Genomic DNA, 57671 nt, shown 5'->3' on the forward strand with positions numbered 1-57671 from the left:
CTCATTTGGATCAAGCTGCCTAATGAAATAACCGTGTCTAACTTTTAGGGGTCACTTCAATTTCCGCTCTTTTTTATCCTTTTACAATTGAAATTATTGAATCCCTTCTGGTAACTTAATTGAATCAAACTTTTCATATGAATCAATCTTTATACTCACAACTGCATCCAACTTTTCCTTATCTGTACTAGCTTTTTTATCTGCGTTACTTTCACTCACTTTTATAGTTGTTCGCATCTCTTCAAATTTATAATCTTTTGTTATTATATATTCAATGTTAAACGCATCCATACTAAATCCTTCAGTTAATTTTTTCATATCTCCATTAATTTTTTGTAACGTATCTACTGCTTCTTTTCCCTTTAATTCAAGTGTAAGTTTATATGTGTCCCCATCCTTCTTTGCTTTCATTTTCTTAGCCAAAGCTTCCGGTAAATCTAACTCATTCAGTAAATTTTTACTGACCATTACATCATTTACATTAAATTGATCATTAGGTATCGTAACTAACTCTCCTGTATCAGGGTTTTTCACTTGAGCAGCGACCTTTCCATCTACTTCATACGTTACAATATCTGTACCACTTATTTTCATTTCAGCTCTAGAATTCTTCAGTTTCGGCTCCATCTGTATTTTCATTTTAATCTCTTCTGATTGGCTGCTCCCCTTCATTGACATAAGAGATGTCAATGTAAGATATTCCTCTTGTTTTAATCCGTCAGCTGCTTTTTTAAAAATATCCTTCGCTACTAACTCTTTTTCTTTTTTTACAGATACTGTTTTAGGTCCACTTGTTTTTTCACTGCTACAACCAGTTGTTAAACCTACTATTAGAGCCAAACTAGATATTACAACCATTTTCTTCATACTGATTCTCCCCATTTCCCGCTTAAAAATATTTTCATTTCATGTATAGTAAATCAACTGAAATAAATATATATACAATAATTATTTAACCTCTAAACTAAACCAGTTATTCAATCCGTATACTAACGTAACTAATGCTCCTATTACACCAAAAACAACAATATTTATACCAATTGATGAACCGAATAAAACAGCCATCATTGACACCATCAGTAATAGCATGGCGATACTATTTATCTTAATTTCTACTATGTCGCCATCCTTTACTTTCTTTTCTTTACTTCCAAAAAAAAATTGTTTTACTTTAATATTCGCTTCATCTAATTCAAAAGGAAGCGTATATTCTTCGTTATTCTCAAGTTTCATTACTACTTCGTTATCTACCTTTACTGCAACTCTTGCTGCTCCGCCCATTATCCCTGTTGCTCTTATTACTTTAATGCTCATATTAAATCCCCCTATTAGATTTCACTGCGACTATTAAAAAATTCCCCTTGTTGCACACTACTTCATCCTCCGTTTAATAAACATAATATTCCAAAAGGTATTATAACAAGTCCCTGTACAATATTTTGTCAAAATTTGTCGCGTTTCTACAAAAAGGATATTTTATCCATTACCGTAGAAAAAAGACTCTTACAATAGTAAGAGTCTTTTTTCTACAGTACACTTTCATTAGCTGAAGGATTATTACTTCATTAAGCAGTCTCACCCGCAAACAAAAACATACTATCACTTCGGCTGTAAAGTTAATACTTTCCCTTCAATTCCATCTGTATTTAAAGTAGTCATATGATACGTGCCATTTACCCAATCATCTATTTGATCATGATACCAATCGCTTCTAAAATGTCCTGACTGTCCTGGTCCCACTATATGATAACCGTTTGACATATCCTTCGTATCAATAACGAATCGCCAAGAAGCCCCGTGATTTACAATACCGTTATCGCCGTAACTCGCGGCTTGAACGGTAACTTGACTTCCGCCAATCGGAACTGGTTTCTCACGATTAAAAGCAAATAACTCTAACATACTAGATGATTTCGAAATTGGATGTGTAAAAGCAAGTTGATGGTAATCGCCCCACTTCCACTCTGCAACATCGGGTCCATACTCCTTCTGCAATTTCTTCATTACATTCTCGTACGATGTATGCACAACTTTTGTGAAGCCTCCATACTTAGAAAACCATACACTATTTTCTCCGGCTACTTGTTTCCGAATCAATTCATCAACAACTTGTGACTTTCCTTCAAATAACTCCATCACATCTTTCGGTATTTCTTTTGAAAATAACGTATTCGAAATCTCTTTCATTAACAAATGAAAAATTAATGGTGCCGCTTCATCTTTACTATCGTAAAAGTTCCACTTTGTTAATTGTTTTACGCCTTCTTTCTCTACTTCATTTAAAGCTGTTTTATGTAACTCTTTTAAAAATATTGGAGTAAACTCTTTCCCGTATAAATTCTTTTGATCCATCTGTAATCCTTCTAAATCTTTCACCGTATACTTGTCCTTCTCTTGCAAAAACTCTTGAATACGCATTTGTCTATATGGCTGCGCCCACGTATTGCTAATATGGTATGGATAATTATCATCCACAATTTTATTATTCGCAGTTGAAATAAATCCTTCTTTCGGATTTATTACTTTTGGCAGTTGATCATATGGGATATACCCTTCCCATTCATATTCATCAGTCCACCCTGGCACTGGCAAACTCCCATCACCTTTTTTACGCACTGGTATATTTCCATTCGCTTTATAAGCAATCGTGCCATCGTTTGATGCAAATACAAAGTTTTGAGTTGGTGTATGAAAATCTTGAAGTGCCGTTTCAAACTCATTCCAATCTTTCGCTTTATTCATATTTAATACAGCCTTTAATTCAGCAGAAGGCTCCAAAGCAGTCCATTTCAAAGCGAATACTGTTTTCGTTTTCTCTTTTCCTTTATCCGCAAACTCTGAAATGACTGGACCATGCCTCGTAACCGTCACATTATACGGAATTGTTTTCCCGCCTTTTACTTTAATAGATTCGTCAACAACAGTAGCCTTTTCCCACTTATCGTTATACAAAAATTCATTTTCATTATTAGGGTTTCTCTTTTCAATATATAAATCTTGCACATCAGGACCGGTATTCGTAACGCCCCATGCTATTTTGTCATTGTGTCCTAATATAACACCTGGCACTCCAGCGAAAATAACGCCACTCACATTTAAATCTTTCATTTCAAGTCTCGTTTGATACCATATAGAAGGTGTCGCAAGAGATAAATGAGGGTCATCCGCTAAAATTGGCTTACCTGACGCACTCTTCTCACCGCTCACAACCCAGTTATTACTACCGTTAAACTCCGGCGGAATTATCGTTTTTGAAAAACTTTGTGCTACGTCCACATTTGTATTTTTCAGTTCAGCGAGCAATCTAGGGGCATCTTTCGGATATGTAGGAAATATCTCATTTGCTTGCTCTTTCGGAAGATTTTTCAGCGCCCAATAACGAAACGCTTGCCCGTGCCAATGTCCTCCTAAATCAAACGCCATATACTTCCCAATCGTTAAAGTATCAACAATTGACCATTCAGCAGGTTCATAACCTAATATAGTAAACTCAACTGGCAATCTCTTTTCCGCTTTCGCTTCACGTATAAAAGCGTTCACCCCATCAGCAAATGACTGCAAAGCAAATTTTGCTTCCCCATCATATTGACTAACAGACGCTTCTGCTGCTCGCCGTAAACCGAGCGTTCGAAACAATTTATCTCTATCAACGGCTGCTTCTCCAACAACTTCACTTAACATACCAGAAGCTTGCCTTCTACTTAAATCCATTTGAAATAAGCGATCTTGTGCTTGCACATACCCTTGCGAAAAATATAAATCATGTGCATTTTCCGCTTTAATATGCGGTACCCCGTTACTATCTCGTTTCACCGTAACAGCATGTTGTAAATCCTCTAGCTTTTTCGTTCCATCTATCTTTGGCATAGATCTCAGCGTATATACGTTCAAAAAAATCACACTGCAAATAATCAATAAAAGAACGATACTACTAGACCAAATAAAAATTCTCTTACCTCTAGTTCGTTTCTTCTTTATAACAACTTCCATATAACCCCTCCTTTCTCAAACTATTCGCTTCTATTTTGAAAGAACCTTTTAAAATAGAAAAATCCTTATATGCTACGGATCATACAAAATGAATCCTTCCTTTTCTTCACTTAAATCTACTTGCCCTTTCTTACACCAATTCCTCAAAATCCCCTTCACATAAGCGAACGTTCGCTTATTATGTTCAAACGCAATTTTAAGTGCTTCTAGTACTACCTTTCCTGAAACTCTTTGTATCCAATCCTTCAATTCCTTCACGATATATGGGGATAAACTACTAATATGTTGTTCATAAAACTTGTACACTTTACTATTGGGAACGGCCTCTTCTATACTTTCTACCTCTTTCTCTTCAATAACTTCTTGTAAACTACTAGTATCCTCTTCTTCAGGCATACCAAAATGCTGCAATAACAATGGGATCTTCCATTCTTCTTCAAGACATCTACGTAAATACATATGTATGAACTCTTTATTTTTCACAGTCTTCAACTCACGTAACACACATTTTTCTACATTCGTATTTAAAATAGGGTTATAACGTAGCCAATTTACTATGAATAACTCTTTCGTTTCCATATCATAAAAAATCTTCCCATATTCAACAAACCGGTTTAATAGCTTCTCAACAGTTTCCATACTGTAACCTGTTTCAAGCTCTGCCACTCGCTTCGGTAATATGTAAATACCACATTGCTTCGTTTTCGTTCCCGTTAACAAATATATGTAAAAATAACGCTCCTCTGGTGTTAAATCTAATATGAATTCATCTTGCCAAAAGTTCACCTGCACATTACGGTACACCGCCATCTATTTCCCTCCACTCTTTGCTAGCAAATAAGAAATCCCAATCCTTCAATATAAATATAGGAATGTGAGAACTGTTTTGGCATTCGAATTACAAATTTTTTACTACTTCCTGTAAAGTAACAAAAAAGTTATTTATTCTTACCGCCAAAAACACAATAGACATCTGTCTATGTAAATGACAGATGTCTATTAAAGTCGTTTAAAAATCTAGTTGTTTCATAAACAATGGATTTTTAAGTGAGTAATAAAGTTGTTTCATTTGGGAGGCAAATAATGAAAATGTACCCTCATAATAAACATAACAAATAGAGTATTTTCATTTAAACTTTATAAAACTCAAATGTATTTTTTTCTAGACATATTGCTTCATCGGAACTTTTAATAATAATATCAAAACGTTGACTGTATGGATGCATAAACACTTTATACTGAATCCGACGTTCTGCATGAGACCGCCTTAAATAATTGATATCGGCTCCCCTTTCAGCAATATCTCGGCTAGACCTTCTCATTAATTCCGTTTCATCATCTGTATAGAAGTAAATTTTTAAATCAAATAGATCGGGATTAATAAATGCGACACACATTCCTTCTACAATTGTCACTTTGTTTTTTGAAGAAATTAACTCGCTTTTCATATAATGCGTATCTATCGTATAAAAATCTAAACCAGCCCTTACCATCTGAACATCTCTTTCTAAAGCAGACAAATGATGCGCTGATGGATGACAAGCCGTCATTTTATAATGATGATTTTCGTTTTGATATGTATAGTCAATAATTGCATGCTTTCGTATGTCTGAACTAACAATATATGGATCTGTATTAATATAATTCACTTCATTTTGATCTAGTAAGTCTACAAGCATATTAGCAAACGTTGTTTTTCCAGCAGCGCCATGTCCTGAAACACCAATAACAACCTGTTCATTAGTCCTACTAATCCAATTTATGATTTCTTGCAATAACTTATCCATCCTTCTCCCCCTTTTACTGATATACTGCCCTTATTTTAATTAGTTAAATATTGAGATGTCCCCTCATCTTATTATACATGAAAGAAAAAATAGCATAATGATCCATCGTACCATCTCTATTTTTGAACAACTATATTATTTGTGAACACTTACAACGACGTTTTATGTTTTCGCGCTTGTTTTGTTCTTGTAGTTGTTTTTGTTTTTGTTTTTGTTTTGTTTTTTCTTAGTGATTTATTACTTGGTAGGTGCTTATGAGGGGCTTTGAAGGGGCTATATAATGTTTTATTCTCGTCTAATTTTTAATTACACACGCCTCTTACAATCTTCTTATACTGTGTACACCTATAAAATTATATTGTTTCCGAAAATAAAAGTACTGAATTTTCTTCGTATATCCTTTTACTCTTCATATCTTTTTTATTACATTGGAATTTACCTACTCTTGAACATAAAAGAATAACAACTATGCCTTACCGAAAATTAATACGTTCTGTTCGCTTATTATTTGTAGAAGAACGATTCTTACGCATTCGCGGAATATTAGCATTGCTTATTTTCACTTCATTCAGTATTTTATGGACTTCTTTAGTATTACCTCTAAGCGCTACACCTCATAATCTATCACATACAGCTATTGGTGCATTCGGCCTTGCTGGGGTTGCAGGTGCATTAGCTGCTACGAAAGCGGGACAATTAGCAAAGGATTAGGACAACGAACAACTGGCATAGCCTTATCTTTATTAGTACTTTCATGGCTCCTAATTAAATTTATTAACTACTCTCTATTGTTACTAATTTTCGGCATTATCCTTTTAGATTTAGCTGTGCAAGCTATACATTTCACCAATCAAAGTATGCTTTTCACAGTGCGCCCTGAAGCAAGAAGTCGAATCACTGTCAGTTACATGATTTTTTATTCTATCGGTAGTGCAACGGGTTCCATTCTTTCAACAAATGTTTATGCAAAATACGGATGGAACGGAGTATGCCTATTAGGTGTATCCGTTAGTGCTTTTGCTCTTTTATTTTGGGCAATGACCTTACAGCAATCATCACAACTAAAAAAAGAATAATTCATTTATATATTTTCTAATATGCATTTTTCTACAAGACTATAGAATACCATTTACTTTTTAAAATAAATCAACGGCATTTTCATATTAAAAATGCCGTTGATTCCAAACTTTTATGTATGCGATTCGCCATGTCATGTTAATGGTTCCTATACTAACGAAATACCTCTATTACAAATTACCTTTAACTTGTCCAACAATCTCATTTATCGTATTTCGATCAAACTTATCACTAATTTCGTATGGCTTACGATCTTCTACTAATTGTACCCCTACGATGTCTTTTCGGTCTTTACCATATTGCACTTCAATAATAGCTCCACGCTCTATTTGTTTCCAAATGAGACCTGCTTCATCTTTATTATCTAAAATAATGCAGTCCTCAATACTTTCGTCAATCCCAATTAACTTATTATCATCCATATATCCAATCTCGTATTGTTGCCGTTCTTTCGCTTTGCCACTTACTAATATACCTTTGCTACCATATGAATAATCCATATAGTCCTTTTTCTCAGATTGTACCACTTTCGGCTTTTGTGCTTCCGTTTTTTCAGCAGCCCCACAACCTGTAATAAGACCAATCGGCATAGCCACCGTTAATACTACTCTAGTAAATTTCTTTATCATTTGTAACCAACCTCACATGTTAAACTTTAAATTCCATTTATCCCCTTACCAAATAATAACATAACACTACAGAGAAGATGCCAAAGATAAAATATTATTTACATTCTCCCACTTTAAAAACCGATGCGGAAAGTTATACATCTATTTTGTCTCTTTCCCGTTTACCTTAATGTAATATTCTCATGATTATAATTAGATGGAAGGTCAAAATCACAAACTGAATTGCCAAGGAATTATAGAAAGTAGACATCCTACTCACATACGATTAGTATTAAATTTGAGAGGTATGGAAAACTCGATAAAAAATATAAACTATATCATTACAATTAAAATGGTCTTTATATTAAGGAAGGAAGTGCACAGCTATGGATTTTAAAACAGTTATGCAAGAGCTTGAATCCCTCGGTAAGGAAAGAACGAAAAAAATATACATATCTAACGGTGCACACGAGCCAGTTTTCGGCGTAGCTACGGGCGCTATGAAACCAATCGCTAAGAAAATAAAATTAAATCAAGAGTTGGCTGAGGAACTTTATGCCACAGGTAACTACGATGCTATGTACTTTGCAGGCATTATTGCAGATCCAAAATCTATGAGTGAGTCTGATTTTGATCGCTGGATAGACGGGGCATATTTTTATATGCTATCCGATTATGTAGTGGCAGTAACTTTATCAGAGGCAAATATTGCACAAGATGTTGCTGATAAATGGATTACAAGTGGGGATGAGCTTAAAATGTCTGCAGGCTGGAGTTGCTACTGCTGGCTTTTAGGAAATCGCAAAGACAATGAGTTTTCCGAAAGTAAAATTTCCGATATGCTTAAAATGGTGAAAGATACGATCCATGATTCGCCAGAACGAACAAAATCCGCTATGAATAATTTCCTAAACACTGTGGCAATTTCATATGTACCACTACACGAAAAGGCAGTTGAGACTGCAAAAGAAGTTGGTATAGTTGAAGTAAAACGTGATAAGAAAAAAAGCAGTTTACTAAATGCTTCAGAAAGTATTCAAAAAGAACTTGATAGAGGCAGACTTGGTTTCAAACGTAAATATGTAAGGTGTTAAAAGTATGAAGGTGTCAATCTAAGTGAGATTGACACCTTTTTTTATGGACATTACTAGATTAATGGGACTCAAAGTTAAAGAGAACCAATCATTCATTTCCCTCTATACATCTAAAACTTCTTCTTTCAATTTATATACTCTATCTCTTTTCTCATCATCTTTGATAAAAATAAGTTTTCCTTCTTTAACAAAACCTTCTAATATTAAGCATACTTGACCATATGCTTTAGGCTTATTTGTTGTGAATCTTTCATCGGGTATTTTACCAGATCGTATTAATCGTTCGCATAGCTCAAGTACACTTATTTCTTCAGAATTAAGTAATTCCAAAATAGCTTTTTGCAATGGCGATAACGGTACGGGTATCTCAGCTACCTCCACCTTCTCTTCTTCTTCAAATAAATCTTCAAATGAAATTTGATTCATTACATCTTTTCCTTTCTCACAATTGATTTATATAACATGAACTGAATCCTATATGTACTGGAACTTTAAATATTATGTATTGTTATGTAGTACTTACCTTATTACATGAATTTCAAACTCATGTCCGTAATTCCATATAGTATGTTTCGATTATACCAAATATACGTTCTGTCTTCTATTATAGAATTTGTTATTACAGGAATGAAAGTAATAGTGAATATTTATCTCTTTTTTAGTTTTATAAACCATGTAAAAAAACAGAAAAAGTTTACATAACAAAATTATAGTTTCCTATTAATTTTCTATGCTAAAACGCAAAAAAGCACTTGTTGCCTTTAATTGACAATCAAGTGCTTTAAGTTCATATGTTTTCTAAGTTTTCAAGTCACTAGTCGCTTTAAGTTTGTACGTACAATTTTGATACTGAGAATATGAAATCTTTTGTATTTCATGACAAATAGTACGTTTAAACTAACGAACTTGTACGAACTATTTGTATGGTACAGTACCAATAAATTTAATTTCTATATTTTCGGATTCATCTCCACTTTTCGCTTCATTGTATTGAAAATCATAGAGTACAATAACAGAATTAATACTGTATGCTAATTTATCGTCATTTATTAACTCTTTTATTTTTGGGATAATTAGTTCGCTATAAGAAAAATCATTTAAAATATCGTCTACATTATTTTTAGGATTTTCATAAAAACAAATTTCAATGTTATCTTCATCATAATAACCAAATTCAAAGTTTGTTCCGAACTTTGAGTCTATTGAATCTCCATCTTCCGTATATTCTATATCAACATACTCCTCAAGATTTTCAAACGATTTAGAAACTCCAAACCACACTGAAGCCATTCCACTATATTCCATATTATCACTCCTCATTTTTTTAGAGTACCTGGTAATCCTTCTACTCCACCCTTGTATCTATAATGAGACCACATCTGTAACCTTCTTACAAATATATCATAGTCAAGTGATGTGTCTATTATTTCTAATATTTCATTATGCGCTCGCTTAGAACCCGGCGCACGATGATGTTTCCCTGGTGGATTAATAAACTCAACATCTTTTGTTGGTGTTCTCAATTCTTGGATTTGTTTAGCACTTATCCCCCATCTTTTAAAAGTAGGTGCTCTTGCAATCATTAACCATTCATGTAATTTTCCAGGCGATCTCAATCTTGAAGAAATTACTTTTTTAACTTCAGGATTAGCCCAAGCTATCTCTAATTCATCTAAAGTTATATTGTCAAACCACCTAATAAACTCACCATCTCTTACACTAGGAATATCTTTTGGGTTATAAATATTAGTACGAGATGTAATTTTAACAAAATTATTTTGAATAACCTCCGATTTTCTTTGGTTTGGAGTTTGTCTTTTTACTGTAGTTTCACCCGTACCCTTAGTTTCACTCTTAGCAACAGAAAATAACGCTCCAAGTGTTTTTCTTTCTCCTACATTCCCAACACCAGCTGCCAAAGGTTCAGGGAATACATTCGGGATATGAATATTTTTAATCTTCTCTCCGACATTCTTCATACTATTCGGCAACTTATTCATGAATGCCGTTACTTCTTCCAACTTACCAACTATTTATAAAGTTAAAGCATACCAATCAATTAAAAAAGCACTTGTTGCCTATCATAGACAATTAAGTACTTTAAGTTCATGTGTTTTTAAGTAGCATAAATTTATAAGTATTTTAGTAAAAGTATGAAACCTTATATGCATCGTGACAAGTACATTAAAACTTACGAGCTTGTACGAGTTCAATAGTTTCAGGTTCATTTTAAGTGTATATATTCGTAGCCTAATAAAACCTCATCTCACCTAAGCTCGTACTTTGTTTTCTGTTCTTTCATTGCACTCCATGATGATAGAACCATAGGAACTTCACCCGTCCCCTATGTTGTACTTTTAAATAATTCGGGGAAAAAGAAGAGGCTTTCTCTGGGTCGTTAGACCCTAAAGAAAGCCCCGTTTAAATTAAAGAGATTAACCAACTATTAACTAATTCCAATCAATAAAATCCTATCATTAGTTTTCAGGAATATATAAATTATCCACAAATTCAGAGAAACTTTTAGAAATTAGTCGGATGTATTCCTCTCTTAACTCGTTATCTTCTTCAAAGTAATCCATATCACAATGATATACACTACCTCTATCTTTCCCATCAATTGATAAACAAATCAAACTCCCCGCTGGGTCAATTCCAATTGGAAGAAAATTACTTGGTACCACTTGCATCAAATTATAACTTCTTAATTTCTCTTCTAGATTTATTTCATTTTCTATTGATAGAGGAAAAAACATTGCAACAGACGATGTTATTACGCCTTTCTTAGTTGTATCATTAGTTTTAAATCTTCGTTGCTCAGTTTTCCCTCCATTTTCAGACAGCAAAAATTGTTTATAATCATCAGGTAACAATATACCATACTTATTTTCGAAATCTTCGATATCTTCAATGCCAATAGGGGTAAAAGTATATTCAAAATCTAAATTCCTCATACAATTAACCTTCTTTCCTGTTCATTTTGTTTTTCTCAATCAGAGTATAATCTCTCAATCAATTCAGAAAAAGAGTCGCATATTAATTTAATTTTATCCTCATTCACTGATTCCTGATCATAGAAAACTACTGACGGAGAATCTTTAGTATCACAGTAATTAAAACAAATCAGTCCCCCAAATGGGTCTCTTGCAAATGGAATAATACCTTCCGGAAGTGAAGTTAATTCATAAACAACTTCTATATTTGCATCTTTGCTTGTAAAACTTAATAGACAATCAAAGACTGCTCCACCCTCATCATCATTAATATCATAAATATTAGGCTCAGGATAACCACCGTTATTTTTTTTAATGCATTCACGGTAGTCATCTGGAAATCTGACACCAAATGAATTCTCCACAGCAATAATTACTTGCTCATCTATCGCTCCATCCGTAAATAGCCAAGTTACTCGGCTCATTTTATCATCTCCAAAATAATTTTCTTCAGTTTACCTGTTCTACCGTCATCTCCACCACCCCAAATTGCTCTACCACCTGTATGACCCGCAACCTGATGTTCATAGTAATCAACAAGTTGCATTTTACCAGTCTCTTGATGATGATGCCATGTGACTGATTTTGGCTTCTTACCTAATTTGAATAGCTCAATATCTGTTTGGCTGAATTGTTTTGCCAAGTTTGGATCTTTCATTATATCGTCATATAATTTTTGTGAGAGATATTTAAACTGCACTGAGTCAGGCTCTATATAATATGACTCTGATAAAGATGTTTCATATTTTGAATTAAAAATTGGGTAACCATCTTTATCATATTTAACTTTATAAGTTTCCCCATTTTTCTTAGATGTAAATGTATAAGTAGTAATTCCTGTAGAATCATCTACTACTTTTTCTTCAAAATCTCTTGGTTTATTAGGTTTTCTACTATAAGGAGGTAAATCTCTAACTGCTTTTGTCATAGCTTCTTCATATTCTGCAGTTCTTTCATTAGTCGGTTTAATTTTTTTAGTTTGAGTACCTTCACCCGTACCCTATGTTGTAATCTTAAACCCTCACAATAAAAAAACAAACCATGTAAACCTTATTAAACTACTTCTTTTTCTTCCACTACCGGCAACTCATAAGCTGTTTTATATTTCATCATGCCATATACAATGTTTACAAGCCTTCTCATAATACATACCAATGCTTGTCCTTTTGTTTTTCCCTCTTTAAGTTTCTTTTGATAGTATGCATGAAACACTGGGTTTCTAGGTAACTTACTTCCTTTCGCTACTTGCACTTGTTGTACAGCTAAATTATAAAATAAAGCGTGTAGCGCCCTGTTTCCTTGTTTGCTTTTGTGTGTCTTACCTTTCCCACCAGAACCAAAGTAAACAGGTGCAATCCCCGCAAATCGTGCTAATTTATTGGCATTTGGAAATCGCCTTACATCCCCAATTTCTGCAATTAATGCCGATGCCGTCACAAGTTCTATTCCCGGCATCGTCTCTAATTGATAATCTAGTAGATTTACTAACCGTTTTAATTCTCTTTCGATGTATTTCATTTCCTTCTTTTTAAACTCAATATCTCGTACAATACTTCTTACTAAAAAGTCTCGTGTTTCTTGATATTCCTTCATTGTATGCCCATCTTCTTTTACAAGTTTTAATATGTCGCTCGCTTTCTTTACTGAACATGTATTGTTGCTAACATCTAATAAAAAAGCTGTTAATTTCTTTATATTCGCCCCCTCTAAACAAGAGGATGATGGATATTGCTGCCAAAATGCTAATGCTGTTTTTCCATCTAACTCTGAGAAAAACTTTTTATAGCTTGGATAATGATGGTTTAATTGAATATGTAGTTGGTTCTTTAATGCACTTTGTGCTTTTACTAATGCATTCCTTCTTGAAACTAGTTGTTGTATCGACCAAAATAAATCGTTTGGCTTTGCATCTGGTAATTGATTAAATTTGTTTACCAATATGCGTGCTACACATTCTGCATCCCAACTATCATTTTTTTGTATCATCACTTGGCTTTTTCGTTCTAAAAATGATAAAGCTGGATTTACTTCTTTCACTACTTGTTCATGATCTACTAAATATTTCGCTAACGCTCTTCCATAACCACCAACATCCTCTAAACCAAATACAACAATTACCCCAGCACTCACATATGTCTCTACTTCTAATAAAAACTTCGAAAATGCAGATGGTTTATTCTCAAATTGTATTTCTCCTAGTTTCTCTTGCCAGCAATTAATCATAACAGCCGTATGATGCTCCTTATGTAAATCTACTCCTACATACAAATAGTTCTGTCTATTATGCATAACTCATCCCTCTATTCAATGATTTAGTCATATATAAAAATGTCGGCAACCTTAGTTCGAGCGTTCATCTTCCGATGCGCATAGGTACGCAAGCCTATCCATTTTTCATAACTCTAGTAGTATGTATAGTAAAATGAGCTAATTTTTTAAGTGAGTTTATAAAATAATTGCTGGATGTTTCCCATTTGTTTGTATTTGTCCGTATGTATATACCCCTCGATAAAAGTTCTCTCGGTCTAACATGCGTTTCACTTGTACTTTCGTAAACCGTTTCCCTTTCTCTGTACAATAGCCTTCCATATTCAGTCTTTCTGCCAATTGAGTAAGTGACCAATGCTTAAAAAAGTGTCGTAGCTCAAATAGTCTACGTACAACGATTGCTTTATTAGTATCCACTTCTAACACTTTTTGTCCTTTATTTGCTCTGTAACCAAACATCACACCGCCACCTGCATATCCACCTTGTTCTGCTTTTTTCTTTCTGCCTCTACTTAGCTTTAATGCAATCTCAAGACGTTGATATTGATCTAATAGCTCTAACATACCATTTACTAAAAAGTCATTTGGGTCATGCGTGTATATACTATAATTTGGTTGTTCAATTGCTTTCACATCTACCTTGTGTTTCTTTAGCTCTCGTTGTATTAACACTTTTGCCATATCAGAGCGCCATAACCGAGATGTATTTAGTACAATAACTTTGCTCACTTGATGATATGCCATATCCGACAATAGCTCTTGTAGACCTTCACGTTCAACTGTTAATCCATCTTCATCTACTGTCGCTCCGCTGATTCCTTTATCTTCGTATATGTGAAGCAGTTGTAGTTTATTTTCGATGCAGTACCGTTCAATTTCTTCTACTTGATACGTTAGGCTATACCCTTCACGCACTTGTCCTTCCGTTGAAACTCGTACATAACCAACTACTTTCTCTCCCATATTGAGCCCCTTCCCGTTACAGCAATTAAAGTCCCTGTAACGTTTACCCGTTTTTTGCGGATAACGTATGCATAACGTCCATCCGTTAAAACGTACTTTACGATGACTTCAAAAAATAATACAACCCTTTATTTTTATACTTGTTTTTCCTCTACTATCGTCATACCCTGTACACAGCCATTACAATCCATAAAAATTTAACACTTAGTGCACTTATAAAATTATAGTGCTCTTTTAAATTTTTACGTTAAAACACAAAAAAGCACTTGTTGCCTTTAATTGACAATCAAGTGCTTTAAGTTCATCTGTTTTTAAGTAGCTGTAAATTTGTAAGTTTTATAGTAACAGTATGACACCTTTTATATGTCGTGACAACTACTACGTTAAAACTTACGAGTTTGTACGAGTTCATTAAATTCATGTCCATTCCATGTGTTTATATTCGTCACCCAATAAAATGTCATCTCGCCTAAGCTCGTACTTCGTTTTCTATTCTATCATTGCACACAGTACTCTATGATGGTACAACCATCATGGAGTATGTATTTTCAAACAGCCTATTATTTTTTCTATCTTTTATTTAGTTAAATGGGATTATTCGGAAATTCACTATAATACTTATCGATTAACGCTTTATAATTTTCATCATTTGGTACTTCGCCTAAGTATTTATTTTTCCAAATAATCATTTGGTCACTAAAACTATATTCCGTATCAAACCAATTTGTATAATCATAATGTAACTTAAATTTCCCACTACTCTCTAGGGACATTGTAAAAGAATACCAAAGTTCTTGCTCATTATCTTTAAAAACCTTTCTAAGTTCCTTACTCAATTTATATAAAACATCTTCTTTTCTCTCAAATTCATCTTCATCAATTTGATATTTAAAAGGAATTTCTACACTATATTTATATTGCTTATTTTCAAGTGTATTATAAAAAAAGTAAGTTCCTCCCCCATTTTCTGATATTTGAGCATAAAAATAAAATTTATTCCAATCTTCTGGAATCATTTCATTAACTGTTTCAGCTATCTCTCTATATAATCTATTCATTTCCTTTTCCATACTCAACCTCCTGCTCTATTTTCAATGGTTTTCTTAAATATTCCTTTACCTTCAATTTCATAAACTACTTTATATGAATCTGGTCTTAATGAAGTCCCAACAAAAACTGGCTTAATTTTTACAGATACTTTTTTTGGTGGAATCTCTTTCAGAGCGTTTGCCCACTCAGTCTCCATCTTGTACCACTCTCCACCAGAGCGATTAATTTGCCTATTCTGAGCAAGCAAATTATCAATATCTCCCGAACCACGAAACTGAGTTCCTATCAAGTGTCCACCATCATCATCAACCAATCTATCTTCTCGACCTGCTGCCACTTGCATTCCCGGGTTTCGCGTTCCTTTTTGAAGTATTAACTCTTCCGCATTTACATCTACTATTCTACCAAGTTCATCTGTTGTATATTTATAATTCTCCTCAGTAATATAACGTACGTTTGGTGCAAGTTCTTTCCTTCCATTCTTCCCTTTAATGATGTGTTCCCCAAAATTTTCTCCTGTTATTTCAGTTATCTCACTATTCTTACCCGTACCCTTAACCCCACCACTCTCCAAATTCGAGATCCTACTCTGAATACTCGCCTTTGAGGCATCATGGGCTTCTTGGAATTTCCCGCTATAGTTCGTTCCAGATCTAACGACACTTCCATCTGGCATTATTTCTACACCTTTAAAGATTGGGGATACGGAGTCCACACCTTTTGCTACTAGACCTTTTATGAAGTAGTCCGCATCATTAATCTTATCTACGGTTTTCCAGCCTTGTATTTTTAAATTTTTTAATAGATTATTTTCCTTAAGCGATTGTACCACATTTTTACCCAAATTTGGATTAAAACCAGGCATTCCTTCTTTGAATTTTAATAATTTCGCTAAATCAGCTAATTCACTCGTGCCTTTGAATGCTTTTACTCCTTTTCCTACTGCTCCAACAACTGGGATTGCATCTAATCCGCCAAAAATGATGTTTCCTACCCGCTCTTCTTGGCTCAATTTCCGGTGTGTTCCCCAGTCTTCTCCGTCGATACCGCTTTTTATTTGTACAGCGCCGTATACAACTGCGGCAGCGGCCCCGAGTGGTGGACAAAGGATTGTTGTGATGATGATTCCTGCGCCTATTCCTATGTCTCGTATCATTTCTAGTTTTTTCTGTTCATCTTCTATCGATTTGTATTCAAATCCTCGTGTGGATGGGACTACTTTCTTGTATTCTTCATAATTTAGTTTTGCATCTGGGTTTTGTTTTTTTAGTTCTTTGTACTCCGCTTTCAGTACGTTATCAAATGCAGGTGAATCTTTAAAAATATCTTCTACAGTTATTTTATCTTTTTTTGTTTGTATTGTTTGCGGTACACTTCCGTATCCCGCGTGCGCATCTGGTAATACTGTCGTTGTTGTAGAGCCAATTCGGTTATTTGTTTCGAAGCTAAGAATAGATGTATCTCTCATTTTTTGAGCGAATTTATCCATTTCTACTAAAAAAGGTTTATCTATATGTTCAGACACCAATCGCCCTGCTTCTCCGCAATATTTTTGTAATGTCGAATAGCTATCAAGTAATTCCCCTATTTTTTGCGATTGATCTTTTGGGCTAAAATGTATACTACCATCTGAGTCTAAATCTCGTATTCTTCCATCAATTCTTTTTAATGATTCATTTGCGTCCCGTAATTTCATGAGTGCATCTTTTGTAATTCGATTCATACCATCTCCCATGTTTTGCCATGGTTCAGGTCTATATTTCACATCCATTTCGTTTTCATCCCCCAGCCGTATGGTGATTTCTACAACTTACTTAATCTTTCACGTAATTGTTCGTCCTTTTCAAGCATTTCTACACATACATTTCCTACAACTTTCGCCGACCTCAAATAGTGTTCAGACAATTCAAGTGTTTTGTGTAATATATCAGGATATTTTTCAATTACTCTCATCGCTTCACCTTTTTGATAAAAATCACTGCTTAATAAACTCTCAATATTTGTTCCAATGACGTCTAAATGGATTTTATATATATTTTCTAACTTCATTACTATATCAAGTAGTTCTTGAAAATTAACTAATACTTCTTCTCCACCACCAGAACCACTATCTCCCATTGATACTTGCATTATTGCATACCTCCTAACGAGAATTGTCTCGGGTCAATTAACTTTTTATATGGCATTTTTAACACGTCATACAATTTCTTATTAACCGCATAGAGGCTCACCCAGTCATATCGATTACGATCTACATCTATTTGAACGAAATCTTCTCCTTCAGTGAAATATAAGAAACATTCCCATTTTCCTCCTCTATTACTTCGAGGCCTCGTATACGTTTCTATCGCTATAACGTCTTTATTTGATAAATCTTTCCCCTCAAATGTTTGTTGTTCTGTTTCTGTCATTCTCTTTGAGAAAAATGTATCTTCTATTTCTCTCGGTTCTCTCAATAAGAAAGGGATGCGTGTTAATAATGAAAAATATACGTCTGGCTTTGGTATGTAGTCGATCTCGTATTTTTTATTTGGCTCTACTTCTGTTAATACAGCCACTCGGTCTTTATCATGTTTCAAAAAGCCAATTAATACATTATTAATTCTCGTGTATTCATGACAATTTTCATATTCCTTTAATAGCTCAATCATTTGAAAAGCTGCAGAGGTAATTCCATTTTCACTTGTAAGCAAGCCTTTTTCTTTTAAACTCATAGTTGCTTTCGTGACACATTCTTCATCAAGTAAAATAATTACGTCACGGTTTGGCAATCCAAATATATCCGTAACCCCGGCTGCACCTGCGAGAACATATAATTCAGCTGGTGCAAAATTCCTTTCTTTTCCCATTCTTTTATCCCTCATTTCTCCATCACAACTGTTTTATCGCCCTTACTTCCGATCTATCTCCGTACGTTTGAATACTTTTATCTAACTCTTTCAAAGCTTTCGTATGTCCTTCAAATGCATCTACCAGTTCTGAGTTATATTGAATGATTAAATCTAGATAACTTAAAAAGGCATCTCTCGTTTTTCCATTCCAGTTTGCACATGTAACGTATGCTTTTAAGTTTTTCGCTTCGTTTAAAGAATCCTTCATACCATTTTCAATGTTTTGTGCGTAGGAAATGGCACTTGCAGTGTTACTTCCTATAATTTCAACCTCTTTACCACTCATGTAGATTCCCTCCATTCTTTGTATGCTTAATGGATAAAGTTTTCAAATTCCTTTTTCTTTTCTTCAAAAGCCTTGGTCGCTGCAGCGTATGCTGACGCTTTCTCCGCTTCTGCTTTAGCTTTATATTCCAAATACTTTGCATAAGCTGTACCTTTTGCAGATCCAACATCGCTTAATGCACTTTTAAAATAGGATACTAATGTATTTAATTCTTCATCCTTTTCATGACGTTTTTGTTCAAATTCAACTGCCGGAATTTTATTAGCTTCCAAGCCATTACTTTTACTCTCATAATCTCTCTTCGCTGATTCAGCCTCTTGAATGAATTGCTTTAACTCTCTTTCTTTATCTTTTAAATAATCATGTAAATCATCATACCGATCTCGTTTCCTCGCACTTTCTGTAAAACCAGACGCATTTAAAAAAGCATTGTACAATTCATCTAACATCTTTCTCCCCCTTTATTACAATAATTATGTAGTTAAATTCGTATATATAAACATGAATATTCATTACATTAAGAATTAACAAATAATTATTTTTGCATATTGCTATTTTATCAAAGGGGTTTTAACATTTCCATATTTTATAAATAGCTTTCGCATTTTTCTTCAATTGTAATACCTGAAAAGCAGGCAGTCTTTAAGGCCTAATTAAGTAAGTATTCTATGTTACGAATGAAAAAGGATCTGATATAAATATCAGATCCTTTTTCACTGCTTCTTTTATAAATTTAATTTCTTGATACATACATCGTTTCACACGATAACTGGTTCATACGTGCTCAAATTATCATACACAGTTTTTACAATACTAGGCGGAAGGTTAACACATCCTCAGATCCACCTTTTCCTGTGGCAGTGCATAATGTTTAATAGAATCAAAGCATATTTTTACTTGCCTGACTTAATTTTTTCGCTATACTCTTCTAAAGTTAACCCTTTTTCTTTTAGATACACAGCAACTTCTTTTCCTACATAACGATAGTGCCATGGCTCATACTTAATGCCAGTAATATTCTCTTTATCTTTCGGATAGCGGAGAGTAAACCCATACTCTGCAGCATTCTTATCTAACCATTTGAATGCATCAGTCGTTTCAAATTTTGCATTTAAATCTTCTACTGTATTCTGCCATTCAACTGAAATAATGTCTAACGCTAATCCCGTATGATGTTCACTTGCACCAGGATACTGAAGATATTCCAATGCTTTAGCACTAGCCTCTTTATCCGACAAACCTTGAGATTTATAGCTTTTAACTGAAGCATCATAATAAGTTTGTTGTAATTTTATAGCTCGATAACCTGATCTTAAATAAAGATTGATTCCCTCTTTTTTTGCAGCTGCTACCATATCCTGATAGGAAGTTGCAATTCTACTATCTATTTTCATATTTGGCTTCGCATTTTGAGTAATACTTGTTAATTCAATTCCTAGTTCCTTTGATAACATATGCTCTCTATTTACAAGAATAATTCTCCAATCATTAACATCAGAGATAGGTAAAACATCTTTTTTATTCGCATTTATCTCATTTTTATTTTTATCGTTATTATTAGTAGTTTCCTGAGATGTTTGCTTTCCACTACAAGCAGCAAGGCTCCATCCCATTGCCAATACCAATGCTAAAATTATAAATTTTTTAATTGTATCTCATTCCCTTTTTGTTTATTAGTCTTTATACCAATTTCCCAACACATCTCTAGGAATCTCCTTGAAATCCTCTAAAGAAACGGGGCCGACAAATTTTTTAATCCCATGATTTTTAGAATCTTCATCCGAATAATCTTTTAAAAATTGAATTTTAAATTGTTTCTTACCATCAGCATAGTCGGTTACTGTCGGTACGAGTGCCGCTTGTCTTATACCAAAAGTTTTATCTTCATACTTAACAAATTGTATATAAGATAATCCTCCTACCAATGTTTCTAATTTTTCTTGAGCAGAAATAAGATTTCCAAGAGAATAATAGATTAGCGTTTCATGTCCATCTTTATTTTGTTTCCACTCAATTGGTTGAATTACATGTGGATGATTTCCAATTACTACATCTACACCTAAATCTGTTAAATATTGAGCAACTTCTTTTTGTTGCTTTGAAGGTGTAGAGGTATATTCTACTCCCCAATGCACCATAACAATCACCATATCAGAGCTACTCTTTGCCTTTTCCACATCATTTTGGATCGCTTTTTTATCCATTACATTTAATGCCCAAGACTTATCAGCTGGAATTTTAATTCCATTCGTACCGTATGTATAATTTAGTAACGCAAAACGAATACCATTTTTTGTAATCGTTTTTATTTCATTACGCTCATTTTGATTCTCATTAATGCCTAATGGGATAACATCCGGATATTTCTTCCAGTATTCTCTTGTATTCGCAACACCTTTAATACCCATATCCATAGCGTGATTTGTCGCTTGCGTCACTATATTGAATCCAGTGTCCACTAAAGATTGACCTACTTCTTCAGGTGTATTGAAAGTCGGATATCCCTGTACTTTTAGATTATTTCCTGCTATTGGAGTCTCCTGGTTCACTATAGCAAGATCACTTGATTGAACAGCTTTTTTGATATTTTCATAAATATAGTGATAATCATATGAACCGTCTTTTTGTTTGCCATCTTTAATTACTGCATCATGATATAAATTATCACCCGTTGCCATTACATTCACAACCGATTTTACTTTTTTATCTTCAATAAAATTAGGAGACTGTTGAATGGGACTTTTCTCTACCCAGTTTGGTGCTTTTAATGATGTATCTGTATTTGATTGAGCCGGTGGTGATGAAGCTTTAGATGACTTAACATCTGTATTATCACAAGCGGTTAAAAGTACTAAAAAAATAAGACATAATAAAAATTTATTTTTACTTCTCTGTAAATTATGTAACATGTAATCCTCTTTTCTGTTCTATTACTTATAACCAATTTTAACAAATAACTTTTTAAACAACGTATTTTGGTTTTACACTTCATTATGGAAGGACACTCTGTTACATCTGCTTCGGAATATACGGATAACCGTTTTCCACTTTCTAACAATCTATCGATTCTATTAGAATTGATAGATTGCTAAAAAAGCATTATCCACCAGGATGCCGACTAGATTCCAATCAACATCCTCCATATATTGAATTTGATATACCTCTTCCAATTGTAGTAGCTGGTTAATCTAAACAATAGAGGAGATATAGCCTCTTCTCTTGCTTTACATTTGTGAGTGGCTCCAAAAAGAGGGAATCGTTGACGTCCCCTCTTTAGATAGTGCAAAATTTTTGTACCTATTTTCTTTAAGTCGAGCGACAATTATTATACGAATCACAATAAGTAAGACCCAAGAACTTATTTTACCAATATATTAAAAAAGTAGCAATATCACCTGCGATTCATATAAAGAAGCCAATTAGGAGAAATGAAAAAGGAAGTCGTTATCTCTATCGTACAATTGATAAAGATGATGTAGCTCAAGTATTAAAAAAGTTAATCTGTACTATTAACAACAGTTAAAAGAAAAAAATAGTTATTTCCTATATCGAAAATTATGTAAATGAATACTGTTATGAAACGACTATACGATGGCACCGTTATATTTCCATAAAACTAACAAACTAAAATACCACGTAACATTACAAGAGTTACGTGGTATGTAAACGATGAAATATTAAATTTTCACTGATTGTTCTTCTTGATAAATAATTTCACCATCAATAATAGTTATTTCTACTTTTAAATCTTTAATTCGGTTTGGATTCACACTTAAAATGCTGTCATTTAATATAACTAAATCCGCCAACTTTCCGACCTCTATGCTTCCTTTTATCTCTTCTTCAAAACTCGCATAAGCGCCATTCCATGTGTATAGTTTAATAGCTTCCATTACACTTATAGATTGATTCACACCAACCTCTATTCCAGACTTCGTTTTTCTATTGACAGCAACATGAATTCCTAATAAAGGGTTATAGTCGGTAACTGGTGCATCCGAACTACCTGCTGCAATGATGCCTCGATCAATATAATCACGAGCAGCGTACATATGATTAACACGATCACCATAGTGCCGTACATATATCTCTCCGAATTCATATGGAAATGGAGGGTTTGGAATTGGAACTATCTCAAGTTTTTTCATTCTCTCTTGCAAATCTGGTGAAGAAATTCCCGCGTGCTCGATTCGATGACGATGATTTTTTCTTGGTGATTCCTCTAACGCCCTTTCTACACAATTTAAATACATTTCAATAGCTTTATCACCTTGTGCATGCACAGTGATTTGATAACCTTTTTTGTGTGCTTCGCCTAACACTTGATAAATTTCTTCCTCATTATAATAAAGAATGCCATAATTGTTACGATCACTCGAATACGACTCACGGGTTGCAATTGTAGGTCCAGTGCTACTTCCATCTGTAAACAGTTTAGCTGGTCCAACCTTGAACCTCTCATCTCCGGTACCAGTTATCACACCAGCTTCGACCATTTTATTAACAAATTCATGGGAGTTATTTATTTGACATATCATTGCATATATTCGGACACGAATATCCCTACTCTTCACAGCTCGTTGTAGTAAACGAAAACTCTCAGGTCCATCTCCACCTGCGTCATGTATACTCGTTATACCAGCTGCAACGAAATGATCTGATGCAATTTTCACAGCCTTCATCATTTCACTTTCTTTATAACTTGCAACTTCACTCATCTCCATATTTGCTGCTTCAATTAACCTTCCTGTAAGCTTTCCTGCCTGATCCTTTTCAATAACTCCCCCACTCGTGTTCGGTGTGTTCTCGTTAATTTGCGCAATTTCTAATGCTTTGCTGTTCACTACGCTTATGTGGTGACAAGTACGAGTTATAATAATAGGATGGTCAACTGAAATGTCATCCAGCTCAGTAATTGTTGGATAACGCTTTTCCTTCACAGCGGTTTCATTAAATCCCCAAGCACGTATCCATTCACCTTTTGGCGTTTCTAATGCCTTCTTTTTTAGGTCATCTAACAAAGCTTCGATAGAATCAATATGTTCAGCTTTACAACTGACAGCCAACTGATTTTGTCCATAAGAAATGAGGTGCAGATGGGAATCAATGAATCCAGGAAGAAGCGTTTTTCCTTGCAAGTCAATTACATCCGTTTTTTCTCCTATAAAACTCTTAACCTCCTCATTCGAACCAACAAATGCGATACGATTATTTTGTATTGCCACAGCTTCGACTACTGTATTCTTTTGGTCGACTGTAATAACTTCTCCATTTAACAAGACAACATCAGCTTTCATAAACTCAACCCTTTCGGAATTACCCTTTTCGAGTAATTCATTCCGTATTTACAGTTACATCTCTCAATAGGATCTTCCGCCTTTTAACAAATTAAAGTTGAGCTAAACACTCTTTTATTGTTGTAACGATAAAAGTAAAGTCTTCCTCTGTAATGCTTAATGGCGGTGCAAGTTGCAAAATATTATTGTAACCGGCAACAGTGTCACCATTTTTACCGATAATTAGACCTTTTTCTTTACAAGCATTGATGACTTTGTTCATCTTTTCAATGGAAGCCGATTCTTTTGTTTGCTTATCTTCCACTAGTTCAATACCTAAAAGAAGACCTTTTCCGCGAACATCTCCTACGTTTGGATGTTCTTTTACATCCTCTAGTTCATCTAACAGTCGTTCACCCAATTCCTTGGAACGGTCAATGAGTTTCTCATTCTCCATAATTTCTAAATTTTTCAAAGCTAAGGCGCAAGCTGCAGGGTTTCCTCCGAACGTATTCACATGGCGAAATCGATCATAATCTTCGCTGCCTACGTACGCCTCATAAATCTCTCGTTTAACTGCTGTTGCCGACAAAGGAAGATACGCACTTGTAATACCTTTTGCCATCGTAATGATATCTGGTTTGACACCGTAATTCATAAATCCAAACGGCTTCCCTGTCCGCCCAAATCCACATATTACTTCATCACAAATGAGCAACGCACCGTGCTTCTCGCAAATTTCTTTTACTTTTGCCATATATTCATCAGGAGGCATCAAAATGCCGCCCCCAGTAATAATCGGCTCCATAATTACGCCGGCTACTGTTTGACTTAACTCCCATGTCATGACACGATCGATTTCATCAGCACTTGCCAGTGTACGAACATCTTCTGGATTGCGATACGTATCAGGCGGTGCTACATGCAAGAATCCTTGCCCAAGTGGTTCATATTTATACTTTCTTTGTGCTTGTCCTGTTGCCGCAAGAGCCCCCATTGAATTACCATGATAAGCACGATAGCGTGAAATAAACTTATAGCGTCCATGATCACCTTTTTGCTGATGATATTGACGAGCAATTTTAAACGCTGTTTCATTTGCTTCCGATCCACTGTTAGAAAAGAAAATAACGTATTCATCATCAAGCCATTCATTCAATTTCTCTGCTAATTTAATAGCAGGAACATGACTTTGTGTCAGAGGGAAATATGGCATTTCTTCCAGTTGTTCAAAAGCCGCTCTTGCAAGCTCTTTACGGCCATATCCAACATTCACGCACCAAAGACCGGACATGCCGTCTAAATAACGGTTTCCATCAATATCCGTCACCCATGCTCCTTCTGCTTTTGTAATAATTAAATTCGTTGGATTAGGAGATGCTCCTTTCATTGCATGCCAAAGGTACTTTTCATCTGCTTGTTTCAAACTTTGTGTTTGCTCTGTCGCTTGCACAATCACCAACTCCATTCTATCCGTTTATGATTTTCTATCACTCTATCAATAACGAGCCGTAAGCATTTTCTTGCGCGTATAAAATTCTACGCCATCTTTTCCATTTGCATGGAGATCACCATAAAAGGATTTCTTATAACCTGAGAATGGGAAGAATGCCATTGGAGCAGGAACCCCAAGATTGACCCCAAGCATACCTGCATCAATTTCTTCACGGAATTCACGAATTGCTTTCGCGCTATCGGTGTATAGGCATGCACCATTTGCGAACGGTGATGCATTAGCAACATGAATCGCTTCCATCAAACCTTTTACGCGTATAATAGAAAGAACTGGTGCGAAGATTTCATCTTGCCAAATTTTCATTTCCTGTGTCACATTGTCAAAAATCGTTGGACCGACAAAATAACCGTCACCGTTTGCTGCATCATCTTCACGTCCGTCACGAATAAGTGTCGCTCCCTGCTCTATACCAGATTGAATGTATCCGAGTGTACGCTCTTTATGGCCGTCACGAATAACGGGACAAAGGAAAACATCTTCTTCCAGACCATTACCAATCGTAATTGCATTCGCCTCTTGAATCAGTCTATTAACGAGCTCATCTGCAACGTCTTCTTCCACGACAACAACAGCCGCCGCCATGCATCTTTCACCCGCTGAACCGAAGGCAGCACTTGTAATTTCTTTCACTGCAAAACTAAGGTCCGCATCTTTTAATACGATCGAATGATTTTTTGCACCTGCAAGAGCTTGTACACGTTTGCCGTTTGCTGCTGCTGTTTTATATATATACTCAGCGACAGGTTGAGAACCAACGAAAGATACAGCCTTCACATCCTCATTGTCAAGAATGCCATTCACGACGTCATGTGCACCATGTACAACATTTAGTACTCCATCTGGAAGGCCTGCTTCTTTAAACAGTTCAGCTATGCGATTCGCCAGCAACGGTGTTCTTTCAGATGGTTTTAATACAAACGTATTTCCGCATGCAATCGCGAGTGGGAACATCCAGCATGGCACCATCATCGGAAAGTTAAATGGCGTTATTCCTGCGATTACTCCGATTGGATAACGATACATCCCTGATTCAACACCAGTAGCAATATCAGGAAGTTGCTCTCCCATCATTAAAGTAGGTGCACCTGCTGCAAATTCAACACATTCAATCCCTCGCTGTACTTCACCGTAAGCTTCTTTATAACTTTTTCCATTTTCCAAGGTAACGAGTTTCGCTAACTCCTCCCAGTTTTCAATCAAAAGCTGTTGGTAGCGAAATAGAATCCGAGCACGCCGAGGTACAGCAACCTTTTTCCATGTTTGGAATGCTTCTTTCGCAGTTGCTACAGCTCTATCCAAATCTTCTTTAGTCGAAAGCGGCACACGAGCAATAGTCTCTCCTGTTGCTGGATTTGGTACATCTTCTACTTGTTTACTTTTAGATTCTATCCATTGTCCACCAATATAATTTTTTAACGTTTGTACATTTTTCGTTACTACCATGGTGAAACCTCCTAATTTTAAGATAGCCGTCCTATGTATGTATTGCATTCACAAAAAAGAAAGCGTATTCATTAGACGGTATATAAACTTATTTATATCCATTTCTCTAACATTACTAATCTTACTCTTATCGATTGCATATGCAGGAGCAGTCATCTGCTTAGCATTTGTCCACTCCCCAGTTCACATTATTTCAGATTAATCTCATGGTTCATCTTATAATTCTTTTTCAAAAATACTGGGCAATCCCATTCACAAACAAGGTCCTTATCCAAGGAAACAACCCAACCCTTTGTAACATGATACTTTTTTCCATCAACAATAATAAACACTTCACCGTCTGTCACATAGAAAACTTCCTGTTCTTCTACATGCCACGTTCCTTTATTTGGTTCACCTACCCATGGTTCCCATGTGTTGGCACCTAGTTGCTCTGCTTCTTCTGCTGTAATTTTTTTCGCAAAAAACATGATGATACCCCTCTCTCTTATTAGTAATTTTGACGGAATACGTTCCTATACATCTACTGTTTTAACATTGGTATCTGTATTAACATTGGTAACCTTTAAACGTTTGAACTCTTTTCTCATAAAGTATATGGCAATGAGAACGCCTGGAATTTCGGCAACAGGAGCAGCGTACCATACACCTTCTACACCCCAGAACTTCGGAAAAACAAATAGAAACGGTATCATGAACAACAATATTTTGCTAACACTAATAAACGTTGCGGACCAGTTTCTCTCCTGTGATTCAAAATAACCAGAGACAAGCAAGCTAACTGCACTAAGTGTAAACAAACAATTGAATACAACCGTCGTCCAAATGCCCAGTTTTTGCAATTCAGGATTACCACCGGAAAAAAATGACACAATTGGATCTGCAAAAATGATTAATATAGCTGTCACAATTACAAAGAAGGAAACTGTAAAAATGAGTCCCATCTTAATTGCTTGTTTCACACGATCAAGGTTGCCTGCACCGTAATTATAACTAATAATCGGTTGAAGCCCTGTCATTCCACCGAGCGCCGCTAAAGCGAGAAGATTTGTAATGTAACCATTTTGAATCGTGAAAGCTGCAACGTGCAGACCACCTCCGTAGCTTTGCAGTAAATTGTTGGTGAAAATAATTGCAATAAACATCATGAACTGACTAGAGAAAGATGCAAACCCCGTCCAAACTACTTCACCAATCTTCTTAAGATTAATCATCACATCTTTCATTTTTGGCTTCAGTTTTGTTTTACCAAACCAGAAATAAAAGATTAAGAGAACAGGAATCGATTGCGAAATCGTATTAGCCCATGAAGAACCCATCATCCCCATGTCGTACTTCACTACCATAATCCATTCCATAACCCCAGCAACAACTGCTGCGACTAACCAACTGTTCATTGACAATATAGGTTTTTCATCGATATTAGCTAAAATACTTAATACAACGGCCAATATCGTTAATGGCAACGAAATCCATAGTAGTCGGCTATATTGCACCGCATACGGAAGTGCTTCATCACTTGCTCCAAATAGAATCATAATATCAGTTTCAAAGACCAATCCAAGTACAGCTATCAAAGTGGAAAGGAAAAGAGTAAACCATAAAGTTTGTCCCATAATACTTCTAGCTTCTTCTATCTTCCCTTTCCCCATTCGAAGTGAAATGACCGCTCCGGCTCCTATCCCCAAAAGAACTCCAATCATACGGGTAATAACCATGACCGTAAACCCAATTCCGATTCCTTCGATTTCTAGCTCCTGAAAGCCACTGACGAAATAGCCATCAATAACCGATACAACTCCTAGAATTACATTAGCCATAATTCCTGCCAAAGCAAACCGTAAATATAGTAACGGAATACTTTTGGTTCCGAGCACTGAATCATCCACCGACTTATTCATTCCTTCTGGCTTCTCTATGTTCGATGACGGACGGTTGTCCACTATTTTCATGAGCATATCCCCTTACAAATAATTTATATAGCAAGTTAAGCTCAATTAATTCACATACCAACCTACAGGCTTGGCATGCTGGTGGATATTGATTTGCTTCGTTTCCATAAAGTGCTCCAGCCCAGCAACACCTAAAGCCCTACCGATTCCACTTTGCTTATACCCGCCCCAAGGACCTTCAACATAAGCAAGATGATAACTATTAATCCAAGTAATTCCCGCACGCAATTTACTAATGACACGTTTTGCTCGGTCCATATCTTCAGTAAATACAGCACCGGCTAATCCATAAATGGAATCATTCGCTTTTTGGATCGCATCTTCCTCATCTTTAAATTTCTGTACAACAAGGACTGGTCCAAAAATCTCTTCCTTAACAATACGCATATCTGCATTTACATCAGCAAAGATTGTTGGTGCGATAAAAAAACCTCGATCAAGCCCATTTTCTGTTAAACGTTTACCACCACAAACTAATTTTGCACCTTCTTCCATTCCACTCTTTATATAATGTAAAACGTCATTCATATGAGACTCGGTTGTAAGAGCTCCCATTTCGATATTCTCGCTTTCTCCGTTTCCAACTACAATTTTGTTCGCACGCTCGGCCAATCTTTCAACAAACTTATCGTAAATGGTCTCTTGTACAAGCAAACGGGATGCAGCTGAACAAACTTGCCCAGCGTTGTGGAAAATACCAAACATCGCATTATCGACAGCAGTTTCAAAATCCACATCGTCGAACACAATAAGTGGAGATTTTCCCCCTAGTTCCAGTGTAATTTTTTTCATATTGCCCGCGGCTGCTCGCATAATACTTTGACCTGTCTTTGTTCCACCTGTAAAGGCAATTTTGTCAACATCATAGCTCTCTGCAAGCTCATTCCCAACCTTTGAACCAGGTCCCAATACTAAGTTTGCCACTCCGTTTGGAAGCCCAATCTCTTCGATAATTTCAAACAACTTGAATACGCTTACAGGAGTGACGTCAGCAGGTTTAATTACAATTGTATTCCCTGCGGCAAGTGCAGGAGCAATTTGCCAAACAGCTATCATAAGCGGGAAGTTCCAAGGTACAATCAGTCCACAAACACCAATTGGTTCATGAATAACAATCGTTTCTGAAGAATCATCACGATTGTAAGATTCCTTTTTTATACCTTTAATCAAGTCAGCATAATAGCGGAAGCATTGAACCGATACTGGAATATCTACATAGGTTGTTGCACGAATAACCTTACCGTTATTTGCAGTTTCCAAACGGGCAATTTCAGCTGTCTTCTCTTCAAGACGATCTGCAATCTTATATAGATAATCAGCTCTTTCATCAGCCGATAAATCTGACCAAATTCCGCTGTCAAACGCTTTACGAGCCGCCTTTATTGCTAGTTTCGCATCATCTGCTGATCCATGAGCGGACGTTGCAATAACCTCTTCAGTTGCAGGATTGATAATATTTCGTCTAGCACCCGATAATGCTTCTACCCATTTTCCGTCAATGAACATGTTTATTTCCATAAACACCTCTCCTTTACGCAATAATATCTACCAGCTTGAAACCAATATGTGCTATATTGACCAGCATCGTTTTCTGATTATAGAATGGGAATGATTTGAGACGTTCCTTTTCAAATCGATATCCACCTGCATTCCCCGTAACGATCCATTGTGCCAATAACTTACCAAACAATGTTGAGAGAGACGCGCCGTGGCCTGTATAACCAGTTGCAAAATATGCACCTTCTTTAGATTTACCGATAACCGGGAACGTATCAATTGTCACACCGATAAATCCACCCCACCTGTAATCTATCTTGCTTCCTTCTAGTTTTGGCATTATTTTAACCATAGCATCGTACACACTTTGATAAACAGCATCACCTAAGTTCGGACGAATATCACCACCGCCAAATACGATTCGATTATCTGGTGTACGCCTGAAATAGTAAAGGAAACTACTCGTATCAAAAACCATGCGATCTTTAGGAATGACGCTATTCAAAAGTGTTTCTGAAAGCTGTTCAGTAGCAATAATGCGTGCCGAAATTGGCAGTACGCCTTTATTCAGTTCGGCCATGATTTTTCCAGAGTAACCATCTGTAGCAACAATAATGTCTTTCGCTGTAACAGTACCTTTTTCTGTAACAACTTTCACACTATTTCGGCCGTACTCAATAGATAGCGCTTTCGAATGCTCAAAGATTTTTGCACCAATTGATTTCGCTGCTTCTCCCAAACCAATTGCATAGTTCAGTGGTTGGAATGAGTAACTCGAGTTGTCGACTAAGCAACCATAATATTGCGGGGAATCAATTTCTTGATGCAACTGACTTCGATTAAGCACGCTACATTCATATCCAAAATTTTTGTTTAAGTACTCACTTTCATGTTTCAATCCTTCAAAATGTTTGGCTTTGTAAGCTGCCACAATGTGACCTGTCTTTCTAAAATTACAGTTGATTTGATGCTCGTCGATAATGTTTTTAACTAATTCAACACTAAGCAGTGAAAGATCGTTAAGCTGTCTCGCCTCTTCGGCACCATACTTTTTAGCAAGCTCCTGCATCGTTGACTTATAGCCCGGCAATACCATCCCGCCGTTGCGACCGCTTGCGCCATATCCGATTGTTTCCTGCTCAAGGACAATGACACTCTTTCCTAATTTTTGCAAATGATATGCAGAAGAAAGACCTGTGAAACCTGCGCCAATAATGACAACATCCGCCTCTTCATTTCCTTCAAGAGGTTTTCCTTTATCATAGCTGTTTGCAGTCGCTGTCCACAGAGAGAGCGTATCCATTCGATCCATCTTTTCCATAGCTAATCCTTCTCCTTTCGTGACATGTATGTTACAATACAGTCAAAAATATTCGCAATATTCACTCTTATTGAATTAATAATATGATTTGGAGTTTCCTCCAAGTCAATAGTCATTTAAAAGTTTTTTGAATTCATTTTACGAAAAAAGTGGAGTAACTCCACTTTTTTCATCGGAGGGACACATCTATGAAAATTGGTGCATTTGCAAAACTTTTTCATGTTACGACTGATACCGTTCGTTATTACATTGAACTTGGATTATTAATACCAGACAAAAAAAACACCCAGTATCAAATGAACCAATTGTGTTTCGACGACATGGCTTTTATTACCGAGTTGAAAAAATTTCATTTTTCATTGTTAGAAATCCAACGAACTTTATCGTATCGGCGTGTTACAAGCTTCTCGGACCATGAGGATATCGACTACTACAACAACTTGCTCACTGATAAAAAGAACGAACTGATCCAAAAAAAAGAAGACATATCAAAAGCTATCCAATTGATTGAAAAAGCGGTTCAAACCAGTTCGCCTTCATCCAAAGAAGAGAATATTACAGGAATCCCGCTTGACTTTGTAAATCTGCTCTATTGTCCGAAATGCCAAATTCCCCTTGAAATGAAAGATGTAACGATTAAAAAAGTTTACATTCACACGGGAAGTTTAACTTGTACCTGTGGATACGAAGCGGCTATCGAGGAAGGTATTATCATTACCGCGAACTTGTATGAGACGTCTCCTTATCCATCTTATTTTTACGATAAAGAAACGATTAAAGAGATTAATCCCAAAATGATTAACTTATTTGAAAAAATTAATTTTCATTTTCAAAAAGTTCTACAAAATATAGATTTGAAAAACAAATTAATTGTGGAAACAAACGTTGACGCTTTCGTGTCACTACCCAAATATATCGATGTTCTTGAAACGAGCGCATCCTATGTATTCAGTGGCTATTCACTTGAGATGCTCAAGAAGGTTCGAAACAGAATTGAGCGTATGAATCCGAAGCCACGCGTCCTTTATATTTTGAATTCCGATTTAAATTTGCCATTAAAACCGCTTAGCATCGATGTTTTTGTGGATAGTTTTTCAGTAACTGATTTTTCACTGCTCAATCCGCAATTCCCCATTCACGTTCTAAAAAACTATTTACATAACAGTTCAACAATTGTCGGCGGATACTCGTATTATGATAGCTCGGCCAAATCCTTGAAAAACATTTCAGGCTTATATCCAAATTCCAACGAGCATATTTTGTATCCCAAATACTTAGAAGAAAATTTATCAGTCAATGGATTTCAAATTACGCAAAGTGAAAATATCGGTTACTGTACAGATCCAGGACCTTATTTCGATTATCATGTAATAGACGAAAAATTCCACATGCTCATGTATTTGGCTAGTACGAACAAATAGCATACAAAAAGTATTTGTCCGAAAAGCATGCTAGTTCACAAATGAGTAGCACCTTTGTAGCTAAAATGGTAGTGCGGGATCAGCACCCGCGCTACCATTTTCGATTTGCCAATTTCATTCTACAACGTTTACATATCAATCTTATTTAAATGAATTATAGTCACGGCTCTATAGTTCCTGTCCCAACTCCAAAACTCTATACGTTTAGCATTCTTCGGACTACTATTAGATTTTTTATTTAGTAAAGGTCTCACAGTACTACCTTTACTAACGAAGACAGCGCAACTCATTTTTATTCGTTCTTCCCAGAAAATATCTCTTCATTCTATCCCCCTCCTAAAATCCCTTTTCCTCCATTGACCAGTCGTAAAAAAAGCCATCCAACTCGAACGAATTGGATGGCCTTATACTATAAAGAAAATGTTCTATTTGTATTACTTCAATTTTCCCTCAAAAACAATTTTTCTACCACACGGTTCAACTACTGTTTTTCCGTCTTTCTTCACTTCATGAAAGATTGGCTCTTCCATACGACGAGACGGGGCGTATCCTTCTTGTTCCATGCGAGCTAAGCAGTCTGTAATTGCTTCGTTTTCGAGTACTTCAAATTTCTTTTTATTAGGTTGTTTTGTCATGCCCTAACCTACTTTCTATTTTTCTTGATGCGAATTGATTCTTCATGTAGATCATATATACCATTGCGAGAATCCCTATTATAATCATAACTGCAATAAAAAAGCTTGTATACTGTATTTTTTCTATAAATACGCCTCCTAATACAGGCCCCATAATACTTCCTAAACTAAAGGCGATTCCAGATAATATATTACCTGCTGGTAGTAAGTGTCTCGGTAATAAATCTGTCATAAATCCAAGTCCTAAAGAGAAGCAAGATCCAATGACCATACCAGCTAACAGCATGCAGGCAAAGACTATCCAGTAATATTGATCAAATACGGCCGCAAGTAGAAAAATGCTCGTACCTATGCTGAACGTCCACGTTAATATACGGTCCCTTCCGTATTTATCACTTAATATACCGAGAGGAATTTGTGTAATAATGCCCCCAACTGCAAACGCTGGCAATAAGAAGGAAACTTCCGATACAGACCACCCTTTACGAAGTGCGTATACTGGTAAGTTACTATTTAACATTGCTTCAAGCACACCGTATGCAAGTGGTCCCAGTAATGCAATCCACCCTAATCCAACAACTTGTTTATAACGAGAAAATGATGATTCACTCTTCACTTCTCTTTCATCTTGTGCTGGGAATGCATTTTTCGTTGGGAGTAGTAAAAGCCAACCTATTAAACAAAGTATAGTAGATATGATAAATGGTGTTGCAAGACCGTACTGAACAGTGCTTGCTAAATACGGACCGACGGCAAAACCAATTCCGAAGAATACACCGTATATCGATACTTGTCTACCTATTTTACTCGGATCCGATGTTGTCGTAATCCATGTTTGCGTTCCAACATGAAGCATATGATCTCCGACTCCAACTAGAAATCTAAGGATAAACCATACCCAAAACGAAAATGTTTGTGTAAAAAAGAATAATGAAATAATAACAAGAAACCCACCAATGACGATAATTGGCTTCATTCCAAACTTTTGCATCGGTTTTTCAAGAAACGGTGAAATAACTAATATCCCAATGTATAATGCCGTCGCATGAATACCATTAATACTTGAACTAACCCCTTCTTGTTCAAAAATCATTGCAATGGCAGGTAAGAGCATCCCCTGTGATAAACCTGAGATTGCCACAATCCCAACCATAATCCAAAAAGTAAAACGCATCGACATCCTGTTCCCTCTCCTTCTCACGCTTTCCACTTTTCATTATAAACGGTTTCTTCAAATGCGTGTACGAATATTAACAATAAAAAGAAGCTAAAAGAATGAGCCTTTTAGCTTCTTATCCTTCCCAAACTTGTGCTTTCACATTGTAATGAAAATGTTTAAAATATGGATTTTCATAAAATGAAGGGCCATATAAGTACGGATGTGAATGAGCGATTGGTGGCTGCTGTATTTGTAAAGGAACTACAGCTGGTGAAACTTGCAAATACATCGGGCTTATCATTATTTTTGCATATAAGTGATGATTATATGGCGAATGCGCAATTAAAAACGGTTGATGCACTAGTAATCTCCCCTTTTACCTACAAATGTTATAGTATATGCAATACTTTTGCTTTCGGGGACTATTTCTGTTCTAACCAATTCTCTACATGATTTATAAATACATCTAAACAATCAATAAACGGTGAGTGCCCACAATCTTCTAACACCTGCAACTTTGCATTTGGCAAATGTTTTGCTAATTCCTCACCGACTACTTGCGGTACGACGTAATCCCTGTCACCTTGTATGACGAGTGTAGGAGTTTTAATACGATGAATTTGTTTATTTCCCTCTACCACACCATTATGTTCATCCGAAATATTAAATGTGATGAGCGCATAATTCACATCTACGAAATTACGCTGCGTTAACATATCATCTAAATACTTCTCATAACGATCCGGTTCCGGTTGATTGTGTGTATATATTAATAGATTCCACACTGTACGATAATATAATTTATTCATATTTTTTATCGCATCTAGTACTGGAGCAATTTGTACGGGATCTTGCGCGATTTCTTCTTTCGTCTTTACTAAACTTGATACGATCGGTTCCCCGTTAATATCTTTTTTAAAGATTGGATAGCCTTTCATCCCTACTGATTCTACTAAAATTAACTTTTCTACAAAAGTTGGGTGATTCGCTGTAAATTGCATCGCAACACCACCGCCCATTGACCATCCCATTAACGAAAACTTCTCTAGCTTTAATTGATCGATAAATAATTTTACATCTTCTGCGAAGTCTTGTAATGAATCTATCGACTTATTATACGTCGATTGTCCAAATCCTCTTAAATCAAGAGCGTAAATATGGTATTGATTTTGCAGCTTTTCGATAACTAAATCAAAGTGTTGTGACGATGTCATGTTCCCGTGAATGAGTACGAGAGTTTCTGTATTTCGCCTTCCAACTTCCTGATACGCAATCGTTTCTCCATTCGATAGTGAAACAAACTCCATTGTTGCAGGCTTAATCATCACAAGTTCCCCCATTCTTTTTAATAGAAAGAAAATTCTTTATATAATTAAAGAATAACATACAGAATATATGTTCTCAACATAAAACCTATGCGAAATTTTTACATAAAACAACATGCCTATTACTAGACAACTATAATAAAAAAAGATATAGTTAGCTAGGTAACTAATTTGAAAGGATCAAAATATATGGACGAAAAACAACATTTTTTTCACATCGTCAGCCAGACTTCTCGAAAGTTTACGAAGAAATTTAATGAACGCGTATCTCCAACTGGGTTATTTAGTGCGCAGTGGGCTGTTATTTTTCGTATTAATCAAACCGGTTCTTGTACACAAACAGAATTATGCCAGTATTTAAATGTTGAATCACCAACGATGACCCGTACGTTGACACGTATGGAAACGATGGGCTGGATTATTCGTACAGAAGGAAAAGATCGCCGTGAGAAGCTTATTTCTTTATCCGAAACAGCTATAAAAATGATTCCAGTATGGCAAGAAGAAGTGGATACTTTCGAAGAAAAGACGCTAGATGGTATTAACGAAGATGACTTACATCAAGCATTTCAAGTGTTACAACAAATTATTAAAAACTTAGATTAAATTGGAGGGATGACGATGCAAAGTGAAAAACTTTGGACGAAGGATTTCCTCGGAACTTGTTTTAGTAGTCTATTTCTCTTTTTAACATTCTATATGCTTATGACTACTTTACCTGTCTATGTAATAGACGGCCTAAAAGGAAAACCTGAGGAAATTGGTTTAGTTGCAACTGTTTTTCTTATTTCTTCTGTTTTATGTAGACCATTTACAGGAAAATGGCTCGATGACTTAGGAAGAAAGAAAATATTATTTATTTCACTTTCATTATTTTTAGCCGCTACTGTTATGTATTTCGGTGCGCAAAGTTTATTTTTATTACTTGCCCTTCGCTTCTTACATGGTATTGGCTTTGGGATGGCGACGACAGCAACTGGTACGATTGTAACTGATGTTGCGCCAGCTCATAGACGAGGCGAAGCACTTGCTTATTTCGGCGTATTTATGAGTCTGCCGATGGTAATTGGTCCTTTTTTAGGTTTAACAATTATTTCTCATTTTTCGTTTACTGTACTATTTATCGTTTGTTCCGTATTTTCATTACTTGCATTTTTATTAGGATTACTTGTAAATATTCCACATGAAGCACCAGTGAAAAAACAAAAACGAGAAAAAATGAAGTGGAAAGATTTAATTGAACCATCTTCTATTCCAATCGCTCTGACAGGATTTGTTTTAGCCTTTTCTTATAGTGGTATTTTATCCTTTATTCCTATATATGCGAAAGAGCTCGGTTTAGCCGATATTGCAAGTTATTTCTTCATTGTATACGCACTTGTTGTTGTAATTTCTCGTCCATTTACAGGAAAGATTTTTGACCGCTACGGCGAAAACGTACTTGTTTATCCAGCTATTATTATTTTCACAATTGGGATGTTCGCATTAAGTCAAGCACAAACTCCATTTTGGTTCCTAAGCGCAGGTGTATTAATCGGTTTAGGTTATGGAACATTAATTCCAAGTTTCCAAACGATTGCAATTTCTGCGGCGCCAAATCATCGACGTGGTTCTGCGACAGCTACGTACTTCTCATTCTTTGATAGTGGTATTGGCTTTGGTTCTTTCATTTTAGGTATCGTCGCGGCGAAATCAAGTTATCATAATATGTATTTTATCGCAGCTATTATCGTTGCGTTCACTTTACTTCTATATTATGGATTACACGGTCGAAAACAAAAATTCAAGAAACAACGTACAGACGGACAAATTTCCGCTTAACGTTAATAAGGAAAGTAAACTTCCCCGTTTACTTTCCTTATTTTGTATTTCTTTCAAGACGAGCGTATACTTATAGTAGCAAATAAAGGAGGGACCTATATGAAACTAAAAAAATCTCCCCTACTCTTACTTATACTAACATGCATATTTGTAATTACAGGGCTTGGTTTTACATACTTCAAACATAATAAAACAACCCCATCAAAAAATAACGTGACAAAGGAGAATTGGTTAGATGATCCTTACTTACGTTGGTCGTACACACATATGAAAGAATTCACTTTAATTAATGAAGTCAAAAACAATCCCGACCAAGTGGCTCACTTCCCTACTTCGTTACAAAAATTAGATGATTTTGCTGTGGAGCGTGGATTTGGAACTACGACTCCTTTAAGAAAACTTTTAGCCGATAACAAAACAGATGCTTTTGTCGTTGTACATAATGGGCAACTTGTATATGAACGATATTTCAATGGATATAACGAGAGTGAACCGCATGGTATGGCTTCATTAGCAAAGGTCTTTACTGGGGCAATGATACAATCTCTCGCTGAAGAAAATCGTATCGATTTAGAGAAAACAGCTGACACTTATATAAAAGAATTAAACAATACACCGTTCGGTAAAGCTACACTCCAGCAATTAATGGACATGCAAGTTTCTGTAGAGTACCCTACTCATGGATATGAACATCCAGCGTTAGAAAATCAAGATGCACAACTATATTTAGCGAGCAATATTTTACCCCGAGGTAAAAACTACAACGGTCCGATGAAAATTTATGATATGTTACGAGAAGCAGAAGAAACTGCACCACCTGGTTCCGGTTTTTCTTACGATAACGGATCAGCGGAAACACTCGCTTGGGTTATTCGAACTATCACTGGTAAATCATTAGCTGAAAATGTTAGCGAACGAATATGGTCTCAAATTGGTATGGAAGAAAATGCGTATTACGTTACAGACGAAACAAAAGTAGAACAAGCAAGCGCTGGTTTAAATGCAACTGCTAGAGATATGGCAAGATTCGGTCAACTACTATTAAATAACGGGGAATATAACGGAAAACAAATCATCCCTTCCTCCATTACAGAAAGTGTGGAAAATGTACAAGAAGGTGAACTCGCAATTGGCAATGGCGCTTCTATTTCTTATCATAATCAATGGTGGATTCCGCACAATGAACAAGGTGCTTTCGAAGTGTTAGGCAGTTACGGACAAACGCTTTATATCGATCCGAAAGCAAATATGGTAATCGTCCACTTCTCTTCTAATGCTACACCTAGTAATGAAATACATTCGGTTTATTCCGATATGTATGTTGATATTGCCCATCATTTGGAGAAGCTTCCACAGTAGTGGAAGCAGGAGTTTAAGCCTTACATGAATGACTATTTGGTTGAACAATCGATCTATTGTGCTGAAACGTCAATATAGTAAAAAAGGATCTCTCTTTATCAAGAGAGATCCTTTTTTTACTTCTTCTTCTTTTCTGTCGGTTGGCTTTGTTTAGCGAAATTAGATGAATCATCGAAATTTGGTTGCTTTTTACCAGCATTATTACTTCTACCTTTTCCCATATGTAATGCACCTCCCTCCTCCTTACTATTCCCAATAAAAAAATCCTCTTGCATCCAAGAGGATTTTTTGTTGTGCTATTATTAATAATGCCCAACTGTTACCGCAGTACTTCCAATACGGTCCTATCCTAACTTTTAACCATGGTGTTGATCGTGGCCATCAAGCCTATGATTGTCTATCCGTCTTGGCGTTTTTCTTTAATCGATACCCTAGTCTTCGATCGCTTGGTAGGCCGTGGTCCAGAAGTCTTGGATAAGATGCGATGGGGCCGGAGTGGACATCCCAACCTGGGTGAACAGAATTCCAATAAACTGTTTATCTGGATCAGCGTAAGCTGAAGTGCCGGTTCCGCCATCCCAGCCGAATTGACCGATAGACGCGTAGTCTCCAAGATAGGTACGCACCGCCATCCCAAAGCCCCAGCCACCTTGGATCCCTTGTCCGAATGACAAATGGACGTTATTTTTGGCCAAATCGTCTCGGTATACTTGTTGTTCAGGAGTAAGACGGTTGGTGGTCATCAGCTGGACTGCGGGCCTAGACAGGATCCGTTTAGTACCATGCATCCCTTTATTCAAAAGCATCTGCAAATACGCGTGATAATCGTCGACGGTTCCAAGCAGTCCACCACCGCCTGCTTGGAATGCTGGAGGTTTGCTGTAACGTCCACCCACACCTTCATCCCACACGATGAATTCACCTGTCTGCGGATCGGGGTTGAAGGCTGGTGGAAGCCGGTCAATCTTGAGCTCAGGTACGTAGAATCCAGTGTCCTTCATTCCTAGCGGATCGAATATGCGTTCGCGCAAGAACGACTCGAACGTCTGACCCGTGACCCTGGCAACAAGAACACCGATTACTTCTAAACTGATATGATACTGCCACCGCTCTCCGGGCTGATAGCTTAGCGGAAGTGCACCTAGGCGACGCATAAACTCATCTGGATCGGGCATATCCTGCCCTGGCGTGTCGAATATCCCACTCTCGAAGAACGCGTTCATGATGGGAGAACCCATCAACGTGAGATCCACTCCGAGCCCGAATGTGGAGGTCAACAAGTCTCGTACAGTGATAGGACGCCGTGCTGGGACGGTCTCTTCTAGCGGGCCGTCGGGCTGTTTCAATACTTGCCGGTCGGCGAGTTCCGGTAGCCATTTGTCTACTGGGTCGTCTAAATGCAGTTTGCACTCATCGAGCAAAACCATTACTGGTGAAACTGCGATTGGCTTGCTAGTGGACGCCAATCGAAAAATCGTGTCCCGACGCATTGGTGCACCGCCATCATGCCTCATTGTTCCAAGCGCTTCGACGTGCGTCTCGCCGTTTCGGCTGACTAAGGCGACGAGCCCAGGAATCTTTCCAGAATCGACATGCTGCGCCAATACATTGCGCATTTTGCGCAATCCTGTTTCAGAAAAGCCCTTATTGTTTTGTCCCATTTTGTTCTCCTTTAGTTTAGATTGAGATTTCTAATACATATTGACAATCAATTATTAGTTCTTCAAATAAAAAAATTCCCCTTTTTAATAATTTCGACAAAATGTATTTATATACATGGAGGCACCATGCATCACTATCAACCTAAGATAGGCTACATTTATGGGGATTTAATAATGGAGAATGCGATCATTAAAAACATTGATACAGCCATTTAAAAATATGATTACAAGATTTGCGAATTGATTATGATACATCTAAAAACACCGATATACTTTCAAACAAGTAAAAAAGCGCCCTGTACACAGGGCGCTTCGCTCCAACCTAATGACTAATATTAGCAGTTGGGTATAATGTCGTTCCTCCAATTGAAACCTTTATTTCATTTGTTAATGGAACATTTTGTTCATTAATAATTGTTCTCCACCATTCCCATGCAAGACCTGTACATTCTCTCGCTACGACTTTTACATTTTTTGAATTCGGTGGAAGTGGTATAACTGTAGAGAAGTGAGCAGTTTTATCTCTGCCGCTTCCTTCCCAAGTTTTATGTGTTAGTACTTCTTTCCCATTTTGATCATATGAGAATTCATCCCAAGATACATCAAATTGAGCAACATATGCACCGTAATGATCAAGCGTCATTTTCGCACTTGAATATTCTGTAGTTGTAGTCTCAACATAATCTGTATTGTTATGAACAGCAGCAGTTGCATTATCTTTTAAGAAAGTGCTCGTATATGATATTGGGTATGCTGGATTTTTTTTACTTAACTCTGCATTATCTTTAATGATATTTCGGATTTCATTAAAATCTTTTGTAACAACCTTGTTATGCTCTTTTGCATCTCCGCCTAATACTACAGCGGTAAAGGTACTTTCTTCAAAAATATCTTTGTACTGTCCACTCGTTTCGACGCTGTTATTTTTAAGTAACGCTTTAAAAGCAGCTTGTACATCTTTGCTCTTAGATGTTGTTTCTAATTTCACATAAATGGTTCTGCCATAGGCTACATTTGAAACCATAACAGGCGGAGCCGCATTACTTATCCCTTTACGAGTTAACTCACCGAAAGTAACACTATTATCAAAAAGATCAGATGGATTGTTAGGTAGTTCAGCACTTACGGTATAAAATATTTGCTTATATGCCGCAACCATCACTTTTTTCTCTCCATTTGCAACGGCATTAAAGTCAATGTTTAGACTGTTATCAAGATATTTAGCGTTGACATTAAGAGCACTTGCGATTTGTGATTTACTATATACCATAGATTCTGTATACTGCATTCTTGCAGGTAACGAATGTGTTGATGCATACTTCTCATTCCAAGTAGATACTAAATCATCTACTGCTCCAGACACATTACCATATGTCGGATTTTGGACAGATATCGTATTTTCTTTTCTCATTCCAGGTAAGTCTATACTAATATTTATAGGTTTTCTCTTAGCCACTAATAAACTAGGTTGATTATCGGCAAAAGCTTTATTTGCAAGTTGTACTGCTCCTGGATACGTACGATTAGCTACAGAATCAATAATGGAAATATCGACCGGTGACGTTGTAAGTGATTTTTTTTCACGCTCCACTACTACAAATTTACCATTTGAATTTGTACTTTCTTTCGGAACAAAACTCTCTACTTTATCCCCATTTACTGCTAAAATATCTCTACTATCATACTTTAAATTTGCTATACCATTATTAATGTCACTAGCATTTTTTGTTGCATCAGTTGCATTACCTGTTTGCGTTTCCGCGAAAGAAATAGATGAATAATGAATAGTGCATAAACTAACTAATACACATGCTAGGAATTTTATTTTTTTGTTACTTTTCGTAATTTTCAGAAAAATCACCCCGTTCTTTTTTTATATTAAATATGATAATGATTGCTAATTAATAAACTTACATAAATGCTTTTAAAAGTTCTTGAACTAACGGAATTACCCCACCTAAAAATTTCAAAACTGCCATTGCGATTTCCATATTGCTTCCTCCTCTTTGTTGTATTAAAGATGTGTTGAATATTTATGTCTTCATTATAATAAGCTTTTACATTTGCATCAATTCATTTTTATATGCAATATTACATATTGGAGGAAGAACATTTTTTTGCTAGATTGATGATGGAATAGAACCATATGCCCATCACCCTGAAGTTTTGGTGTCCCCCACAACGATAAAAACAAATCACTTCATGTGACACCTAAATCCAACGTTAAGATTAGTGCACAATTTAATAGAACTTGGAGATAATAGTGTCTAGTATTCAGCAAATGATTTTGAAACAAACAGACGCACAATATTAGCCATTGTGGGATAAACAGCATAAGTGAATCACTTTATTTTGAAGTTCCTCTAGTTATGCTCCCTTTAATAAATGATCAGCACACAATCGCTGGACGAGTATACGAACTTGGTGCAGGGTTTATGTTACATATTCAGCAATTATCGGTCGAGGATTTAAAACATGCCGTCAATGGGGTGTTGCAGAGCCCTTTTTAACTAAGGTGCTAGTCTGACAAATTCATCTATAAATTCCATAATCAAAGCATAAATGATAAGACTTATAGGTAATACATTTACAACTAAAGCGAAAATTCTTTTACTTAATTTCTCTGTGCTGAACATTGAAAGAATGCTTACAGGTACATTAAATATAGAAAGATAGAATGTGAGTAATACTAACATTCTTATCATATAATTCCCACTATCGTCTACACTACTTAATAAATTGTAAATTGGTAAGATAATAATCGTAGCAATCGCTGTCAAAGAGGATATTTTAGTAAATACATTCAAATTTCTCCTTACCAATCCTTTCACCTCTCTTTTATATTCATTACAATGCTCCTATAAGTTCATTCATTTTTTTACAGGTAGAAATAAGCATTTGCTCCATTCGTTCCTCTTATATTAAAAGGCATGTAGTACTCCCCTCTTAAAAATATTTCAAATCAAAATGAAAAAACGTTTTGAAATATAAATTAAATCTATCAATCCATTACAACAAAAATCTATAAATATCAGAATTTTCTATTTATTAAAGGTTATCCTCCAAACAACCTCGAACATTGTAAGAAACATACATAAGGAGGTTGATCTATTTTGTTTCGTTCTTTTACAAATGGTTGCGTCACCTTAGTGCAACGTTTCTTGCCAGAACCGTTTATTTTATCATGTTTATTAACTGTTTTTGTTATCTTCTTCGGCATGTTTGCAACTCACCAAACACCGGTCGAAATGATTAATCATTGGGGTAATGGCATTTGGGGACTTCTCGCCTTTTCTATGCAAATGGCACTAGTACTTGTCACTGGATCTGCTTTAGCGAACGCTCCTCTTATTAAAAAGGGGTTAACGAAAGCTGCCAGGCTACCGAAAACGAATGGCCAAGGTATTATTGCCATTTCAATTGTAAGTTTACTTGGCGCATACATAAACTGGGGATTTGGTATTGTTGTATCTGTTTTATATGCAAAAGAAGTTGCAAGACAACTTGAAGGATTAGATTACAGATTAGCAATTGCTTCTTCTTACTCTGGATTTCTCATTTGGCATGCGGGTCTTTCCGCTTCTATCCCTCTTACGTTAGCTACGGGCGGTGAAACGTTAATTAAAACGACAGCTGGAAGTATTAAAGAAGCGATTCCAATAACAGAAACGTTATTCTCACCATACGCTCTCGTTCCAGTTATTATCTTTCTCATTACGATGCCACTTATTAACCGGGCAATGCATCCCGATGAAAAACATACGGTAACAGTAGATCCTAGCGTATTTCATGAAGAAGCTGCTGCTATAGAAGTAGAGCCAAAAACACTCGCTGAAAAAATGGAAAATAGCATCATTATTACACTTTGCGTTGGGTTATTAGGTCTCATTTATATTTTCAATTACTTTTATACGAAAGGTTTTAACCTTACACTCGATATCGTTATTTTTATGTTATTAATTGCTGGTCTTATTTTTCACCGGACTCCGATTCAATATATTCGTGCTTTTTCAGACTCTACAAAAAGTGCTTCTGGCATTCTACTTCAGTTTCCGTTTTACGCAGGAATTATGGGTATGATGATTGGAGTAAATAGTGAAGGTCTTTCTCTTGGAGGAGCTATTTCTAATTTCTTTATTAGTATTTCAAACGAAACGACTTTCCCGCTCTTTACTTTTTTAAGTGCTGGCATCGTTAATATTTTTGTTCCATCTGGTGGCGGTCAATGGGCTGTACAGGCACCCATTATGATTCCAGCTGGTGCTGAACTTGGTGTACCTGCTGCAAAAACAGCAATGGCAATTGCGTGGGGCGATGCTTGGACGAATTTAATTCAACCTTTCTGGGCATTACCGGCATTAGCGATAGCTGGTTTAGGTGCTCGTGATATTATGGGATTTTGCGTTGTGAACTTACTATATGCAGGTTTTATCATTAGTCTATGCTTCTTATTTATTTAAACGAAAAGCTAGTTTTATACTAGCTTTTTTACATAATAAATCATTTACCCCGCATTAACAGGCAGTAAACTCCCACCCATACATACCAGCTAGAGCAAAGCGGTTAGGTGGGAAATCAACTGCCTGTAAATGCCCGATTGGTGAAGGCTAATAATCAGTGGGAAGAACAAAACCCCCACTGATTAAAGTTTCACTTTATTTCCCACGCAATTTATAATCGTCTTCCACTCTATCTCCGTAAGGTTTAATGCCTCAAATGCAAAAAAATCTTTACATATCTTTTCAATCAGATATGGATTTTCCCTCAAGAAATTCCACTGTAACGCTTTAGGGAGAAAATACGTTTCATACTCTTTACTTCCTCTTACTACCTCATCGACTTCTCTTTCACAAATCCCTCTTATTAAATAATCATTTCTTAATTGGATCTTCATTTGTTGAAACGTTTCACTATATTTCTTCAATTGGATTAAGCAATTAATATAGGTACGAAAAAGTTCGTTATCATACTGACAACAATTTATAATACGATCAATTTCATTCATAATGTACGAGCCTTTTCTTCTATTTGTAATAACCACTTTTCCCGCTTCTCTCGTTTACTCGTTTTCACAGATTGAAAAACAGATCGTTTTATATCGCGAATGCCGCAAAAACGTAAAACACCTCTCTTCATCATAATCCAATCTGCTGATCGATATAATAGGGCGACGTACCATAACGGTGAATCTAACGTATTAATTACCCACGCCTTCTTTCCTTTCAATAAGCCCTTCGGCAAGGCACCTTCATATTTATAAGCAAATCCAGCTACGAAAATGCGATCAATAAACCCTTTTAAAATAGCAGGCATCCCCCACCACCATATCGGATATATGAATAAAAGAGTATCTGCTTCTGCCACTAACGTTCTGTACCAAGCTGTTTCTTCTTCATTTACTAAATCACGCCTTTTCTTCTCTTCATTAAATACGAGCACCGGATCAAATTGTTCCTTATATAAATCAAGTACTGTAACAGAATGATTTGTCCCCTGTAGTCCTTTTTGCACATGCTTTAAAATCGCCGCGTTAAAACTGGAAGGACTAGGATGAGCGTATACAATTAGTACATTCACTACAAAACAACTCCCTCTATGGTTAAAGTTTCCCCTTCTTTAACATCTTCTCTACAATTTGTACGTTTTTCGAACTTTGTAATAAACGGTTTAATACGGTAAGTAACTCTTCCTTGTCTAAATCTTTCAGTTTCTCTTTCACCGTACGCTCACCAGCACCTTGAATATCATAAACAACTGCCGCCATATGCTTGCAAAGATTCTCATAAGGACACTCGCAGCTACTTTCTGTAAAATCTTCAAGATCAATAATCACTTCATAATTTCCTGCATTTCCAGTAACGAAAGCAATTACTTTCTTGTCTTGTATTTCAACATCTTCTACATGTCCATCTTCATAATATTCATATCCCTTATCTATAATGTACTTTGGGATCCATTTCGTTATATCTTTTAATAAGTAAGCGTACATATTTGCACCTCTTCCTTTAATTCCCTTTTGACTTCAAAAAACCTGCATGTTATTCTAATAACTGTCAAGTAGCGAGTCTACGTGACAAAACGACTGACACCTATTCGGCGGAGGTGTCTCTTTTCATTTGCAGCCGATATGAATTGCCTCTTTCAGGCACATTCAATTTTTGACACTACACACTCAACACCATTCCCTGTATCAGGCTGCATTAGCAGTCTTTTACTCTACATACTTCGCTATTTCAAGAAAAAAAGAGAGACTAGCTCCCTTTTCTCGCCTTATAAAATACCCCTTTTTCAGTATAGAGATATTCATCATCAGCTAATGTAATTTTCCCATCCAGTTTGAGTTCATCTAATAGTCTTGATAAATAAAATTGATGTAACATTTTTTTCGTGAATTTTCCTTCATGATGCGAAACGATATGTTCTTGAATATCTAACAATGATATTGGCTTATCTTGCTCTATCATATATTCATAAACTGTACTACGCAGTTTTACGTATTTTTCGAGTGTCACAGTAATCCGCAACCCCTTTCTTCTTAATATAAATTTTCGTAATCGGTTTTTTTGCAACAAAAAAACCTCTCCGATAAGAAGAAGTTACGTATATATCTTCGTCTTATCTCCCAGAACAAATATGTTCTGCTGGAATTAGCACCTGCATCGCGGTTGCTGGGTTTCATCGGGCCAGTCCCTCCACCTCTCTGGATAAGAAAATATTCACTTAAATCTCACTATACGTAATTTCATTTCAATTGTCAAACAAATACAACAAATTATATTTTCTTTCTTCCTGTTCATACTATACATATATGAATATGCAAGGAGGATTATGAAATGCACGAAAATGCTCGCGGATATGTACAAGATTCTTTTCAATCATTACAAGAAGCAAAACACTGTTTAGAAGAAGCATTACAGACTGTTGAAAAAGATTTTAATCGTGCTCGTATTGAGCAATCTCTTTATGCGATCGAACAAGCTATTCAACGCTGCGATTACACGGTTCACATTTTAGAACAAGATTGAAAAAACTTCCCATCATAAGGTGGGAAGTTTTTTCAAATGGCATACTTCATAATTATTGCCGTTATGATTAAAAAATATACAGAATTAACAATTTCTAAAATCCCTACTTTTATGATAGAAATTGTTTTGCCATACAACATAATTGCTCGAATGACACTTGGTATAAAAATAAGAGAGCACCATGGATTGATAGCAAATACGATGACCGTTAACACGATATGATACCCCCAAGATATAAAACGATACTTCGGATTATTCTTCTCACGAATCATCGTTTTCACATAAAACGTACTTCCTAAAAAATATAAAAATGAAATAAGCGCAATAAATAATGCTGTTTTATCTATAAGTTTCATTGAAAAATAATAACTAACTAAACCACCTATACAGAAAACGATGATTGCGCAAATGTCATTTAACAGTGCTCTTTCATTCTTTTGACGAGCGTAATACATATTTACTATAAATAATGGAATCATTGCTGCTACGAATAAAAGAACTCGCCATTCATATAATAGAGAAATCATCCCAAATACGAACGCAATAATAAAATATACAATTGCTGCATGTAAAAACTCTTTTTTTCGTTTTTGTTTTATGTACATGAGAAATGGATACGTAGCTAAATAGATACAGAACCAAGCTAAAAACAATGGAATATGATAAAAAGTAGGTTTCCCAAGTATGACACTTAATAGAAATGGGATAATAAGCATGGCCCATGCACCATGTTGCTTCGGAATAACTAACTTCATTAACTATACACCTCCCTCTTGAAAGAAGTTCTCACCTACTATTATACAAATAATTTTATATACTAACGGATGTATATTGGATCTATTTTTTGACAATAAAAAATGCTCCTTACAATATGTAAGAAGCATGAAAGAGGCAAACGAATATGTAAGTCGCGACCCTACCTTATATAAGTATGCTTTTCTATGTCATGTTATGCTCATCTAATATACCGTATTTCTTTTTAAACCTTGTGAGAATCGTAATCCACGAAGTACTAAATAGTAGTAGGAAAATAACATTTGAAATCGCATGACTTAAGTCAAAGTAAAAACTCGCGACATAGTACGCAATGACGGTTTCCCACGTTGCTTCTCGTATAAAACCGAGAAGTCCCCAGAAGTTCATAATCCAACCAAATAAAAATCCAACAATTAATCCGTATAGGAGTCTTCCCCAGAGCTTTTTCATGAAAAATGTATTACGTAATAGTCCAGCTATAAAACCAATCATACCCCACGAAAACATTTGCCACGGCGTCCACGGACCTTGTCCTAAAAAAATGTTCGATACGATAGCGGCTGTTGCCCCGATCATAAAACCAGTTTCACTCCCAAACACGATTGCAGAAACGATAATGACAAAGGAAGTTGGTTGTACACTTGGTAAAATAGAAAATGGTACGCGGCTAACCGCAGCAATTGCTGCTAACACGGCAACGAGAACAATTTCACGTGAAACAAACGCCTTCCTTTCAAAACGAATATAGAAAGGTAACATAATAACAGCTAATAAAAACAAACTACTTACCATGTAATAGCCGTCCATGAGGAGTGTAGTAAAGAGTAATGTGCCTATTATAAACGCAAAAATACATATTATGAATGCAATATATCGTTTGGACACGCTTCGTACACATCCTCCCACGTTAATGCATATGGCAATTCTTTTCGAATGAATCGATTAATAGATGTTGTATAAAAGAAGTTACCGCTAAAAAATTCTTTCGGTGCATCATTCATAATGACTGTTCCATCAAATAACATCATGCACTGATCAACATATTTCGCTGCGAACTCAATATCATGCGTTGCCATTACAATGGTTGTACCTTCTTTTTGTAATTTCCTAAATAGCTCCCCTATTCTTTCTTTCTTCCATGGGTCTAACCCCTTTGTCGGTTCATCAAGTAGTAATAGCGTTGGTTTTGATAATAACGTTGTACATAATGCAAGTAGTTGTTGCTCTCCCCCGCTACAATCATGTGGATGGCGCTCTTTAAGCGAATGTAACCAAAACTGTTTCAACATATCTTCAGCTATTTCTTTTCCTTGTTCTCCATATAATTCACGAGCACGTTCATAAACTTCTTGCCACACTGTATCAAATGTAAAATGATAATACGGATGCTGTGATACATACCCGATCCTTTTAAATCGTTCTTTCGAATCAATTTTATGTATCACTTTACCATGCCACTTTACTTTCCCTCTTCTCGCTTTTTGCAATCCTGCTAAAATCGTTAACAGTGTAGACTTCCCAGTACCATTTTTCCCAACGAGCGCTACCCATTTTCCTTTTTCAATCGCAACTGTTAAATCTCGTAAAATAAGCGGACTATTTTTTTCATATTGAAAAGAAATATGTTCTGCACTTAACATTACTTCTTGTTTTTCACGTTGTACCATCTGCTCATTCACATATGATATCGCTGAAAAGTCATTCATTTTCATTTGTGCTTCTCGCACTGTAAACGGAATATCTCTCGCATTCCATTCTAAAAACAACCTTGGAATTTGCGGAATAAATGGACGGAAGTTTTCTACTTTCCACATTTTCGCTATAACTGTTTTAGGACTACCATCATAAACAATTCGGCCGTTATCCATACAAACAACGCGTGTTGCAAGTGGTATCACTTCATCTAAACGATGTTCACTTAAAATAATCGTAATTCCAAGTTCTTCATTAATACGTTTTAACAATCCTAAAAACTCTTTCGCAGCAATTGGATCTAATTGCGCTGTCGGTTCATCTAATAATAATAGTTTCGGCTGCATAACTAATACCGCAGCTAAATTGACAAGTTGTTTTTGCCCACCAGATAACGTATGAACAGATTGATGCAATAAATCTTGAAATCCTAAGAAGCTAATGAGCTCGGCTATTCGTTTTTGAATAATGTGTGATGGTAATCCGATATTTTCTAAAGAAAATGCTAATTCTTGAATCACTGTATCCATTACGAGCTGATTTTCTGGGTTTTGAAATACCATCCCAATTTCTTGGGCAGATAATAAGTCAGGTACTTCCTCTAATAATACATCTTCATAAAACATCTCTCCCGAACGCGTGCCAATTGGAAGTAACTCCTTTTTAAAATGTTTTAATAATGTCGTCTTCCCAGATCCCGATCCTCCAGCTAGCGCTATAAACTCTCCTTTTTGAATAGAAAGAGAAATATGCTGTAACGCTTTTTCAATTTCATCAGCATATACAAATGATAAATTGTTTATTTCTGCATGCGCCACCATATCCATTCCCTTCCTTCCATTATGATTGGTAAACTAATAAACAGCGTAAATGCTACAAACATCATTCCATCGTATTGCTGGAATAGAATAGATTCGACTTTCGGATAAATGATCAATTTTCCTCCGCCATACTTACTACATATGATAGCAGTTATAAATAAAATCATTAAATAACTGAGCGTATACCAATCACGTTTTTCCATTCTATACCGAATATACGTCGTACGTTTCGTTACACCAAATCCACGAGCTTGCATAGAATCTGCCGTTTGAAGTGCATCTTCTAACGAGCAAATTAATAATACTTGCAGTAACTGCATGCCATTTTTCACTCGTTCAACAATTGAACCTGAATCTACCTGCACACCTTTTGTCTTTTGGACGAGTGTTATTTTCTGTAATCGTCTAATAAACAAAGGCACAAACCTCACTGTAATCATCGTTAACAATGCAACTTTCGGTGAAATTCTCGAAAACAAATATAAAAATTTATGACTTGAAATAATATCATTATACGAAGCAAACGTAAACATAATCGCAACTAGTAATAACCCCATTACTAGTCCAAACATAATTGCCTCCAGCTTAATACGGCTATCACCTAACCAAAATAACGTAGTTCGACCTCTATGCGTTAATAACGAATTAAATAAAATTACCATAAAAAAGAATACGATTGTGCTCGGTAACATCTTTCTTATCTTTTCGCTATTCCCTTGCATCACATTTAATATAACGATTAATAAAATTGCTCCAATTAAAAAAAGAGGATGAAGACACATCATACATAGTATCATCACCCCAATATAATAGAAAAAATTCACAAAAGGATGTAAAGAAGAAAAACTTATTTTCATAGTCCTTTACCGAATGCCTTTCTTATTTTAATACATATACCCACTCAATTGTATCTCCTGGTTTTACTGTAACTACACCAGCACTACGGTTCGGAAATGCACCATTCACACGATATTTCCATCCACTAGTATCAGCAATATCTTTTTCATATAAATCATTAATACCTTTTACATAAATGCTATCTTTTGATCCACTTGCATCAACATCTAATCCTGTACGCTGCAACACTTTATAAACAGTATCGCCTTCTTGTACATCAACCTTTGTCGCACCTAATAAGTATCCTTCATGTCCTTTTACGGAGATAGTAACTTGTTTTACCTGTGGTTTAGGTACCGGTACTGGATCTGATTTTGATGGTACAGGAGTTGGTACGGGCGGAGTCGGTATCGTTTTATTCTCTTTATTCGGATCTACCTTTTGCTCCTGCTTTGGTGTTTCTTTCGGCTGATTGACAACCTTTGCTTCTTCTTTTACTTCCTGTGCTTTCGGTTGCTGTTGTTTCTCTTCGTTTGCTTTTTGTTGTTCTGGTTGTTTAGTAGCAGATTGCTCCTGAGGTTTCTCTTCTTTCTTTACTTCAGGTTGTTCCTGCGGCTTTTCCTCTTTCGGCTTCTCTGCTACTTTTTGTTCTTGTTTCTGTTCCGGCTCAGCTTGTTTCTCTTCCGGTTTCACTTCTTCTTTCGGTTCTTCTTGTTTTGCTACCTCTTCTTGCTTTGGCTCTGCTTTCTTCTCCGGCTTTACAGCCGCCTCTTCACATCCGGCAAGTAGCCCGAGTGAAAGCATTAAAGAAATGAACCACTTCATCTTACTCATGTTCTCTCTCACCTTTCATATGAAAATTAGGAGCAAATCATTGCTCCTAATTTTTGTTAAGCTGCTTTACGTCTCCATAATACATATGCAGAAGCAATACATAATACACCCATACCTACTTCTATAGCTCTACTATGAGAAGATGCTCCTGTTTTCGGTAGCATGTTTTCATTTTTAACTGGTTTATTATCTACAACAACTTTTACATCTTCATCTTTTGTTTCTTGTTGTATTTGTTTTTGTTCTTTCGGTTCTTCAGTAATTTCTTTTTCTATTACCTTATTTTCTGGCTCTTCAATCGGTTTCGGCTTAATTACTTCATCATCGCCTACATTAGACCAGTCATAAATAGACTTTCCGATTTCTTTAAATTGAACTAACGCTAAAAGAGCTTGCTCTGTAGCCATTCCGTTACCATTTTGATCACTTGGTAACCATTTAAATTCACCATTTGGAAGTTGATATGACAGCAGACTTTGCACTGCCTTATGAAGACGATTTTGATCTACATCTTTAACAAGTGATAATCCAATAATTGCTTGCGCAGTACTATTAGAATTTTCTTGTCCATCAGCAGAAAAACCACCATTTTTTAGCTGTTCGTTATATAAATACGCAACAGCTTTTTGTACAGCTGGTTTCACATCTGATCGATCTTGATAAGGTGCTAACGCGGATAAAACCATACCTGTTACATCGACGCTACTAGCACTATCTTTACTACCTGAACTAGTATAAGTCCAGCCACCATCTGTATGTTGCGTGTTTAAAATTGCATCTACTAAAGCAACTCGATTCCACTTTGCTTCGACTGGAATCTCATATTTATTCGTATCAAAGGCAAGTAACGCAAATGTATAACCTGTAACAGAATTTACTTTATCAGATTCATACAATTTTTGAACTAAGTTATGTCCGCCTACCTTTTTAGGATCTGCACTCATTGCATTCATCATAATAATCGTTCTAGCTAAATCTGTTGCTGAAAAACGATTTATACGCTTTTCCACTTTTTCTGTTACTGCCTTAACATAATTTAATTGCGCCTCAATTGGTACATTCTTTCCAGAACGAGAAAGCCCTAGAGCTACCCAATCACTCTCTATTCCATCTTGTAACATCTTTTCAGACGTTTTAGAAATTGCTTCGTTTACTTGCGCTGCTGGAACTTGAATATTCTCTTGCTTTGGTTGTTCTGGTGTTTTTGTTCCATCTGGATTTTCCTGTTTTGGATCATCTGTTTTTGGCTCTTCTGGTTTCTCTTGTTTTGGATCATCCGTCTTTGGTTCTTCTGGTTTCTCTTGTTTTGGATCATCCGTCTTTGGTTCTTCTGGTTCTTCTGGTTTTTCTTGTTTTGGATCATCTGTTTTTGGTTCTTCTACCGTTTTACAAGTACCAAATTTATCTAATGTTTGTTGTAATGTTTCTTGACTCATATTGCTCCAGTCTGAAACAAAACGGAAAACAACAACATCTCCAGATTTTAATTTATAACTATCCGCTCCAACTTCTGCAGATTTATCATTTACATCATACAGCCAGCCACTTGTAGCCCCGGCCATTAGCCCATCAATGCCTTTTACATGCGTTCCAAACGACATCGTTTCAGCTTCTACTTTGTCCCCCATGACTTTTTGCAGCAAACTTAAAGCTGTTTCCCCATCTTTAATTTGCTCTTCTTTCGGACATAACATAATGCCATTTTGTGATTCACCAACAATTGCAAGTTTTGCTGTATTTCCTTCAGCAAACGTAATATGTACTGTATTCGCAAAAGAAACAAATACAAGTATAACTGCCATTAACGACGTAAGCAGCCATTTTTTCAACATTGCCATCCCAAAATTTCCTCCCTTACTACTATTCACACAAAAAAAGACCCTTCAAGGGCGTGCAATTGACACTCTTTTTTTGTAAGTGTCGAACAAACTGTGCAACACCTCCTACCCGCATCATTCGCGGCTATATTTGTATAGGAAAAATAATTTTGTTCATGAACGTATCATTGTGATAACATTCACTTTTTTAGGCACGACTTACTTCCATTTAAGTTATCGTAAAACGATAAACCTATACATTCTGTTAATTTTAAATTTCTGTATTATTTTACTATTGACAAAGAATTTTGTCCATGCTTTATCGGATTTATTTTCTAAGAATAGTAACTTACTAACCTTTAACGACGCAAACTTTTTTCACTAATAATGACGCCATCTTCATCCACATAAACATAATCATTTGGCTTCCATTCTACTTGTCCAAATTGCAATGAAATATTTCGTTCTCCTTTCCCTTCTTTTACACTTCTATTTGGCATCGTCCCTAACGCTAAAATACCAATATTAATATTCTTTAGTTCACTAGAATCACGAACATATCCATTTACAATAATTCCTGCCAGCTTTCTTTCCTCTGCAATAGCTGCCAAATTATCACCGAGTAACGCACAATTCGTAGACGCTCCACCATCAACAACTAATACCGTTCCTTCCGGTAATGTTTGTAATCCTTCCTTCACTAGTACATTATCATCCTTCACTTTCACCGTTGCAATTTTCCCGTGGAATTGTTCTTTCTTCCCAAAAGATCGAAAAGACTGGCGACATATTTGTAACTCCTTTTCAAACTCATCACATAGATCCGTAGTTTTCCACATCTTTTTCCCTCTTTTCCTTTTACTTTCTATTTAACATATTCTTGGATTATTTTCGTTTCCCTGTCTAATGTTGCAATAATTTGTATGTGCAGGAAAGGACAGAAAAACTATTGCCTTAAGAAGCCACCTTTATTATAATCTATTTCACAGATAAATTTCAGAATATTAAAAATTAACCAAGTGAAAAAGGAGGGATTTTATGCAATTACAAACTGAGGTAAAAAAACAACCTAGTAAACGAAAGTTTAAAATACCTGACGCGTACGTACTACTATTTTTTATTGCCTTACTTTGTGCCATAGCTACTTATTTCGTTCCTGCTGGAGAATTTAAAAGAGTAACAAACGGGACTGTTACAACGACAATACCAGGAAGTTACCATTCTGTTCCGCAATCACCGGTAGGGTTTGTTTCTTTTTTTACCGCTATTGAAAAAGGAATGACACTTGCTGCTCCTATCATCTTCTTAATTTTATTTACAGGTGGTGCCATTGCCATTCTTGAAAAAACAGGTGCTCTTGACGGTTTAATCTATCATGTGATTAACAAATTTCGGAATCAGCAATTACTTTTCATTTGTATTGTCGCCGCACTCTTTTCTCTTCTCGGAACGACTGGCATTATCGTTAACTCAGTTATCGGCTTTATCCCCATCGGCATCATCGTTGCACGCACATTGAAATGGGACGCTATCGTTGGCGTAGCAATTATTTATTTAGGCACTTATGCTGGTTTTAATGCTACTATATTATCTCCCTCACCTTTAGGCATTTCACAAAAAATCGCAGAACTTCCGATGTTTTCAGGGATTGGGTTACGTACAGCAATCTATATCTCTTTTTTAATTGCTACCATTTTGTATATTAATTGGTATATAAAACGTTTAAAAAAATCGAATAAAGGAAGCATACTCGGCGATAACTGGTTTCCAAGTAATGCTCTTTCAAGAGAGAGAGAAATAGAGAAAACTGAAGTTCCTTGGACAATACGTCACAAATTAATTTTACTCGTCTCAGCTTTATCATTAATTGTATTTTTAATAGGGGCTTTTCGACTACATTGGACAGATGCAGAAATGACCGCTACTTTTATTTTCATCGCAATTACAGCAGGAATAATAGGCGGTATGAAAGCGAACGATATCGCTTCTACTTTTCTAGCAGGCTGCCAAAATCTCATATACGGTGCTTTGATCGTCGGAATGGCTCGCTCTATTTCAGTCATTCTAGAACAAGGCAAATTACTTGATACAATTGTTAATCAACTCGCACAGTCTCTCGAAGGATATAGCCCTGTATTTGGCGTTATCGGTATGTATGTAAGTAGTGCCGCATTACATTTCCTCATTTCATCCGGGACAGGAGAATCTGTTATTTTCATTCCGATATTAGCTCCATTAGCTGATTTCATGCACATTACACGCCAAGTTACAGTACAAGCTGTTATGCTCGGCGAAGGTGTAGTGAACTGCTTAAATCCAACTTCCGGTGTTTTAATGGGCGTTCTCGCAGCTAGCGGCATTTCTTACGGAAAATGGATTCGATTTATGGCTCCTCTTGCATTCATTTGGTTTATCATTGGACTTATTTTTCTTATTATTGGAGTGAATATTGAGTGGGGACCGTACTAAAAGGTTTACAATATACTTAACTTGATA

At 36.0% G+C, this 57671-nt stretch carries 55 protein-coding genes, 1 pseudogene and 1 riboswitch; of the genes and pseudogenes, 10 read left to right on the plus strand and 46 right to left on the minus strand.

Annotated elements, in window-relative coordinates; all coding sequences use genetic code 11:
• Positions 1-93: 93 nt before the first annotated feature.
• From JDS98_RS26320 to JDS98_RS26340, 5 genes are all read right to left on the minus strand, one after another.
• Positions 94-867, minus strand: coding sequence for a DUF6612 family protein (locus tag JDS98_RS26320; protein WP_000738998.1), 774 nt, complete (start codon positions 865-867; stop codon positions 94-96).
• Positions 868-948: 81 nt separating this feature from the next.
• Positions 949-1314, minus strand: coding sequence for a hypothetical protein (locus tag JDS98_RS26325; RefSeq protein WP_000025019.1), 366 nt, complete (start codon positions 1312-1314; stop codon positions 949-951).
• A 285-nt stretch (positions 1315-1599) separates the two neighbouring features.
• On the minus strand, positions 1600-3990 hold the full coding sequence (locus JDS98_RS26330; protein ID WP_199634496.1) for a penicillin acylase family protein: 2391 nt from the start codon (positions 3988-3990) through the stop codon (positions 1600-1602).
• Positions 3991-4062: 72 nt separating this feature from the next.
• Positions 4063-4800 (minus strand): DnaD domain-containing protein, encoded by a 738-nt coding sequence (locus JDS98_RS26335; RefSeq protein WP_097959456.1) that lies wholly within the window; start codon positions 4798-4800, stop codon positions 4063-4065.
• A 320-nt stretch (positions 4801-5120) separates the two neighbouring features.
• A complete protein-coding gene (locus JDS98_RS26340) occupies positions 5121-5777 on the minus strand; it encodes a uridine kinase family protein (RefSeq protein ID WP_000359525.1) in 657 nt (218 codons plus the stop codon).
• A 396-nt stretch (positions 5778-6173) separates the two neighbouring features.
• Here JDS98_RS26340 and JDS98_RS26345 point away from each other — a divergent pair.
• A pseudogene (locus JDS98_RS26345) lies at positions 6174-6853 on the plus strand (MFS transporter); the annotation flags it as partial.
• Positions 6854-7024: 171 nt separating this feature from the next.
• Here the strand turns inward: JDS98_RS26345 and JDS98_RS26350 are convergent.
• The gene (locus tag JDS98_RS26350) at positions 7025-7483 is read right to left on the minus strand and encodes a hypothetical protein (protein ID WP_097959455.1); all 459 of its coding nucleotides are present in this window, start codon (positions 7481-7483) and stop codon (positions 7025-7027) included.
• Positions 7484-7848: 365 nt separating this feature from the next.
• On the opposite strand from JDS98_RS26350, the gene JDS98_RS26355 reads away from it, so the two are divergent.
• A complete protein-coding gene (locus tag JDS98_RS26355; protein ID WP_087970210.1) occupies positions 7849-8556 on the plus strand; it encodes a DNA alkylation repair protein in 708 nt (235 codons plus the stop codon).
• 102 nt (positions 8557-8658) lie between these two features.
• Here the strand turns inward: JDS98_RS26355 and JDS98_RS26360 are convergent, their stop codons facing one another.
• The 23 genes from JDS98_RS26360 to JDS98_RS26470 all read right to left on the minus strand — a co-directional run bounded on the left by JDS98_RS26360 (position 8659) and on the right by JDS98_RS26470 (position 32012).
• Positions 8659-8982 carry a DUF3895 domain-containing protein gene (locus tag JDS98_RS26360; RefSeq protein ID WP_097959453.1) on the minus strand — a complete coding sequence of 108 codons (324 nt, stop codon included), beginning with the start codon at positions 8980-8982 and terminating at the stop codon, positions 8659-8661.
• 489 nt (positions 8983-9471) lie between these two features.
• On the minus strand, positions 9472-9861 hold the full coding sequence (locus tag JDS98_RS26365) for an immunity 22 family protein (protein WP_098912070.1): 390 nt from the start codon (positions 9859-9861) through the stop codon (positions 9472-9474).
• Between the two features lie 11 nt (positions 9862-9872).
• Positions 9873-10556, minus strand: a complete 684-nt coding sequence (locus tag JDS98_RS26370) for a hypothetical protein (RefSeq protein ID WP_098912071.1) — start codon at positions 10554-10556, stop codon at positions 9873-9875.
• Positions 10557-11033: 477 nt separating this feature from the next.
• Positions 11034-11510 (minus strand): SMI1/KNR4 family protein, encoded by a 477-nt coding sequence (locus JDS98_RS26375; RefSeq protein WP_098912073.1) that lies wholly within the window; start codon positions 11508-11510, stop codon positions 11034-11036.
• A 35-nt stretch (positions 11511-11545) separates the two neighbouring features.
• Positions 11546-11974 carry an SMI1/KNR4 family protein gene (locus JDS98_RS26380; protein ID WP_000092333.1) on the minus strand — a complete coding sequence of 143 codons (429 nt, stop codon included), beginning with the start codon at positions 11972-11974 and terminating at the stop codon, positions 11546-11548.
• Positions 11971-12477: an HNH endonuclease gene (locus JDS98_RS26385; RefSeq protein ID WP_199634497.1), complete on the minus strand. Its 507-nt coding sequence runs from the start codon at positions 12475-12477 to the stop codon at positions 11971-11973. The genes JDS98_RS26380 and JDS98_RS26385 overlap by 4 nt, the downstream gene beginning before the upstream one ends.
• Before the next feature lie 125 nt (positions 12478-12602).
• Complete coding sequence (locus JDS98_RS26390; RefSeq protein WP_199634498.1) at positions 12603-13838, minus strand: IS110 family RNA-guided transposase; 1236 nt, start codon at positions 13836-13838, stop codon at positions 12603-12605.
• Between the two features lie 156 nt (positions 13839-13994).
• Complete coding sequence (locus JDS98_RS26395; RefSeq protein ID WP_063261457.1) at positions 13995-14780, minus strand: recombinase family protein; 786 nt, start codon at positions 14778-14780, stop codon at positions 13995-13997.
• 584 nt (positions 14781-15364) lie between these two features.
• On the minus strand, positions 15365-15850 hold the full coding sequence (locus JDS98_RS26400) for an antitoxin YezG family protein (protein WP_000410099.1): 486 nt from the start codon (positions 15848-15850) through the stop codon (positions 15365-15367).
• A gap of 2 nt (positions 15851-15852) precedes the next feature.
• Positions 15853-17601, minus strand: a complete 1749-nt coding sequence (locus JDS98_RS26405) for a DNA/RNA non-specific endonuclease (RefSeq protein WP_199634499.1) — start codon at positions 17599-17601, stop codon at positions 15853-15855.
• A gap of 32 nt (positions 17602-17633) precedes the next feature.
• Positions 17634-17960, minus strand: coding sequence for a hypothetical protein (locus JDS98_RS26410; protein ID WP_001198200.1), 327 nt, complete (start codon positions 17958-17960; stop codon positions 17634-17636).
• Positions 17960-18679: a DUF5081 family protein gene (locus JDS98_RS26415; RefSeq protein ID WP_000514190.1), complete on the minus strand. Its 720-nt coding sequence runs from the start codon at positions 18677-18679 to the stop codon at positions 17960-17962. Before JDS98_RS26415 ends, JDS98_RS26410 begins: the two co-directional genes overlap by 1 nt.
• A gap of 22 nt (positions 18680-18701) precedes the next feature.
• On the minus strand, positions 18702-19007 hold the full coding sequence (locus tag JDS98_RS26420; protein ID WP_000014533.1) for a WXG100 family type VII secretion target: 306 nt from the start codon (positions 19005-19007) through the stop codon (positions 18702-18704).
• Positions 19008-19033: 26 nt separating this feature from the next.
• Entirely contained in the window at positions 19034-19456 is a 423-nt protein-coding gene (locus JDS98_RS26425) for a hypothetical protein (protein ID WP_098711909.1), read from the minus strand.
• Positions 19457-19900: 444 nt separating this feature from the next.
• Complete coding sequence (locus tag JDS98_RS26430) at positions 19901-20632, minus strand: M15 family metallopeptidase (RefSeq protein WP_000241997.1); 732 nt, start codon at positions 20630-20632, stop codon at positions 19901-19903.
• Positions 20633-20680: 48 nt separating this feature from the next.
• On the minus strand, positions 20681-21916 hold the full coding sequence (locus tag JDS98_RS26435) for a CapA family protein (protein WP_087970201.1): 1236 nt from the start codon (positions 21914-21916) through the stop codon (positions 20681-20683).
• A gap of 768 nt (positions 21917-22684) precedes the next feature.
• Positions 22685-24304, minus strand: a complete 1620-nt coding sequence (locus JDS98_RS26440) for an amidohydrolase (protein ID WP_097959450.1) — start codon at positions 24302-24304, stop codon at positions 22685-22687.
• Between the two features lie 91 nt (positions 24305-24395).
• Entirely contained in the window at positions 24396-25751 is a 1356-nt protein-coding gene (locus tag JDS98_RS26445; protein WP_176519447.1) for an aspartate aminotransferase family protein, read from the minus strand.
• Positions 25752-25781: 30 nt separating this feature from the next.
• The gene (locus JDS98_RS26450; RefSeq protein WP_097959448.1) at positions 25782-27242 is read right to left on the minus strand and encodes a CoA-acylating methylmalonate-semialdehyde dehydrogenase; all 1461 of its coding nucleotides are present in this window, start codon (positions 27240-27242) and stop codon (positions 25782-25784) included.
• A gap of 188 nt (positions 27243-27430) precedes the next feature.
• On the minus strand, positions 27431-27712 hold the full coding sequence (locus JDS98_RS26455) for a cupin domain-containing protein (protein ID WP_097959447.1): 282 nt from the start codon (positions 27710-27712) through the stop codon (positions 27431-27433).
• A 45-nt stretch (positions 27713-27757) separates the two neighbouring features.
• Complete coding sequence (locus tag JDS98_RS26460) at positions 27758-29194, minus strand: MATE family efflux transporter (RefSeq protein WP_097959446.1); 1437 nt, start codon at positions 29192-29194, stop codon at positions 27758-27760.
• Between the two features lie 45 nt (positions 29195-29239).
• Positions 29240-30712, minus strand: coding sequence for an aldehyde dehydrogenase family protein (locus tag JDS98_RS26465; protein ID WP_199634500.1), 1473 nt, complete (start codon positions 30710-30712; stop codon positions 29240-29242).
• 13 nt (positions 30713-30725) lie between these two features.
• Positions 30726-32012, minus strand: a complete 1287-nt coding sequence (locus tag JDS98_RS26470; protein WP_000413844.1) for an NAD(P)/FAD-dependent oxidoreductase — start codon at positions 32010-32012, stop codon at positions 30726-30728.
• Positions 32013-32200: 188 nt separating this feature from the next.
• Between JDS98_RS26470 and JDS98_RS26475 the strand changes: the two genes are divergently transcribed.
• A complete protein-coding gene (locus JDS98_RS26475) occupies positions 32201-33433 on the plus strand; it encodes a MerR family transcriptional regulator (protein WP_098912077.1) in 1233 nt (410 codons plus the stop codon).
• Positions 33434-33867: 434 nt separating this feature from the next.
• Here JDS98_RS26475 and JDS98_RS26480 read toward each other — a convergent pair whose 3' ends face one another.
• From JDS98_RS26480 to phaZ, 4 genes are all read right to left on the minus strand, one after another.
• Complete coding sequence (locus JDS98_RS26480) at positions 33868-34068, minus strand: NETI motif-containing protein (protein WP_000166300.1); 201 nt, start codon at positions 34066-34068, stop codon at positions 33868-33870.
• The gene (locus JDS98_RS26485; RefSeq protein ID WP_000062786.1) at positions 34052-35248 is read right to left on the minus strand and encodes an MFS transporter; all 1197 of its coding nucleotides are present in this window, start codon (positions 35246-35248) and stop codon (positions 34052-34054) included. The genes JDS98_RS26480 and JDS98_RS26485 overlap by 17 nt, the downstream gene beginning before the upstream one ends.
• Before the next feature lie 112 nt (positions 35249-35360).
• Positions 35361-35588 (minus strand): hypothetical protein, encoded by a 228-nt coding sequence (locus JDS98_RS26490; protein ID WP_000554163.1) that lies wholly within the window; start codon positions 35586-35588, stop codon positions 35361-35363.
• 61 nt (positions 35589-35649) lie between these two features.
• A complete protein-coding gene (gene phaZ, locus JDS98_RS26495) occupies positions 35650-36552 on the minus strand; it encodes an intracellular short-chain-length polyhydroxyalkanoate depolymerase (protein ID WP_097855306.1) in 903 nt (300 codons plus the stop codon).
• 189 nt (positions 36553-36741) lie between these two features.
• On the opposite strand from phaZ, the gene JDS98_RS26500 reads away from it, so the two are divergent.
• From JDS98_RS26500 to JDS98_RS26510, 3 genes are all read left to right on the plus strand, one after another.
• Positions 36742-37158: a MarR family winged helix-turn-helix transcriptional regulator gene (locus JDS98_RS26500; RefSeq protein ID WP_000343676.1), complete on the plus strand. Its 417-nt coding sequence runs from the start codon at positions 36742-36744 to the stop codon at positions 37156-37158.
• A 15-nt stretch (positions 37159-37173) separates the two neighbouring features.
• On the plus strand, positions 37174-38373 hold the full coding sequence (locus JDS98_RS26505; protein WP_001190323.1) for an MFS transporter: 1200 nt from the start codon (positions 37174-37176) through the stop codon (positions 38371-38373).
• Between the two features lie 99 nt (positions 38374-38472).
• Positions 38473-39732: a serine hydrolase domain-containing protein gene (locus JDS98_RS26510; RefSeq protein WP_199634501.1), complete on the plus strand. Its 1260-nt coding sequence runs from the start codon at positions 38473-38475 to the stop codon at positions 39730-39732.
• Between the two features lie 431 nt (positions 39733-40163).
• Here JDS98_RS26510 and JDS98_RS26515 read toward each other — a convergent pair whose 3' ends face one another.
• Together JDS98_RS26515 and JDS98_RS26520 are read right to left on the minus strand one after the other, a co-directional pair.
• On the minus strand, positions 40164-41393 hold the full coding sequence (locus JDS98_RS26515) for a serine hydrolase domain-containing protein (protein ID WP_097959442.1): 1230 nt from the start codon (positions 41391-41393) through the stop codon (positions 40164-40166).
• 322 nt (positions 41394-41715) lie between these two features.
• Entirely contained in the window at positions 41716-43254 is a 1539-nt protein-coding gene (locus JDS98_RS26520; RefSeq protein ID WP_098646947.1) for a thiol-activated cytolysin family protein, read from the minus strand.
• Positions 43255-43702: 448 nt separating this feature from the next.
• On the opposite strand from JDS98_RS26520, the gene JDS98_RS30395 reads away from it, so the two are divergent.
• Together JDS98_RS30395 and JDS98_RS26530 are read left to right on the plus strand one after the other, a co-directional pair.
• Complete coding sequence (locus JDS98_RS30395) at positions 43703-43903, plus strand: glycosyltransferase (protein WP_106080652.1); 201 nt, start codon at positions 43703-43705, stop codon at positions 43901-43903.
• A 603-nt stretch (positions 43904-44506) separates the two neighbouring features.
• Complete coding sequence (locus JDS98_RS26530; RefSeq protein ID WP_097959876.1) at positions 44507-45853, plus strand: short-chain fatty acid transporter; 1347 nt, start codon at positions 44507-44509, stop codon at positions 45851-45853.
• Between the two features lie 182 nt (positions 45854-46035).
• Here the strand turns inward: JDS98_RS26530 and JDS98_RS26535 are convergent, their stop codons facing one another.
• The 4 genes from JDS98_RS26535 to JDS98_RS26550 form a co-directional block, all read right to left on the minus strand.
• Positions 46036-46398, minus strand: a complete 363-nt coding sequence (locus tag JDS98_RS26535; RefSeq protein ID WP_001002313.1) for a hypothetical protein — start codon at positions 46396-46398, stop codon at positions 46036-46038.
• Positions 46395-46970 (minus strand): NAD(P)H-dependent oxidoreductase, encoded by a 576-nt coding sequence (locus tag JDS98_RS26540; RefSeq protein WP_199634502.1) that lies wholly within the window; start codon positions 46968-46970, stop codon positions 46395-46397. The genes JDS98_RS26535 and JDS98_RS26540 overlap by 4 nt, the downstream gene beginning before the upstream one ends.
• A gap of 22 nt (positions 46971-46992) precedes the next feature.
• Positions 46993-47382 (minus strand): SWIM zinc finger family protein, encoded by a 390-nt coding sequence (locus JDS98_RS26545; protein ID WP_000271514.1) that lies wholly within the window; start codon positions 47380-47382, stop codon positions 46993-46995.
• Positions 47383-47644: 262 nt separating this feature from the next.
• Positions 47645-47965, minus strand: a complete 321-nt coding sequence (locus JDS98_RS26550; protein WP_073990648.1) for a hypothetical protein — start codon at positions 47963-47965, stop codon at positions 47645-47647.
• 40 nt (positions 47966-48005) lie between these two features.
• Positions 48006-48104: riboswitch (SAM riboswitch) on the minus strand.
• Positions 48105-48226: 122 nt separating this feature from the next.
• Between JDS98_RS26550 and JDS98_RS26555 the strand changes: the two genes are divergently transcribed.
• A complete protein-coding gene (locus JDS98_RS26555) occupies positions 48227-48418 on the plus strand; it encodes a hypothetical protein (protein ID WP_000545000.1) in 192 nt (63 codons plus the stop codon).
• A gap of 32 nt (positions 48419-48450) precedes the next feature.
• On the opposite strand, the gene JDS98_RS26560 is transcribed toward JDS98_RS26555, so the two are convergent.
• From JDS98_RS26560 to rraA, 7 genes are all read right to left on the minus strand, one after another.
• Positions 48451-49173 (minus strand): YwiC-like family protein, encoded by a 723-nt coding sequence (locus JDS98_RS26560; protein WP_199634503.1) that lies wholly within the window; start codon positions 49171-49173, stop codon positions 48451-48453.
• Positions 49174-49357: 184 nt separating this feature from the next.
• Complete coding sequence (locus JDS98_RS26565; protein WP_002093568.1) at positions 49358-50059, minus strand: ECF transporter S component; 702 nt, start codon at positions 50057-50059, stop codon at positions 49358-49360.
• Positions 50032-51693, minus strand: a complete 1662-nt coding sequence (locus tag JDS98_RS26570) for an ABC transporter ATP-binding protein (protein ID WP_106080650.1) — start codon at positions 51691-51693, stop codon at positions 50032-50034. The genes JDS98_RS26565 and JDS98_RS26570 overlap by 28 nt, the downstream gene beginning before the upstream one ends.
• A complete protein-coding gene (locus JDS98_RS26575) occupies positions 51666-52544 on the minus strand; it encodes an energy-coupling factor transporter transmembrane component T (protein ID WP_087968969.1) in 879 nt (292 codons plus the stop codon). Before JDS98_RS26575 ends, JDS98_RS26570 begins: the two co-directional genes overlap by 28 nt.
• Positions 52545-52566: 22 nt before the next feature.
• Entirely contained in the window at positions 52567-53358 is a 792-nt protein-coding gene (locus tag JDS98_RS26580; protein WP_199634504.1) for a DUF4430 domain-containing protein, read from the minus strand.
• A 56-nt stretch (positions 53359-53414) separates the two neighbouring features.
• Positions 53415-55196 (minus strand): DUF4430 domain-containing protein, encoded by a 1782-nt coding sequence (locus tag JDS98_RS26585; protein WP_199634505.1) that lies wholly within the window; start codon positions 55194-55196, stop codon positions 53415-53417.
• 338 nt (positions 55197-55534) lie between these two features.
• Positions 55535-56014, minus strand: a complete 480-nt coding sequence (rraA, locus tag JDS98_RS26590) for a ribonuclease E activity regulator RraA (RefSeq protein WP_000266041.1) — start codon at positions 56012-56014, stop codon at positions 55535-55537.
• A gap of 199 nt (positions 56015-56213) precedes the next feature.
• On the opposite strand from rraA, the gene JDS98_RS26595 reads away from it, so the two are divergent.
• Complete coding sequence (locus tag JDS98_RS26595) at positions 56214-57644, plus strand: YfcC family protein (protein ID WP_199634506.1); 1431 nt, start codon at positions 56214-56216, stop codon at positions 57642-57644.
• Positions 57645-57671: the final 27 nt, after the last annotated feature.

The sequence above is a fragment of the Bacillus cereus group sp. N11 genome (assembly GCF_016483605.1).
In the GTDB taxonomy this organism is placed as follows: domain Bacteria; phylum Bacillota; class Bacilli; order Bacillales; family Bacillaceae_G; genus Bacillus_A; species Bacillus_A toyonensis.

Excerpts from the sequence above, each read along its gene's own strand:
- JDS98_RS26465 (WP_199634500.1), bottom strand. The coding sequence starts at position 30,712 with ATGGAAATAAACATGTTCATTGACGGAAAATGGGTAGAAGCATTATCG.
- JDS98_RS26580 (WP_199634504.1), bottom strand. The coding sequence starts at position 53,358 with ATGAGTAAGATGAAGTGGTTCATTTCTTTAATGCTTTCACTCGGGCTA.
- JDS98_RS26350 (WP_097959455.1), bottom strand. The coding sequence starts at position 7,483 with ATGATAAAGAAATTTACTAGAGTAGTATTAACGGTGGCTATGCCGATT.
- JDS98_RS26445 (WP_176519447.1), bottom strand. The coding sequence starts at position 25,751 with ATGGAGTTGGTGATTGTGCAAGCGACAGAGCAAACACAAAGTTTGAAA.
- JDS98_RS26365 (WP_098912070.1), bottom strand. The coding sequence starts at position 9,861 with ATGGAATATAGTGGAATGGCTTCAGTGTGGTTTGGAGTTTCTAAATCG.
- JDS98_RS26480 (WP_000166300.1), bottom strand. The coding sequence starts at position 34,068 with ATGACAAAACAACCTAATAAAAAGAAATTTGAAGTACTCGAAAACGAA.
- JDS98_RS26555 (WP_000545000.1), top strand. The coding sequence starts at position 48,227 with ATGCACGAAAATGCTCGCGGATATGTACAAGATTCTTTTCAATCATTA.
- JDS98_RS26330 (WP_199634496.1), bottom strand. The coding sequence starts at position 3,990 with ATGGAAGTTGTTATAAAGAAGAAACGAACTAGAGGTAAGAGAATTTTT.
- JDS98_RS26415 (WP_000514190.1), bottom strand. The coding sequence starts at position 18,679 with ATGGGAAAAGAAAGGAATTTTGCACCAGCTGAATTATATGTTCTCGCA.
- JDS98_RS26515 (WP_097959442.1), bottom strand. The coding sequence starts at position 41,393 with ATGGGACAAAACAATAAGGGCTTTTCTGAAACAGGATTGCGCAAAATG.
- JDS98_RS26380 (WP_000092333.1), bottom strand. The coding sequence starts at position 11,974 with ATGAGCCGAGTAACTTGGCTATTTACGGATGGAGCGATAGATGAGCAA.
- JDS98_RS26560 (WP_199634503.1), bottom strand. The coding sequence starts at position 49,173 with ATGAAGTTAGTTATTCCGAAGCAACATGGTGCATGGGCCATGCTTATT.
- JDS98_RS26355 (WP_087970210.1), top strand. The coding sequence starts at position 7,849 with ATGGATTTTAAAACAGTTATGCAAGAGCTTGAATCCCTCGGTAAGGAA.
- JDS98_RS26405 (WP_199634499.1), bottom strand. The coding sequence starts at position 17,601 with ATGGATGTGAAATATAGACCTGAACCATGGCAAAACATGGGAGATGGT.
- JDS98_RS26340 (WP_000359525.1), bottom strand. The coding sequence starts at position 5,777 with ATGGATAAGTTATTGCAAGAAATCATAAATTGGATTAGTAGGACTAAT.
- JDS98_RS26410 (WP_001198200.1), bottom strand. The coding sequence starts at position 17,960 with ATGCAAGTATCAATGGGAGATAGTGGTTCTGGTGGTGGAGAAGAAGTA.
- JDS98_RS26360 (WP_097959453.1), bottom strand. The coding sequence starts at position 8,982 with ATGAATCAAATTTCATTTGAAGATTTATTTGAAGAAGAAGAGAAGGTG.
- JDS98_RS26500 (WP_000343676.1), top strand. The coding sequence starts at position 36,742 with ATGGACGAAAAACAACATTTTTTTCACATCGTCAGCCAGACTTCTCGA.
- JDS98_RS26510 (WP_199634501.1), top strand. The coding sequence starts at position 38,473 with ATGAAACTAAAAAAATCTCCCCTACTCTTACTTATACTAACATGCATA.
- JDS98_RS26395 (WP_063261457.1), bottom strand. The coding sequence starts at position 14,780 with ATGGGAGAGAAAGTAGTTGGTTATGTACGAGTTTCAACGGAAGGACAA.
- JDS98_RS26390 (WP_199634498.1), bottom strand. The coding sequence starts at position 13,838 with ATGCATAATAGACAGAACTATTTGTATGTAGGAGTAGATTTACATAAG.
- JDS98_RS26535 (WP_001002313.1), bottom strand. The coding sequence starts at position 46,398 with ATGAATGAAATTGATCGTATTATAAATTGTTGTCAGTATGATAACGAA.
- JDS98_RS26425 (WP_098711909.1), bottom strand. The coding sequence starts at position 19,456 with ATGTTAGATGAATTGTACAATGCTTTTTTAAATGCGTCTGGTTTTACA.
- JDS98_RS26370 (WP_098912071.1), bottom strand. The coding sequence starts at position 10,556 with ATGAATAAGTTGCCGAATAGTATGAAGAATGTCGGAGAGAAGATTAAA.
- JDS98_RS26595 (WP_199634506.1), top strand. The coding sequence starts at position 56,214 with ATGCAATTACAAACTGAGGTAAAAAAACAACCTAGTAAACGAAAGTTT.
- JDS98_RS26420 (WP_000014533.1), bottom strand. The coding sequence starts at position 19,007 with ATGAGTGGTAAAGAGGTTGAAATTATAGGAAGTAACACTGCAAGTGCC.
- JDS98_RS26325 (WP_000025019.1), bottom strand. The coding sequence starts at position 1,314 with ATGAGCATTAAAGTAATAAGAGCAACAGGGATAATGGGCGGAGCAGCA.
- JDS98_RS26450 (WP_097959448.1), bottom strand. The coding sequence starts at position 27,242 with ATGGTAGTAACGAAAAATGTACAAACGTTAAAAAATTATATTGGTGGA.
- JDS98_RS26455 (WP_097959447.1), bottom strand. The coding sequence starts at position 27,712 with ATGTTTTTTGCGAAAAAAATTACAGCAGAAGAAGCAGAGCAACTAGGT.
- JDS98_RS26485 (WP_000062786.1), bottom strand. The coding sequence starts at position 35,248 with ATGTCGATGCGTTTTACTTTTTGGATTATGGTTGGGATTGTGGCAATC.
- JDS98_RS26475 (WP_098912077.1), top strand. The coding sequence starts at position 32,201 with ATGAAAATTGGTGCATTTGCAAAACTTTTTCATGTTACGACTGATACC.
- JDS98_RS26375 (WP_098912073.1), bottom strand. The coding sequence starts at position 11,510 with ATGAGGAATTTAGATTTTGAATATACTTTTACCCCTATTGGCATTGAA.
- JDS98_RS26505 (WP_001190323.1), top strand. The coding sequence starts at position 37,174 with ATGCAAAGTGAAAAACTTTGGACGAAGGATTTCCTCGGAACTTGTTTT.
- JDS98_RS26320 (WP_000738998.1), bottom strand. The coding sequence starts at position 867 with ATGAAGAAAATGGTTGTAATATCTAGTTTGGCTCTAATAGTAGGTTTA.
- JDS98_RS26435 (WP_087970201.1), bottom strand. The coding sequence starts at position 21,916 with ATGTTACATAATTTACAGAGAAGTAAAAATAAATTTTTATTATGTCTT.
- JDS98_RS26385 (WP_199634497.1), bottom strand. The coding sequence starts at position 12,477 with ATGACAAAAGCAGTTAGAGATTTACCTCCTTATAGTAGAAAACCTAAT.
- rraA (WP_000266041.1), bottom strand. The coding sequence starts at position 56,014 with ATGTGGAAAACTACGGATCTATGTGATGAGTTTGAAAAGGAGTTACAA.
- JDS98_RS26585 (WP_199634505.1), bottom strand. The coding sequence starts at position 55,196 with ATGGCAATGTTGAAAAAATGGCTGCTTACGTCGTTAATGGCAGTTATA.
- JDS98_RS26460 (WP_097959446.1), bottom strand. The coding sequence starts at position 29,194 with ATGAAAATAGTGGACAACCGTCCGTCATCGAACATAGAGAAGCCAGAA.
- JDS98_RS26570 (WP_106080650.1), bottom strand. The coding sequence starts at position 51,693 with ATGGATATGGTGGCGCATGCAGAAATAAACAATTTATCATTTGTATAT.
- JDS98_RS26335 (WP_097959456.1), bottom strand. The coding sequence starts at position 4,800 with ATGGCGGTGTACCGTAATGTGCAGGTGAACTTTTGGCAAGATGAATTC.
- JDS98_RS26470 (WP_000413844.1), bottom strand. The coding sequence starts at position 32,012 with ATGGAAAAGATGGATCGAATGGATACGCTCTCTCTGTGGACAGCGACT.
- JDS98_RS26440 (WP_097959450.1), bottom strand. The coding sequence starts at position 24,304 with ATGAAAGCTGATGTTGTCTTGTTAAATGGAGAAGTTATTACAGTCGAC.
- JDS98_RS26400 (WP_000410099.1), bottom strand. The coding sequence starts at position 15,850 with ATGGAAAAGGAAATGAATAGATTATATAGAGAGATAGCTGAAACAGTT.
- phaZ (WP_097855306.1), bottom strand. The coding sequence starts at position 36,552 with ATGATTAAGCCTGCAACAATGGAGTTTGTTTCACTATCGAATGGAGAA.
- JDS98_RS26545 (WP_000271514.1), bottom strand. The coding sequence starts at position 47,382 with ATGTACGCTTACTTATTAAAAGATATAACGAAATGGATCCCAAAGTAC.
- JDS98_RS26575 (WP_087968969.1), bottom strand. The coding sequence starts at position 52,544 with ATGAAAATAAGTTTTTCTTCTTTACATCCTTTTGTGAATTTTTTCTAT.